Origin of the sequence: Shewanella sp. ECSMB14101, from assembly GCF_000773485.1 — a bacterium.
Classification (GTDB): Bacteria; Pseudomonadota; Gammaproteobacteria; order Enterobacterales; family Shewanellaceae; genus Shewanella; species Shewanella marisflavi.
In genome coordinates, this window is record NZ_JSFF01000017.1 from 57672 (window position 1) to 115342 (window position 57671).

Annotated in this window: 52 protein-coding genes (2 of these 52 cut by a window edge); 30 read left to right on the top strand and 22 right to left on the bottom strand. The window is 51.4% G+C overall.

Features of this window, described 5'->3' with window-relative positions; genetic code table 11:
- The 3 genes from NY07_RS13625 to NY07_RS13635 all read left to right on the top strand — a co-directional run.
- Positions 1 to 482: the end of an FtsX-like permease family protein gene (locus NY07_RS13625; RefSeq protein WP_033539913.1), read on the top strand. Its footprint begins 715 nt before the window's first position; only the last 482 of its 1197 coding nucleotides appear in the window; its start codon lies off the left edge, out of view; the stop codon is at positions 480 to 482.
- A 384-nt stretch (positions 483 to 866) separates the two neighbouring features.
- Positions 867 to 2309, top strand: a complete 1443-nt coding sequence (locus NY07_RS13630) for a sigma-54-dependent transcriptional regulator (protein WP_033539914.1) — start codon at positions 867 to 869, stop codon at positions 2307 to 2309.
- Complete coding sequence (locus NY07_RS13635; RefSeq protein ID WP_033539915.1) at positions 2306 to 3670, top strand: sensor histidine kinase; 1365 nt, start codon at positions 2306 to 2308, stop codon at positions 3668 to 3670. The genes NY07_RS13630 and NY07_RS13635 overlap by 4 nt, the downstream gene beginning before the upstream one ends.
- A 110-nt stretch (positions 3671 to 3780) precedes the next feature.
- Here NY07_RS13635 and pyrC read toward each other — a convergent pair whose 3' ends face one another.
- The gene (pyrC, locus tag NY07_RS13640; protein WP_033539916.1) at positions 3781 to 4809 is read right to left on the bottom strand and encodes a dihydroorotase; all 1029 of its coding nucleotides are present in this window, start codon (positions 4807 to 4809) and stop codon (positions 3781 to 3783) included.
- Positions 4810 to 5068: 259 nt separating this feature from the next.
- On the opposite strand from pyrC, the gene NY07_RS13645 reads away from it, so the two are divergent.
- From NY07_RS13645 to NY07_RS13660, 4 genes are all read left to right on the top strand, one after another.
- Positions 5069 to 6769, top strand: a complete 1701-nt coding sequence (locus NY07_RS13645) for an FAD-dependent oxidoreductase (protein ID WP_033539917.1) — start codon at positions 5069 to 5071, stop codon at positions 6767 to 6769.
- 64 nt (positions 6770 to 6833) lie between these two features.
- Positions 6834 to 7265 carry a YeeE/YedE family protein gene (locus NY07_RS13650; protein WP_033539918.1) on the top strand — a complete coding sequence of 144 codons (432 nt, stop codon included), beginning with the start codon at positions 6834 to 6836 and terminating at the stop codon, positions 7263 to 7265.
- Positions 7266 to 7273: 8 nt separating this feature from the next.
- Entirely contained in the window at positions 7274 to 7744 is a 471-nt protein-coding gene (locus NY07_RS13655; RefSeq protein WP_033539919.1) for a DUF6691 family protein, read from the top strand.
- 202 nt (positions 7745 to 7946) lie between these two features.
- Positions 7947 to 9266: a diguanylate cyclase domain-containing protein gene (locus NY07_RS13660; RefSeq protein WP_052125692.1), complete on the top strand. Its 1320-nt coding sequence runs from the start codon at positions 7947 to 7949 to the stop codon at positions 9264 to 9266.
- Between the two features lie 10 nt (positions 9267 to 9276).
- On the opposite strand, the gene NY07_RS13665 is transcribed toward NY07_RS13660, so the two are convergent.
- The 6 genes from NY07_RS13665 to yjjX all read right to left on the bottom strand — a co-directional run bounded on the left by NY07_RS13665 (position 9277) and on the right by yjjX (position 14797).
- Complete coding sequence (locus NY07_RS13665) at positions 9277 to 10023, bottom strand: phosphatase PAP2 family protein (RefSeq protein ID WP_052125696.1); 747 nt, start codon at positions 10021 to 10023, stop codon at positions 9277 to 9279.
- A 124-nt stretch (positions 10024 to 10147) separates the two neighbouring features.
- Complete coding sequence (locus NY07_RS13670) at positions 10148 to 10591, bottom strand: SufE family protein (RefSeq protein WP_033539920.1); 444 nt, start codon at positions 10589 to 10591, stop codon at positions 10148 to 10150.
- Between the two features lie 42 nt (positions 10592 to 10633).
- Positions 10634 to 11845, bottom strand: a complete 1212-nt coding sequence (locus NY07_RS13675; protein WP_033539921.1) for an aminotransferase class V-fold PLP-dependent enzyme — start codon at positions 11843 to 11845, stop codon at positions 10634 to 10636.
- Between the two features lie 114 nt (positions 11846 to 11959).
- The gene (locus NY07_RS13680; RefSeq protein WP_033539922.1) at positions 11960 to 13000 is read right to left on the bottom strand and encodes an NADP(H)-dependent aldo-keto reductase; all 1041 of its coding nucleotides are present in this window, start codon (positions 12998 to 13000) and stop codon (positions 11960 to 11962) included.
- Positions 13001 to 13123: 123 nt separating this feature from the next.
- Positions 13124 to 14092: a bifunctional helix-turn-helix transcriptional regulator/GNAT family N-acetyltransferase gene (locus NY07_RS19230; protein WP_081953840.1), complete on the bottom strand. Its 969-nt coding sequence runs from the start codon at positions 14090 to 14092 to the stop codon at positions 13124 to 13126.
- Positions 14093 to 14224: 132 nt separating this feature from the next.
- The gene (yjjX, locus tag NY07_RS13690) at positions 14225 to 14797 is read right to left on the bottom strand and encodes an inosine/xanthosine triphosphatase (RefSeq protein ID WP_033539923.1); all 573 of its coding nucleotides are present in this window, start codon (positions 14795 to 14797) and stop codon (positions 14225 to 14227) included.
- Between the two features lie 455 nt (positions 14798 to 15252).
- Here yjjX and NY07_RS13695 point away from each other — a divergent pair, with 455 nt between their 5' ends.
- Together NY07_RS13695 and NY07_RS13700 are read left to right on the top strand one after the other, a co-directional pair.
- Positions 15253 to 16524 carry a serine/threonine transporter gene (locus NY07_RS13695; protein WP_033539924.1) on the top strand — a complete coding sequence of 424 codons (1272 nt, stop codon included), beginning with the start codon at positions 15253 to 15255 and terminating at the stop codon, positions 16522 to 16524.
- 55 nt (positions 16525 to 16579) lie between these two features.
- Positions 16580 to 17947 (top strand): L-serine ammonia-lyase, encoded by a 1368-nt coding sequence (locus NY07_RS13700; protein WP_033539925.1) that lies wholly within the window; start codon positions 16580 to 16582, stop codon positions 17945 to 17947.
- Between the two features lie 62 nt (positions 17948 to 18009).
- Here NY07_RS13700 and NY07_RS13705 read toward each other — a convergent pair whose 3' ends face one another.
- Entirely contained in the window at positions 18010 to 18453 is a 444-nt protein-coding gene (locus NY07_RS13705; RefSeq protein WP_033539926.1) for a GNAT family N-acetyltransferase, read from the bottom strand.
- Between the two features lie 142 nt (positions 18454 to 18595).
- On the opposite strand from NY07_RS13705, the gene NY07_RS13710 reads away from it, so the two are divergent.
- Both NY07_RS13710 and NY07_RS13715 read left to right on the top strand, forming a co-directional pair.
- Complete coding sequence (locus tag NY07_RS13710) at positions 18596 to 18901, top strand: DUF4234 domain-containing protein (protein ID WP_033539927.1); 306 nt, start codon at positions 18596 to 18598, stop codon at positions 18899 to 18901.
- 136 nt (positions 18902 to 19037) lie between these two features.
- Complete coding sequence (locus NY07_RS13715) at positions 19038 to 20345, top strand: dicarboxylate/amino acid:cation symporter (protein ID WP_033539928.1); 1308 nt, start codon at positions 19038 to 19040, stop codon at positions 20343 to 20345.
- Between the two features lie 59 nt (positions 20346 to 20404).
- Here NY07_RS13715 and NY07_RS13720 read toward each other — a convergent pair whose 3' ends face one another.
- The gene (locus NY07_RS13720) at positions 20405 to 20818 is read right to left on the bottom strand and encodes an META domain-containing protein (RefSeq protein WP_033539929.1); all 414 of its coding nucleotides are present in this window, start codon (positions 20816 to 20818) and stop codon (positions 20405 to 20407) included.
- 164 nt (positions 20819 to 20982) lie between these two features.
- On the opposite strand from NY07_RS13720, the gene NY07_RS13725 reads away from it, so the two are divergent.
- Complete coding sequence (locus tag NY07_RS13725; RefSeq protein WP_033539930.1) at positions 20983 to 21192, top strand: hypothetical protein; 210 nt, start codon at positions 20983 to 20985, stop codon at positions 21190 to 21192.
- On the opposite strand, the gene NY07_RS13730 is transcribed toward NY07_RS13725, so the two are convergent.
- Positions 21189 to 22130: a GGDEF domain-containing protein gene (locus tag NY07_RS13730; RefSeq protein WP_033539931.1), complete on the bottom strand. Its 942-nt coding sequence runs from the start codon at positions 22128 to 22130 to the stop codon at positions 21189 to 21191. The genes NY07_RS13725 and NY07_RS13730 overlap by 4 nt on opposite strands.
- A 280-nt stretch (positions 22131 to 22410) precedes the next feature.
- On the bottom strand, positions 22411 to 23367 hold the full coding sequence (locus NY07_RS13735; protein ID WP_033539932.1) for a GGDEF domain-containing protein: 957 nt from the start codon (positions 23365 to 23367) through the stop codon (positions 22411 to 22413).
- A 101-nt stretch (positions 23368 to 23468) separates the two neighbouring features.
- Here NY07_RS13735 and NY07_RS13740 point away from each other — a divergent pair, with 101 nt between their 5' ends.
- From NY07_RS13740 to NY07_RS13770, 7 genes are all read left to right on the top strand, one after another.
- Complete coding sequence (locus tag NY07_RS13740) at positions 23469 to 24065, top strand: GNAT family N-acetyltransferase (RefSeq protein ID WP_033539933.1); 597 nt, start codon at positions 23469 to 23471, stop codon at positions 24063 to 24065.
- Positions 24062 to 24466, top strand: a complete 405-nt coding sequence (locus NY07_RS13745) for a hypothetical protein (protein ID WP_140946861.1) — start codon at positions 24062 to 24064, stop codon at positions 24464 to 24466. The genes NY07_RS13740 and NY07_RS13745 overlap by 4 nt, the downstream gene beginning before the upstream one ends.
- A 42-nt stretch (positions 24467 to 24508) precedes the next feature.
- Positions 24509 to 24901 (top strand): VanZ family protein, encoded by a 393-nt coding sequence (locus tag NY07_RS13750; protein WP_033539935.1) that lies wholly within the window; start codon positions 24509 to 24511, stop codon positions 24899 to 24901.
- A 78-nt stretch (positions 24902 to 24979) separates the two neighbouring features.
- Complete coding sequence (locus NY07_RS13755; protein WP_033539936.1) at positions 24980 to 25414, top strand: DUF3429 domain-containing protein; 435 nt, start codon at positions 24980 to 24982, stop codon at positions 25412 to 25414.
- Positions 25411 to 25800 (top strand): thiol-disulfide oxidoreductase DCC family protein, encoded by a 390-nt coding sequence (locus NY07_RS13760; RefSeq protein ID WP_033539937.1) that lies wholly within the window; start codon positions 25411 to 25413, stop codon positions 25798 to 25800. The genes NY07_RS13755 and NY07_RS13760 overlap by 4 nt, the downstream gene beginning before the upstream one ends.
- Positions 25797 to 26537 (top strand): SDR family NAD(P)-dependent oxidoreductase, encoded by a 741-nt coding sequence (locus NY07_RS13765; protein ID WP_052125702.1) that lies wholly within the window; start codon positions 25797 to 25799, stop codon positions 26535 to 26537. The genes NY07_RS13760 and NY07_RS13765 overlap by 4 nt, the downstream gene beginning before the upstream one ends.
- Complete coding sequence (locus NY07_RS13770) at positions 26531 to 27178, top strand: flavin reductase family protein (RefSeq protein WP_140946862.1); 648 nt, start codon at positions 26531 to 26533, stop codon at positions 27176 to 27178. Before NY07_RS13765 ends, NY07_RS13770 begins: the two co-directional genes overlap by 7 nt.
- Positions 27179 to 27278: 100 nt before the next feature.
- Here NY07_RS13770 and metK read toward each other — a convergent pair whose 3' ends face one another.
- Positions 27279 to 28430 (bottom strand): methionine adenosyltransferase, encoded by a 1152-nt coding sequence (gene metK / locus NY07_RS13775; protein ID WP_011864557.1) that lies wholly within the window; start codon positions 28428 to 28430, stop codon positions 27279 to 27281.
- Positions 28431 to 28894: 464 nt separating this feature from the next.
- Between metK and tkt the strand changes: the two genes are divergently transcribed.
- The 6 genes from tkt to NY07_RS19040 all read left to right on the top strand — a co-directional run bounded on the left by tkt (position 28895) and on the right by NY07_RS19040 (position 36212).
- Complete coding sequence (gene tkt / locus NY07_RS13780) at positions 28895 to 30889, top strand: transketolase (protein WP_033539938.1); 1995 nt, start codon at positions 28895 to 28897, stop codon at positions 30887 to 30889.
- A gap of 135 nt (positions 30890 to 31024) precedes the next feature.
- Positions 31025 to 32041 (top strand): erythrose-4-phosphate dehydrogenase, encoded by a 1017-nt coding sequence (epd, locus tag NY07_RS13785; RefSeq protein ID WP_033539939.1) that lies wholly within the window; start codon positions 31025 to 31027, stop codon positions 32039 to 32041.
- A 101-nt stretch (positions 32042 to 32142) separates the two neighbouring features.
- Entirely contained in the window at positions 32143 to 33318 is a 1176-nt protein-coding gene (locus tag NY07_RS13790; RefSeq protein ID WP_033539940.1) for a phosphoglycerate kinase, read from the top strand.
- 152 nt (positions 33319 to 33470) lie between these two features.
- Entirely contained in the window at positions 33471 to 34535 is a 1065-nt protein-coding gene (gene fba, locus NY07_RS13795; protein WP_033539941.1) for a class II fructose-bisphosphate aldolase, read from the top strand.
- 223 nt (positions 34536 to 34758) lie between these two features.
- The gene (locus tag NY07_RS13800; RefSeq protein ID WP_033539942.1) at positions 34759 to 35499 is read left to right on the top strand and encodes a DUF481 domain-containing protein; all 741 of its coding nucleotides are present in this window, start codon (positions 34759 to 34761) and stop codon (positions 35497 to 35499) included.
- Between the two features lie 257 nt (positions 35500 to 35756).
- Entirely contained in the window at positions 35757 to 36212 is a 456-nt protein-coding gene (locus NY07_RS19040) for a winged helix-turn-helix domain-containing protein (RefSeq protein ID WP_052125704.1), read from the top strand.
- A gap of 134 nt (positions 36213 to 36346) precedes the next feature.
- On the opposite strand, the gene NY07_RS13810 is transcribed toward NY07_RS19040, so the two are convergent.
- A complete protein-coding gene (locus NY07_RS13810) occupies positions 36347 to 36865 on the bottom strand; it encodes a hypothetical protein (protein ID WP_033539943.1) in 519 nt (172 codons plus the stop codon).
- A gap of 11 nt (positions 36866 to 36876) precedes the next feature.
- Positions 36877 to 37698, bottom strand: coding sequence for a hypothetical protein (locus NY07_RS13815; RefSeq protein WP_033539944.1), 822 nt, complete (start codon positions 37696 to 37698; stop codon positions 36877 to 36879).
- A 458-nt stretch (positions 37699 to 38156) separates the two neighbouring features.
- Here NY07_RS13815 and NY07_RS13820 point away from each other — a divergent pair, with 458 nt between their 5' ends.
- The 3 genes from NY07_RS13820 to NY07_RS13830 all read left to right on the top strand — a co-directional run bounded on the left by NY07_RS13820 (position 38157) and on the right by NY07_RS13830 (position 40959).
- Positions 38157 to 38966, top strand: coding sequence for a winged helix-turn-helix domain-containing protein (locus tag NY07_RS13820; protein WP_033539945.1), 810 nt, complete (start codon positions 38157 to 38159; stop codon positions 38964 to 38966).
- A complete protein-coding gene (locus tag NY07_RS13825; RefSeq protein WP_033539946.1) occupies positions 38959 to 39480 on the top strand; it encodes a hypothetical protein in 522 nt (173 codons plus the stop codon). The genes NY07_RS13820 and NY07_RS13825 overlap by 8 nt, the downstream gene beginning before the upstream one ends.
- Before the next feature lie 69 nt (positions 39481 to 39549).
- Positions 39550 to 40959 (top strand): hypothetical protein, encoded by a 1410-nt coding sequence (locus NY07_RS13830; RefSeq protein WP_033539947.1) that lies wholly within the window; start codon positions 39550 to 39552, stop codon positions 40957 to 40959.
- 431 nt (positions 40960 to 41390) lie between these two features.
- On the opposite strand, the gene NY07_RS13835 is transcribed toward NY07_RS13830, so the two are convergent.
- Positions 41391 to 42908 carry an LA2681 family HEPN domain-containing protein gene (locus NY07_RS13835; protein ID WP_033539948.1) on the bottom strand — a complete coding sequence of 506 codons (1518 nt, stop codon included), beginning with the start codon at positions 42906 to 42908 and terminating at the stop codon, positions 41391 to 41393.
- 918 nt (positions 42909 to 43826) lie between these two features.
- Positions 43827 to 46004: an OmcA/MtrC family decaheme c-type cytochrome gene (locus NY07_RS13840; protein WP_033539949.1), complete on the bottom strand. Its 2178-nt coding sequence runs from the start codon at positions 46002 to 46004 to the stop codon at positions 43827 to 43829.
- Between the two features lie 509 nt (positions 46005 to 46513).
- Here NY07_RS13840 and NY07_RS13845 point away from each other — a divergent pair.
- Both NY07_RS13845 and NY07_RS13850 read left to right on the top strand, forming a co-directional pair.
- A complete protein-coding gene (locus NY07_RS13845) occupies positions 46514 to 47491 on the top strand; it encodes a LysR family transcriptional regulator (RefSeq protein ID WP_033539950.1) in 978 nt (325 codons plus the stop codon).
- Positions 47478 to 48431, top strand: coding sequence for a LysR family transcriptional regulator (locus NY07_RS13850; protein ID WP_033539951.1), 954 nt, complete (start codon positions 47478 to 47480; stop codon positions 48429 to 48431). Before NY07_RS13845 ends, NY07_RS13850 begins: the two co-directional genes overlap by 14 nt.
- Before the next feature lie 41 nt (positions 48432 to 48472).
- Here the strand turns inward: NY07_RS13850 and NY07_RS13855 are convergent, their stop codons facing one another.
- The 6 genes from NY07_RS13855 to NY07_RS13880 all read right to left on the bottom strand — a co-directional run.
- Positions 48473 to 50689 carry a PAS domain-containing protein gene (locus tag NY07_RS13855; protein WP_052125707.1) on the bottom strand — a complete coding sequence of 739 codons (2217 nt, stop codon included), beginning with the start codon at positions 50687 to 50689 and terminating at the stop codon, positions 48473 to 48475.
- An 85-nt stretch (positions 50690 to 50774) separates the two neighbouring features.
- Positions 50775 to 51377: a TatD family nuclease-associated radical SAM protein gene (locus tag NY07_RS13860; RefSeq protein ID WP_033539952.1), complete on the bottom strand. Its 603-nt coding sequence runs from the start codon at positions 51375 to 51377 to the stop codon at positions 50775 to 50777.
- Between the two features lie 127 nt (positions 51378 to 51504).
- The gene (locus NY07_RS13865; protein WP_033539953.1) at positions 51505 to 54666 is read right to left on the bottom strand and encodes an efflux RND transporter permease subunit; all 3162 of its coding nucleotides are present in this window, start codon (positions 54664 to 54666) and stop codon (positions 51505 to 51507) included.
- On the bottom strand, positions 54666 to 55880 hold the full coding sequence (locus tag NY07_RS13870) for an efflux RND transporter periplasmic adaptor subunit (RefSeq protein ID WP_033539971.1): 1215 nt from the start codon (positions 55878 to 55880) through the stop codon (positions 54666 to 54668). The genes NY07_RS13865 and NY07_RS13870 overlap by 1 nt, the downstream gene beginning before the upstream one ends.
- 224 nt (positions 55881 to 56104) lie before the next feature.
- A complete protein-coding gene (gene srmB / locus NY07_RS13875) occupies positions 56105 to 57331 on the bottom strand; it encodes an ATP-dependent RNA helicase SrmB (protein ID WP_033539954.1) in 1227 nt (408 codons plus the stop codon).
- A gap of 88 nt (positions 57332 to 57419) precedes the next feature.
- Positions 57420 to 57671: the 3' portion of a tRNA1(Val) (adenine(37)-N6)-methyltransferase gene (locus NY07_RS13880; protein ID WP_033539972.1), read on the bottom strand. The gene runs 477 nt beyond the window's last position; only the last 252 of its 729 coding nucleotides appear in the window; its start codon lies beyond the right edge, outside the window — the gene reads right to left on this strand; its stop codon occupies positions 57420 to 57422.

Here is a 57671-nt window from a genome sequence, read left to right on the forward strand (position 1 = left end):
CCATCACCAAGGCGTTGATGAAGGAGAATCCTAACCGAGTGATTGACGATTTTCAGTCTGTCGCCGAGGTGAAGAAGCGCTCCTACCGGGATCACGAGCTGATGATAACTGTGCTCTCTATGATGGTGGTCCTGCTGCTGTTGATAACCAGCCTGGGCCTGACAGGTATGGTGATGTTCAATATCCAGCGCCGCACTAAGCAGATAGGCACTCGTCGCGCTCTGGGAGCGACCAAGGGAGATATATTGAGCCTCTTCCTGGTGGAGAACTACCTCATCTGTCTCTCGGGTGGGATATTAGGCGCCAGCCTGGCGGTACTGCTGGGGCAGCAGTTGATGAAGTACTATGATCTGCCGCAGCTCAACCTCCTCTACCCGGTACTGACGGTAGTGGGTATGTTGCTGGTGACCACGGTTGCCGTAGTGCTGCCGGCACGCAAGGCGGCGAACATCTCGCCGGCCATGGCGACCCGTAGCGTCTAACACAAGGATGTTAACCCAAGGTCGTTAACCACAGACTCACCGGACGCGTTTGCCCTTTTCATCGGCGGCGCTTTCGGTTAGTTTGTTGTTTTTATGTGTAAAAGGCTTAGGGTCTGTTTATCTTTCAGGTTTAATTTATGTTCAATCTAAACGCATTTTTCTCAAGGCATGCGCAATGCGGCATAGCAGCGCTATGTTAATTGCGTATAACACAGAGCAGGAGGCGTTTAGATGAACCCCTTGGGCAGCGTTTGTAGGCCATTTCTACGGCGTTCTCGCCAGTTAGAGTAGAACAACTATAGGATACAGGTTTTGTCGTGTATCAATCACAGACAAACGGCTGCAGAAACAAACAGGAAAGGTCAACAGACCCTATTAGAAGATATGGATACGATTCTCATCGTCGATGACAACCAGGCAGTTTGCAGCGCGCTTTCTTTGATGCTGGAGCTCAATGGATTTAAGACCCTAAGTTGTTTCTCGCCCGACGAAGCACTGGCGTTGGTGGCCGAGCAGGAGATCGCCCTGGTGATCCAGGACATGAACTTCACCCAGGACACCACCTCAGGCGAAGAGGGCAAGCGCCTGTTTTACGACATTCGCGCCTGTCAGCCACAGCTGCCCATCATACTCCTGACCGCCTGGACTCAACTGGAGCTGGCGGTTGAGCTGGTAAAAGAGGGCGCCGCCGACTACATGGGCAAGCCCTGGGACGATGACAAGCTACTTAACAGCGTCAACAACCTGATCTCCCTTCACACCCTGTCACAGCAGAACTCTCAGCTGGCCCGCTCGGAGCATCAGCGGATGTCGGCGATAAAGGATGCCGATCTTTGCGGCATTGTCTTTGGCAGCGGCGCGATGCAGCGCTGCATCGACTTGGCGCTGCAGATCGCCAAATCCGACGTGTCAGTATTAATCACAGGGCCCAACGGTGCCGGTAAGGATAAGCTGGCGGACATACTGCACGCTAACTCGCCCCTCAAGCATAAGCCCTTCATCAAGGTAAATATTGGCGCGCTACCTATGGAGCTGCTGGAGGCAGAGCTGTTTGGCGCTGAGGCGGGCGCCTTTACCGGCGCCAATAAGACGCGTATCGGCCGTTTCGAGGCCGCCGACGGTGGCACCCTGTTTCTCGATGAGATAGGCAACCTGCCACTGTCTGGGCAGGTGAAATTGCTGCGTGTGTTGCAGACCGGCGAGTTCGAGCGTCTGGGCAGCCACCAGACCCGCAAGGTGAAGGTGCGGGTGATCAGCGCTACCAATGCGGATCTCGCCGATGATATTGCCAGCGGTCGTTTCCGTGAGGATCTCTTCTACCGTCTCAATGTGATCGAGCTGGCCCTGCCGCCCCTTAATCAGCGTCAGGATGATATTTTGCCCCTGGTGAATCACTTCATCGGTCAGGACTTTAGCCTGAGTAAGCCCACCCAACAGGCGTTGGTCAGCTATCCTTGGCCGGGCAATGTGCGCGAACTGGAGAATGCCTGTAAGCGAGCGGTGATCCTGGCAGCCAGCCCCACACTGACCATGGCCGACTTTGGTTTGAAGCCTGTGAGCGGCGAGCAACCTGTTTCCGCGCCTAGCCCTGTCGAATCACAACAGGCTCAGGAAAAGAGGTTGGGTGATGCGCTGACCCAGGATAGCGCTTCGTCTGAAGCGGACAGGGTGTCAACAGCTGAGACCAGCCGCAGCGAGCCTACCGAAGCCGATATCGAGCAGGCCCTGGCAGAGCATAACGGGGTGATCGCCCGTGTGGCCAAGTCGCTGGGGCTAAGCCGTCAGGCGCTCTATCGCCGCATGGAAAAATTTGGGATCGAGAAATGACCCTGACGCTGCGCACTAAGCTTATCTGGGGCAATGTGATAGCCAGTCAATTGGCGATCGGCCTGTTTGCTTTGCTGTTAGTAAATCTGGTCCCAGAATTGTCGCAGAGCCTGACTCTAGGGCCTGTGCTGACTTGTATGCTGCTGGCTGGTGCCTTGGTTTGGCTCTTGACCCGCTGGTTGACCCAAGGGTTATCCACCAGTCTCAAGGCGCTGGAGGTCGGACTGCTTAACATCAAAGACAATGATTTCAGCGTCAATATTCCCGAGAGCGGCGACAGTCAGCTTAAGGCGTTGTCGCGTTTGTTTAACGAGTCGGCGGCGGTACTTCGCCGCGAGCGTCAGTATATCTATCAGCGTGAGCTGTTGCTGGACAAGGTGATCCAAAGTTCTCCCAATGTAATGGTATTGCTCGATGATCGTCAGCGCATCATCTATGCCAACGACGCCGCCCGTCATCTGTTTGCCAAGGGAGCCAGGATCGAAGGGGGCATGCTCGAAGAGCTGCTAAGTGGTGTCAGTGAAGAGCTGGCGAGCGCGGTTATTAATCCCAAGGGTGGCCTGTTTACACTCGCAAGCCTAGATGAGGGCGGCGAAGATGAGACCTGGCATCTCTCTCGCGGACGCTTTCTGCTCAATGGTCAGTATCATCATCTTATCCTGCTTAAGCAGATGACCCGGGAGCTAAACCGTCAGGAGGTGGCGGTGTGGAAGAAGGTTATCCGCATCATCAGCCATGAGCTCAACAACTCGGTGGCGCCTATCGCCTCTATGGTGAACTCGGGGCGCAAGCTCACCGCGCCGCTTGATGACCCTAAGCTTAAGCTTATCTTCGATACCATAGAGGACAGAACCACCCACCTGAGTCAGTTTATCTTCAACTATGCCCGTTTCGCTAAACTGCCTCTGCCCAAGCGTAGCGAGGTGGATTGGCACAAGCTGGTGGCTCAGTTGGCGGAGCATTTTGGTTTTACCTTAGTGGGGGAACTGCCCCAGCGCTGCGGTTACTTTGACCTTATTCAGCTGGAACAGGTGTTGTTGAATCTGCTGAAAAATGCCCATGAGTCAGGCTCGAAGGAGGAGGCGATCACCTTGAGTGTTAATGAGCAGCATCTGGCCGATGGCAGTGACGGGGTGAATATCGAGATAGCCGATGAGGGCAGTGGTATGTCGCCGGAGGTTTTAACCCAGGCGCTGCTACCTTTCTACTCCACCAAGCACTCTGGCACTGGATTAGGCTTGGCCTTGTGTAGGGAGATCATCGAGGCCCATGATGGTCGCATCAGTTTGCATAATCGTGAGCAGAAGGGGTTAGTGGTCCGCATCTGGCTACCCTATGATTTAACTCAGTCTCAGGCTTAGCCTCAACGTGGAACTCAGCCAAGCGCTTAAATAAGACTTACTGAAACAGCAAGTTAAGATAAAAAACACCGCCTTCGGGCGGTGTTTTTTATTGGCGAGATGAGCAATGGTTAGGCTTCAACCTGCCATTCTACGGTTTCGCCAGCGCGGATTGGCACGACGCCTGTGTCACCCAGTGGATAAGTGGCTGGTACTTCCCAGCTTTGCTTGACCAGAGTGATGGTGTCTGTGTTGCGCGGTAGGCCGTAGAAGTCAGGGCCGTTGAAGCTGGCAAAGGCTTCTAATTTGTCCAGTGCATTCACTGACTCGAACGCCTCGGCATAAAGCTCAATGGCGGCATGAGCCGTGTAGGAACCCGCACAGCCACAGGCGGCTTCTTTACGATCTTTGGCGTGTGGCGCCGAATCTGTGCCCAGGAAGAACTTCTTGCTGCCGCTTGCTGCCGCCGCCAGCAGTGCCTGCTGGTGGGTGTTGCGCTTGAGAATAGGCAGACAGTAGAAGTGAGGACGAATACCGCCGGCCAACATATGGTTGCGGTTATAGAGTAGGTGGTGAGCCGTGATAGTCGCGGCCACATTGTCAGGCGCGCCCATGACGAAATCCACCGCATCTTTGGTGGTGATATGTTCCAGCACTATCTTAAGTGACGGGAAGTCGGCAACTACCTGCTTGAGGGTATTGTTGATAAAGGTGGCTTCGCGGTCGAAGATGTCGATGCTCGAATCTGTTACCTCACCGTGGACCAAGAACAGCATGCCCACTTCCTGCATCGCCTCGAGTACCGGGTAGATGTTCTTCACATCTGTCACACCCGAGTCAGAGTTAGTCGTGGCGCCCGCAGGATAGAGCTTGGCGGCAACTACCTTACCCGAGGCCTTGGCGGCGCGGATATCGTCAGCCGTAGTATTGTCGGTCAGATAGAGCACCATCAGAGGTTCGAAATTGGTGGTGCAGACCGCTTTGATGCGCTCATAGTAGGCCAGCGCCGAGTCGACATTGGTGGCCGGAGGCACCAGGTTTGGCATGATGATGGCGCGGCCCATGTAGCGGCCAGTGTCTCTTACGGTATCGGCCAGCACGTCACCATCGCGTAGGTGTACATGCCAGTCATCGGGGCGGGTAATGGTTATTTTGGTCATCGAGGTATCTTTCTTTTGCGTAGAGTGGCTGGATCTTATGTGGCTAAGGTAAGCCTGTAAAGGGCTATCTTCGCCAAATATACCTTTGTGACTTGGCTTTTAGTGTGACAATTTTTTGCAATTGATTGTCGGTGATGCCACCGAGATCACTGTTTTTATTATTCACTTAGATTTTTCTAATAAAAGGAATTTGCATGTATTGGCGAATGTAATACACTCTCGGCCAAGGTCTGATTTGTGCAGTAGGAGAAGCATTGAGATGAAGAAGATACTGATCATAGGCGGCGTCGCGGGTGGTGCATCGGCGGCGGCAAGGGCGCGCAGACTCAGCGAAACCGCCGAAATCATCATGTTTGAGCGCGGTGAGTATGTGTCATTTGCCAACTGTGGTCTGCCCTATCATATCAGTGGCGAAATCGCTAAGCGCAGCGCCCTTGTGCTGCAGACTCCGGAAAGCTTTAAAGCCAGATTTAACGTTGATGTACGCGTGATGCATGAGGTGGTTGCTATCGATCGCGCCGCCAAGTTAGTAACCGTCAGACGTCTGAGTGATGGCAGCGAATATCAGGAAAGTTATGATGCCTTGCTGCTCAGCCCTGGTGCAGCGCCTATCGTGCCGCCAATCCCTGGCATAGACAACCCGTTAACCCATTCGCTGCGCAATATTCCCGATATGGATCGCATTCTGCAAACGATCCAGATGAACAATGTCGAACACGCTACGGTTGTTGGTGGTGGCTTTATCGGTCTGGAGATGATGGAGTCCCTGCATTATCTCGGTATTAAGACCACGCTACTGGAGCTGGCACCTCAGGTGATGACCCCTGTTGACCGTGAGATGGCGGGCTTTGTCCATCAGGCGATCCGCGAGCAAGGTGTTGATCTGCGCCTGGACACGGCGTTGAAAGAAGTCAATTATCAGGCGCAAACTCACGTGGCGAGCGACGCCGCCGGTGAAGAGACCGCCCATCAGCATCTAAAGGGACGCCTTAACCTCACCTTGAGCAACGGCGAGACGCTAGATACAGATCTGTTGATCATGGCCATTGGCGTGCGCCCCGAGACGCAGCTGGCCCGCGATGCGGGACTGGCGATTGGTGAGCTTGGTGGCATCGCGGTGAACACCATGATGCAGACTAGCGACCCCGCTATCTATGCGGTGGGCGATGCCGTCGAGGAGCAAGATTTCGTTACCGGTCAGGCTTGCCTGGTGCCCTTAGCGGGTCCGGCAAATCGTCAGGGCCGCATGGCCGCCGACAACATGTTTGGCCGCCAAGAGCATTATCAGGGCACTCAGGGGACGGCGATCTGTAAGGTGTTCGATCTGGCCGTTGCTGCCACCGGCAAGAATGAGAAACAGCTTAAACAGGCTGACATCGCCTATGAGAAGGTCTATGTGCATACCGCCAGCCACGCCAGTTACTATCCTGGCGCCGAGGTAGTCTCTTTCAAACTGCTGTTCGATCCCGTTAAGGGTACCATCTTAGGGGCTCAGGCCGTGGGCAAAGATGGTATCGATAAGCGCATCGACGTGATGGCGGTTGCCCAGCGCGCCGGCATGACGGTTGAGCAGCTTCAGCATCTTGAGCTGAGCTATGCACCGCCATACGGCAGTGCCAAGGATGTCCTCAATCAGGCAGCCTTTGTGGCCAGCAACATCATTAAGGGTGATGCCACACCGATTCATTTCGATCAGATAGATGATCTCAGTGATGATCAACTGCTGCTGGATGTGCGTAACCCTGGCGAGCTTAAAAATGGTGGCTTCGAGGGCGCGGTTAATATTCCGGTGGACGAGCTGCGCGATCGCATGCATGAGCTGCCTAAAGATAAGGAGATAGTGATCTTCTGTCAGGTAGGGCTGCGGGGTAATGTGGCCTATCGTCAGCTGGTCAACAATGGCTATCGGGCGCGTAACCTCATCGGCGGTTATCGCACCTATAAGTTTGCCACTCTTTAAATTTTCACCAGAGGGTCGAATGGCCCTCTCGCTTTCTTTTCGCGACAGATGAAAGAGGTACTCGATGTTTTCATCACTCGCTATCGCCTTGTGCGGTGGTCTATTGATTGGCTTGGCGGCAAGCCTGCTCTTGGTCGTTAACGGCCGAATCGCCGGTATTAGCGGCATCATATATGGCGCCCTGTGGCGCCGAGAGTCTAAGTCCATATTGGGCTGGCAAGTTTATTTTCTCGCAGGGCTGGTGTTAAGCGGCCTGTTGCTGGCCGCGCCACTTAAGGAGTGGCTGGCGATTGAACCTGTGGTCTTGAGTGCCGGGGGGATCGCCTTGCCGACCCTACTGCTGGCAGGTTTGCTGGTGGGCATAGGCAGTTCTCTGGGCAACGGCTGCACCAGCGGCCATTGCATCTGCGGCATCGGCCGTTTGTCGCCGCGTTCCATTGCCGCGTCGCTGGTGTTCATGTTGGTGGGCATAGCTGCCGCCGTATTGCTGAACTAGGGGGCGATATGCGTAATTTAATTGCTTTACTCTCGGGCCTGTTGTTTGGTGCCGGTCTACTGCTCTCGGGCCTTGCCGATCCCGCTAAGGTGCTGGGCTTTTTGGATGTCAGCTTGATCGCGAGTGGTCAGTGGGACCCCAGCCTAATGTTGGTGATGGGCGGTTCCCTTAGTGTCTATCTGCCCGTTTATCTCTTGTGGGTCAAACCCAGAATGGCCCAAAAGTTAGGTCCTGTGCTGGATAGTCATTATCAGGTGCCAAACAAGACACGTATCGATGGTCCTCTGGTGGTGGGTGCAGGGCTATTTGGACTGGGATGGGGCATGTTAGGTATCTGTCCGGGCCCAGCCGTGGTGAATCTCTCCAGTTTCGATCCCTTGGCGTTGGCCTTCATGGCGGCGATGATCTTAGGCGCCTATTTAGGTCGCCTGCTTCAACGCCTGCAACAGCGCAGAGTGCAGACACAGGTCGAGGCTTAACTTACTTATTTTAGTGCGAAAGTACTTGGCAGCGCCTGGCTTTGATGCTTAGCTAATAGTGATTGATGGGGCGCGATGTTCGCGTCTCATTCTGGCCTTCACTTGACGAGTGTTGAGGCCTAGCTGTTTAGGAGGCGCTGATGCATCGATATCGATTTCCCCATTATATTCTCTCCCTTGAGGCAAGCCCGGTACGCTAAATATGGCTATGATGGGGCTGAGCTTACTGTTACTCCTGGCGCTGTGCGTGCTGGTGTTTCTCTTGCTGCGAAGACGCAGCTGGGAGCCATTACGCTTTGAAACCTTAGCCTCCCAACTGGATGACGGTGTTATCCTTATCGATGCTAAGGGCAGTATTCTTGCCCATAATGCCCTGGCGGTGAGTTTGATGCAGGAGGAGGCGACCGATCTTAGGGGCAAGTCGCTGGCCTTGTGGCTTAAAGATTCTAATGGGGCACAACTGCGACAGATTGACGATCGTCAGTTGGGGACCAGTTTGAATCTGGGGCGTGAGTTCTTAAGTTTTACCCGCCTGAGCCAAGAGGCGCGCGGCCAGCTACTCATAGTGCGTCACCACTCCCTAGAGCAGGATATTCGTCAGGATATTACCCGTTATCATCACAGTCAGTATTTTGCCCAAATAGGCACCTGGGACTGGGACGTTGACACAGATACCCTCTATTGGTCCGATGCTATCTATGGCATCTTCGGCTACAAACTGGGGGAGGTCACCCCAAGTTATGAGTTCTTCTATTCTCGAGTTCACCCTGAGGACCGCGAAAAGGTTAGGGCGGGCGAAGAGCGCTGTATTGCTACCGGTGAGAATCACGACGAGGAGTACCGTATCCTCTGGCCTGACGGCTCGGTGCGCTGGGTGCGCGAGACGGGTAACCTGGTGAAAGACAGCGAAGGGGAATTGCTTAAGATGGTGGGTGTGGTGCGCGATATCACACAGGATAAGGCGCTGCACAACAAGCTTGAGCAGATGGCACATCAGGATCCTTTGACCGGCTTACCCAATCGTTTACAGCTCGAACAGCATCTGGCACAGGCGATAGCGCGAGCCAGTCAAATAAAGTCGCGAGTGGTGCTCATCTTTATCGACCTCAATAACTTTAAACAGATTAACGACACCCTTGGCCATCAGGCGGGCGATCGCGTCTTGATGACGGCAGCCGAAAGGCTAAAAACCTGGCAGCGGCCAGAGGATCTGGTGGCGCGTATTGGTGGTGATGAGTTTGTCATCATGGTGCCAGATCTTCCTCTGGAGGCGATGCTTGAACAGGAGATCTCAGCACTTGCTAAAGGACTGTTTGAAGGATTTGGTGAACCCCTCTTGCAGACAGGAAAGGGGATTCAAGCCAGCTTAGGTTTTGCCGTTTATCCCGATCATGCCAGCAATATGGATGCCCTGCTGCATGTGGCCGATCAGGCGATGTATGTCGCCAAGGGGCGTGGGGATGACCAGTACCATCTGGGGCCAGATCTTCGTGCCGATCTCGGCCACCGTCTGGCGCGCTAAGGCTTCCTCATTAGCGGCTAAGAGCCTCCAGAGCCTGACATGTCTGGTTCTGGTCGCGCTTGCGGCGCAAAAATAAGCCGTAATACCAGCTCATTGCCGAGCACCAAGCGATCGCCAAACTCCACACGTCGTGTGATAGAAAATGTGCGCCTCTGAGCTGCTGCGCCACGCCAAAGATAACCCCCAGCCCAAGCCCAAAGCCCAGCCCCAACCAGCGATAGCGCGGCGCGTAGCTAAGGGCAAAGAAGTAGAATGCTACCCAGGCATAGCCGCCGCTAGAGTGACCCGCCGGAAAGCATTGCCCGGGCGAGTTGGCATCAACCTTAGGTGAAAACAGCGAAAAGTAATCGGCAGCTCCCCCGAATATCTTCAGATGCCAGGGGCAATCGAGATGAATAAAAGACTTACCGAGTCTGACCAATATCACGCTGCTGAGCACGCTCATCAAGAGAAAGATCAAACCTCGGCGATAGTATGCCAGGGTGGCTTTTTTGCTGCTCAGGGCGAGCAGACTAATGACTATGACTCCTAGCAAGATCACCAGATCGCGGCCACCGACATGGATCAGTTTTTCTGTCAGCCAGGCGCTGCGTAGCGGCCAGCCATCGATACCGCCTTCGAGGTGAAACAGCCATTGGCTGAGGGCGAGGTCGATATGAAACAGTTCGATCAGCATGGCAGCCAGGATAAACAGCATGCCGGGTACTAGAAGATGTTGGCGCCAAAAGGCGGTAGAGGTTTGCGTGTCTGCTGACATATAGATTGCCCCATTGGCACCTCGGTTGAGGTGCTAAATCAAAACAAAGTGCTGGGGACAAGTCTATGGGTAAGGGCGTGAATATTATGTCAACAAGCTCTACCTAAGGAGCAAGGCTGAGGAGTTAGTTGGCGGCCGCCTTGATCGCCTGTCCCAGCGCCAGTACGCCATTGGTTCGCGATGGGCTTAGCTGACCACTGAGTCCCAACTGCTCGAAATAGGCGTCAAGATCCAGGGCTGCGATGCTGGCCTTATCTTGCCCATGCGTAACGGTCAGCAGCAGGGCGATCAGTCCCTTGACGATACGGGCGTCGCTGTCCGCCAGGTAGTAATGTTTGCCGTCAATCTCTCTGTGATAGAGCCAGGCGTTGCTCTCGCAGCCTCTGACTTGAGCCGAGGGTTGCCGTAAGGCCTCGTCCAAAGACGGTAGGCGTTTGCCCAGCAACATCAGGGCGCGGTAGCGCTCCTGCCAGTTTGTCGCCTGGGTGAAGCTTGGCAGTATCTCCTGGGGATCCAGTTCGAGGCGGGTAAAGGCCTCTGGCTCTGGGCTTAAGGGGGTATCACTCATCTAGGACTCATCTTCGTCAGTTGTGGCGCGAGTTAGCGTCAATTAAAGCAAAAGGTCTTTTACCGATTGTAGCGCCTCGATAAAGCGATTTATATCTTCATCGCTGGAATAGACGCCGAGCGAGGCACGGCAGCAGCCTGAAAGGCACAGTGTTTGCATCAGCGGCATGGCGCAGTGATGACCGCAGCGCACGGCGATCCCTTGTTGATCCAACAAGATCCCTACATCCTGGTGATGTTCGCCGGTGAGGTTAAAGGCCACCGCGCCGACATTGTCTTCGTGGGCGCCATAGAGGGTGATCCCGCCGAGGGCGTTTAGCTCGGCCTGCAGGCGTTTGAGCAGCACCTGTTCATGGGCCCTGATTTCAGCCCTTGGCAGCGACTGAAGAAAGTCGATAGCGGCGCCCAGGCCAATAACCTCGGCGATGGGCGGCGTACCCGCCTCGAGACGATTGGGCAGTATATTAAATGTGGTGCCCTCGAAGCTGACCTGTTTGATCATCTCGCCGCCGGTAAGCAGGGGCTCGAGTTTGTCTAGCTGATCAAAGCGGCCATATAAGATGCCAACGCCGGTCGGGCCATACATCTTATGGCCGGAGAAGAGGTAGAAGTCGCAGTCGATGGACTGTACATCCACCTCAAGATGGGCGATCGCCTGGGCGCCATCGATAAGGGTCAGAGCGCCAACCGCCTTGGCCTGGCTGACCATCTCGGCTACTGGGTTAACCGTGCCCAGCACGTTGGAAACATGGCTCAGGGCAACGATACGCGGCTGACGTTTGAGCAACTCACGGTAGGCCGTTTGATCCAGACGTGCGTCATGGGTCAGTGGGATGGGGACGATTTCGGCGCCAGTTTGCTTGGCCAGCATCTGCCAGGGAACGATATTGGCATGATGGGCGGCGCTGTCGATCAGAATCAGATCTTGCGGTTTTAATTGGGATGCTAACCCTTGGGCGACCAGGTTGATCCCTTCTGTAGTGCCATGGGTGAAGATGATCTCTTCTCTTCTGGCGGCATGAATAAAGTGTTGAACCTGGCTGCGCACCGCCTCATATTGGCTGGTGGCTCGGGCGGATAGCTGATGGGCGGCGCGATGCACATTGGCATTATCTTGGGCGTAATAGCGGGTCATGGCGTCGATCACCCCTTGGGGTTTCTGACTGGTCGCGGCCGTGTCCAGATACACCAGGGGATAGTCGCCGAGTGTCTGGCTGAGGGCAGGAAACTGACTGCGCAGCTGGCTAAATTCCATCAATTGGGTCCGTTGCGTGGTTCAAACAAAAAAGGCGCTCAGATCTTGGGAGATCTCAGCGCCTATTGCAAGTTGCATTTCGTCTTTTAGGCTGGCTAGGTTCACAAACCCCTTTTAAGGGCAGGGGATACGGTAGATGCTCGCCAGCTCGTCGATTCTGCCTAGCAGTTCATCGCTCAGGCTAACCGAGGCGCTGTCGATATTCTCTTTGAGCTGCTCGAGGTTGGTCGCCCCTATGATGTTGCTGCCCACGAAGCGGCGGCCGTTAACGAAGGCCAGGGCCATCTGCGCCGGACTCAGGTTAAATTCCCGTGCCAGCTCGACATAGGCCTGAGTGGCATCTAAGGCCATCTGCGAGCCAGTATAGCGGGCGAAGCGCTTGAACAGGGTGAGTCTGGCTCCATCTGGCCATTGGCCGTTTAGGTATTTACCACTCAGGGCGCCAAACGCCAGCGGTGAGTAGGCCAGTAGCGGTAACTCTTCGCGATGAGCGATCTCTGCCATACCCACTTCAAAGCTGCGATTGAGCAGGTTGTAGGGGTTCTGCACGCTGATGATGCGCGGCAGGCCATGTTTTTCCGCCAATTGCAGATACTTCATCAATCCCCAAGGGGTCTCGTTAGACACCCCTATGTAGCGGATCTTACCCGCCTTGATCAGATCGGCCAGGGCCTCGAGAGTATCGACTATGGGGGTGAGCTTCTCCTGGTCATCTTGCTGGTAGAAGAGCTCGCCGAAGAAGTTGGTGTTGCGATCCGGCCAGTGCAGTTGATAGAGATCTATGGTTTCAATCTGCAGACGCTCTAAGGAGTCGTTGACCGCCTGATGTATGTTGCGCCAGTCCAGCGCCATGTTTTGACGAATATAGTCGCTCTTACCGCCTGGCGCGGCCACCTTGGTGGCGATCACTAAATTGTCGCGATTGCCACGTGCCTTGAGGTAGTTGCCAAGTATGCGCTCGGTTTCGCCCTGGGTTTCTGCCTTGGGAGGCACAGGGTACATTTCGGCGGTATCGATAAAGTTGATGCCTTGTCCGATGGCGTAGTCGAGCTGTTCGAAGGCCTCAGCCTGGGTATTCTGTTCACCCCAGGTCATGGTGCCCAGGCTAATTTTACTGACGTCTAAGCTGGAATGGGGGAGTCTAGTATAGTCCATTCAAATCTCCAGAATGCGCAAGGATTACCTTTGAGGCTAGCAAGCTTTTTTAGGAAACACTAGATAAATTAACTCATCGTGAAGTAACAAAATATCTCGATGATTTAATTGTAATTTCTCTGGTTAAAGTTTGAGCAGCATAGGCATTTCGCAGGCATCGTGACCCGTGTTACCAAGGGGAGCATCCAGATGTTCGAATCCCAGTTTTTCATATAGCTTAACCGCCTCATGCAAACAGGCGGTAGTTTCAAGATAGCAGAGGCTAAATCCCTGGCGTCTGGCAAACTCAAAGGCCTGCAGCGCCATGCGCTTAGCGAAGCCCTTACCTCTGAGCTTGGGGTCGAAATACATCTTCTGCAGTTCGCAGATCTCACTATGGCCGGGTAGGGGAGCGATACCGACGCCGCCCATGACCAAGCCCTTATAATCCACCACCCAGTAGTGCGCCTTGTCGCCTTGGTAGACGCTGTAGAGATCGTCCAGGGTGGGATCGGCGACGCTATAGCCTTTGTCTGGGGTTAAACCATATTCGGCAGAAACGTTACGGATCACCCGGGCAATATGGCGGTTATCTTGTTCTTCAAGGCTTCTGATCTCATAGCCTTGCTGGGCGTTCGCCAGCTCTATGGCCCGGGTATATTGGCTGAGGCTGGCTTCGAGCTGGGCGATCTGCTCAAGTGAAAGCTGGGCCAGGATCTCCTGGTACATCTTGTTTTGTTGCTCATTTAAGCGGGTGAGCTGACGTTTGCCCTGAGGGGTCAGCTGGCACAGAGAGCTACGGCTGTCTCTGGGGTTGTTACGGCTCTTGGCAAAGCCCTTTTCGCATAGCTGGCTGACGGCACGGCTGGCGTTGGACTTGTCGATATTCAGCGCCAGCGCCAACTGCTTTATTGAAAGCTCCTGGGAGTCGAGTTCAATCAAGGCGTGGGCCTGCACCGGTGATAGTGGTAGATCGCCGCAGGCTGAGTTGAGCATGCCAAGCTGCCTTACCAATAGCCTGGAGAGGCTACGCAATGAAGAGCAAGTCTGCGGCAGTTCTATAGTCTGTGTGGGAGCTGAATCATCGAGTGTCGAAGGACAAAGTTGAGACATTGTGGCGATCCGAGTGTGCTATTTAGTTGCGGTTTACATCTAACTTAGTCGCCTAAATTTAGAAATGCAAGTTTTTGCTAATGTAGAGTATTTAAGCAGACGCAAGCTGTCGGCGTCTGCTGTTCACTTGGCTTATGCGAAGAGTTCTGGATTGAGTATTGGGGCCATCGCCAGCACGATCGCCTGGGTGTAGACACTCTCTCTGCTGGCCCTACCTTGGGTAAACAGGCCGATGGCACCGCCTTTTTGTTTGATATTGACCGTGTTGAACAACCTGTCCATCACATCGCCCAGCTCTTCACCGGCCACCAATGCCTGATAGACCTTGCCCGGCAGTGGTAATTGGGCACTACGTCCTATGCTCAGCTCATTGTTGTGAATGATCGCCATATAGGCATAGGTCGCCGCGCCATGGTCGAACAGATCTACGCCGCCCTCCATCGCAATATAGAGGTCGGCCTTTAGCTGCTCATTCTCCTGTCCCATCTGTGCACAGTAGCGGGCACGGTTGATGGCGCCTTCGCGGGTCTCTTCATCTGTCATCGGCTGCGGCGCAACTCCGGAAGGCGCATGTATTCCCTGGCAGCGGATCTCAGCATCGGGAAACAGCAGCGAGAGCGCCTGACGGGCGGCACCAATTTTGACTGGATTGGTTGAGCCAACTGTGATGCTGATGGTGGATTGATGGGTTAACGCACAGAGCATGGGGTATTCCAAAAGTGAATGAAACGACAGGGCGCTATTTTGCCACAAAGTAACATTTGATGCATGGCAGTGGCGAGTCGGTGGCAAGGGGAGATGCTTAACCTATTGAGTCGGGTCTATAGGGCTAATGACCCGTTTCTAATGGGGTTGCGTAAGAGGTCGCTCTAAATACCGTCTGGTGAACAATTGTAAAAAGGGTAGCACGGATGTGAGCTTTTGGTTCGCTTTGGTTATCGCTAGATTGCTTTTGTGAAAATTTACAACGGAATAATTTGGGCCTAGTTCACAAACTCGGTTTATTCTGAAATTTCATTACAAAATGAGGCGCCAGATCAATTTATCTCGGGGTCGCTGCTATATGCTGAGCGCGAATTTTAGTCGTACTCGCCGGGTTGAAAGCTTGCTCGGCGGGGCGTCGAAACACTCGAATGCTAAAGCATCGATAAGGTCAATTTATGCAAAACGAAGCGACAATCTCTGACGTTAATGTTACCCAGCGCCCTGGCTGGACACGTAATGACACTACCTGGATGTTGAGTCTATTTGGCACCGCAGTGGGTGCCGGTATTCTGTTTCTGCCAATTAATGCCGGCATGGGGGGATTTTGGCCCTTGGTATTGATGGCGTTGATCATCGGCCCTATGACCTATCTGGCCCATAGAGGTTTATCTCGTTTCGTCTGTTCTTCTCAACGACAGGGCAGTGACATTACCCATGTCGTAGAGGAGTATTTTGGTGTCGGCGCCGGTAAGGCGATCACCTTACTCTATTTCTTTGCCATCTATCCCATAGTGTTGATCTACGGTGTGGGAATTACTAATACCGTCGACAGTTTTATCGTTAACCAGTTGGGCATGGCCTCACCGCCACGCTTCCTGTTATCGGGTATTCTGGTGCTGGGTATGATGTCTGTGATGGTGTCTGGTGAGAAATTTATGCTTAAGGTCACCCAGCTGCTGGTCTATCCGCTGGTGGGGATCCTGGCCTTTATGTCTCTGTATCTGATCCCAAGTTGGAAGATGGACGCCCTGATGGAAGTGCCTGCGACAGGCGAGTTTTTGGGCACAGTGTGGTTGACCATCCCAGTGTTGGTGTTTGCCTTTAACCACTCGCCGGCGATCTCACAGTTCTCGGTATCACTCAAGAAGCAGTATGGTAATCAAGCCGCTAAGAAGGCCGATGTGATTTTGCGTAACACCAGCATGATGTTGGTGGGCTTCGTGATGTTGTTTGTCTTCTCATGCGTGCTGTCATTGAGCCCGGCGCAGCTGGCCGAAGCCAAGTCTCAAAATCTGCCGATCCTCTCTTATCTGGCCAACGTGCATGCCAGTGGTTTTGTAAGCTATTTTGGCCCCATCATTGCCGTGATCGCTATCGTCTCCTCTTTCTTTGGCCACTATCTGGGCGCCACAGAAGGTCTTAAGGGGATCATCACTAAGCAGCTGCGTAGCAGTAAGAAAGATCTATCCGATGCCAAGATCGACAAGTTTATTTTGGGCTTTATGTTCCTGACTATCTGGGGTGTCGCGGTGATCAACCCCAGCATCTTGGGCATGATTGAAGCTCTGGGTGGCCCTATTATTGCCGCCATTCTTTACCTTATGCCTATGTATGCGGTTTATAAGGTGCCTGCGCTGAAGGCTTATCGTGGCCGTATCAGCAACATCTTGGTGATCCTCGCAGGTCTGCTGGCAATGACCGCCATACTGTTTGGCATGCTCTCTTAATTAGCTCTCATCTGCGCGGTGTTTTGGCACCGCGCGATTGATGGTGGAAACAACTATGGTTAGCGCATTTGATATTTTTAAGATAGGTGTGGGTCCCTCCAGCTCACACACTGTCGGGCCGATGAAGGCCGCCAAAGGTTTTGTTGACGACCTGCGTCAGCGTGGAGAATTGCTGAATATTACCAGCGTCAAGGTCGACATTTATGGCTCCCTGTCGCTGACGGGTAAAGGGCACCATACCGATAGCGCCATCATCATGGGGCTGGCGGGTAACAGCCCTGAGACAGTGGATATCGATCTAACTCCTGAATTTATTCGCCAGGTGGCAATGACCTCTTGTTTGCCGCTGGGCAGCGAGGGTCACGGGGTGGATTTCCCACCCGAGGCCGTGGTGTTCCACCCTGAGGCGCTGGCACTGCATGAAAACGGCATGACGTTAAGCGCTTTTGTTGGCCAGCAGTGTGTCTATAAAAAGACTTACTATTCCATTGGCGGTGGCTTTATTGTCGATGAAGAGCACTTTGGCCTGACGGCGGCTAACGAAGTGATCTTGCCTTATCCCTTCGCCGATGCGAGTGAGCTGTTGGCGCTGTGCCAAGAGACTGGCATGAGCATCAGTGCCATCATGATGGCGAACGAGAAGGTACTGCATAGTGAGGCTCATATTGCCGAAGGCTTCGAGGCGATTTGGCTAACCATGAAGGAGGCCATAGAGCGAGGTTGTCAGACCGAAGGTGTGTTGGCCGGTCCGCTAAGGGTACCACGTCGCGCCCCCGCGCTATTTCGTCAACTGGTGAGTAATGAACGTCTGTCGTCTGATCCCATGATGATCGTCGATTGGATAAATATGTTTGCTCTGGCGGTAAGCGAAGAAAATGCCGCGGGTGGCCGGGTGGTGACCTCTCCCACCAACGGCGCTGCGGGGATCATTCCTGCGGTGCTGGCTTATTTCGATAAGTTTATTCAGCCAGTGGGGCCGAAGGAGTACACTCGCTACTTCCTCGCCGCCGCAGCGATTGGTGGTTTGTATAAACGTAACGCCTCTATTTCTGGTGCCGAAGTGGGGTGCCAGGGCGAGGTGGGAGTAGCTTGTTCTATGGCCGCTGCAGGATTGGCGGAGCTGATGGGTGGAAATCCGGCTCAGGTCTGTATTGCCGCCGAGATAGGTATGGAGCACAACCTGGGGCTGACCTGTGACCCGGTTGCCGGGCAGGTGCAGGTACCTTGTATCGAGCGCAACGCGATTGCCTCGGTGAAGGCGATTAACTCGGCCCGAATGGCGATGCGTCGTAACAGTGAGCCTAAGGTGAGCCTGGATAAGGTGATCGCGACTATGTATGAAACTGGTAAAGATATGCATGTGAAATACCGGGAAACCAGTCAGGGCGGCCTGGCGATTAAGGTGACCAGTATTTGTGCCTAAGCCAAATACTTACCAGAATAAAAAAACGCCCGTCAGGGCGTTTTTTATTGGGATGAATGGACCTACTTTTCCTCATACATCAGGTAGTAGCTCTGTTTCATGCCTAGGGCCTCATAGGTCTGCTGCGCCTTGCTGTTCTCTTGCTCCACATAGAGCCTGAAGCTGGCTGCGCCGCCGTTTTCTTCGGCGATCTTTTTAACGGATTGATACAGTTTGGCGTAGATCCCCTGGCGACGGTTTTGCGGGCGGATATAGACGCTCTGGATCCAGTAGTAATCTTTGGCGCGCCAGTCGCTCCACTCAAAAGTGACCATGAGCGAGCCTAAGATTTCGCCTGCTTCTTCAGCCACCAAGTAAAACCCCCGGGCAGGGTTTTCCAGAAGTGTCTGTACCCCTTGGGTCAGCGTGGCTTGGTCTAGCTCAAGGCCTTCGGTTTCGTTGGCCATGGCCTGATTAAATTGCACCAGTGCGTTGAGATCAGATTGTTGGCCTTTTCTTATTTGCATTATCGCCTCCTTCAAATTTGGCCATACTCTAGCATGCTTCATGGCTAAGCCAAGGCAGAATTTTTTCGATTGGCTCTTAGACTAAAGTCTAACTCTGCTATGCTTTTAAGATGGGTCAGCTAAGTGGCTATGGGGTGGGGAGATGAGTAATTCTGAACAGCAAAATGTTAATAAACTCAATCCAAATCAGCGGGGTAAGTTGGAGCATAGTCGAGAGCAGGAAGCAGTAAGTCACCTGCTACATTTTCTGCTTACCTTGGCGACCTTTGGCCTGTGGGGATTGGTGTGGTGGTATTTAATTCTGAAAGCTCAGGGAAAAGCTGAGCAACTGTTTCATGGCTTTGACGATGCTTATTGGAGTCATCTTATTGAGCGTGAGCAGCCTCCCGCCGCCTTACATACCTTCAGGGTTGATGCGAAACAGGAATCTGTCTATTTCGAGGCCTGATGGGCCCTCCCTTGATGTGAATCACAGCATATTACGCTTTTATCTGCTATCATCGCCGTCCAATTTGCGTCTGCGTCACGCGCGTCTTTCATGACGGCGGCAAGGGCTATCACTCTCGCGATTCAAGGTTATTAACATGCGTCAACAATCCCCTTCTTGGCTAGGCCGTGCCTGGTCTGGCTGGATGTCTGTGCCTCTTTGGCTACAAATCCTTATCGGTATGCTGTTGGGTATCTGCACTGGCCTGGGCCTGGGCGAACAAGCCGTAGTGCTTAAGCCCATAGGTACGCTTTTTGTCAACACCATCAAGATGTTGATCGTCCCCTTAGTGTTCTGCTCCCTCATAGTGGGGGTCACCTCTATGCAGGATACTGCCAAGATGGGGCGCATCGGTTTTAAGTCGTTTGCCTTCTATCTGGGTACTACCTCTATCGCCATCACGTTAGGTCTGGCCGTGGGCTACATTATGCAGCCTGGTGCTGGTCTGGGAATGACTTCGGAGGTGGCCAGCGGCGCAGTAAAAGAGGTGCCTTCTATCATGGAGACACTGATCAATATCGTGCCCACCAATCCGATTGCCGCCCTGGCCAGTGGTCAGATTTTGCAGGTGATCGTCTTTGCCGTTGCCTTAGGGATCGCCCTGGTGTTGATTGGCGATCATGGTAAGCCGGCAATCAAGGTGTTTGAGAGCCTAGCTGAGGCGATGTACAAGCTGACCGATATGATCATGAAACTGGCACCTTATGGGGTGTTTGGTCTCATGGCCTGGGTGGCCGGCCAATACGGCGTGGATATGTTGATGCCGCTGATTAAGGTGATCCTGGCGGTCTACATCGGCTGTGCCCTGCATATTATCGGCTTCTATAGCTTAGTGCTGACCTTTGTTGCCAAGCTGAATCCTATGCAGTTTTTCAAGGGAATTCGCAGCGCCTTGGCGGTGGCTTACACCACCTCAAGCAGCGCAGGAACTCTGCCTGCCAGTATGAAGTGCGCCAGCGAGTCCTTGGGGGTCAATAAGAAGATCTCCAGTTTCGTGTTGCCCCTGGGCACTACGATTAACATGGACGGTACCGCATTATATCAAGGGGTCACGGCGCTGTTTGTGGCTCAGGCCTTCGGTATCGATCTGACCTGGGTCGACTATATCACCATTATATTGACAGCGACCCTGGCCTCAATTGGCACCGCGGGTGTGCCTGGTGCCGGTCTGGTGATGCTGACGCTGGTGTTAACCACAGTTGGTTTACCGCTGGAAGGGGTCGCTATTATCGCGGGTATCGACCGTATCTTGGATATGGCACGTACCGTAGTGAACGTTTCCGGTGACCTAGTCGCCACCACAGTGATCGCCAAATCGGAAGATGAGCTGAATCTGGAACACTATAACGCCGATGCCGAGCGTAGTCAGGTGATGGCCGAGCAGCTGGATAAACAAACGAGTTAACAAATTGGGATAATAAAAAACCGCCGAAATGGCGGTTTTTTATTGCAGCCAGATAAGGATTATTGCTTGCTGAGTACCAGCACTGTGTTGCCGTCGGCGTCGCTGAGCAGCAGCTTACCTTTGGTTAATGTACCTTGAGTCACCATAGACATAGACTGCATCACCTTCTGCTCTTGCTGCATCAAGGCGTCAACACAGGCTTTCATGGTGTTGCCAGCGGGGGAGAGGGTTAAGCTGCGACCATCGAGTTGGTATTGACCGAAAAACTGATTGCAGCTGTTGTTGCCGCTGAGTGCACCATCTGCGGCGAAGACCAGCTGCGCCGGACTATAGTCGATCACTGGTTTGCCTTGGGTGGCTTCGATGTGCCAGGTGCCTAGAATATCAAGATCTTCGTTGTCGAGAATGGAGACACTTTGACAGGCTGATAAACCGAGTAGTGCGGTTGCGATAAAAATACACTTTTTAAACATGGGAGAGATTCCAAAACAGCGAGAAGAATATTTTGACAAGCTTAAGGCCAATTAAAAAGCCCTTTTTAGGGTTTTTCCATGATATTTTGTTCATGGTAAGCTGCTTCTGCTGTCGTTAAGATAAGGCCGACATCTTTGTGTCGAACAAGAGGAAAGATAAAGTGATGATGACCGGATTGAAAATTGCCCACTGGTTAGGCGTGATCATGGTGCTGGCGGGGCTGGGGATCTATGGTCTTACTCAGTGGACTGAGCAGATCCAAGGGATTCTGCTCGTTTCTAGCTTGATCGGGCTGGGACTCGTGATGATGTCACCTTTCCCCATCGTAATGTTTATTCAATGGGCAAAGGCGCAGGAGTCTGACCAGGCCTAAGCCGTGTAGTTCTTTTGCTGGCGAATCACACTGGCTTGTAGATTCTGCCTTGCGGCTTCTACCATAGGTTCTATCGCCAAATGGGTGTTGGGCGTGAAGAAACTGACACCGATCGCGATCTCTGCTTTTATCTCCTCTTTGGCAATCTGCTTGAGTAATCTCTTCGTCAAGGCATCCAGATTGGCCTGATTATCGACAAAGGCCAAAATAGCAAACAGTCCATCCTCGATGCGGGCAGATACGTCGGCGTCACGCATATTATGATGAATCACCCGCGCCAGCTGCCTTAGTCCCTGACTCTGTTCTAATGTCCCTTTGTACTGGGTCAGATCCTGAAGCAATACGATACCCGCGTGAGAACCGAAGCGGCGACTCAGGCTAAGCTGTCTTGGTGCCATCAGGTTAAAGCCATAGGGGTTGAGCATGCAGGTAAGATCGTCCTGTACCGACATCATCTGGATCTGCTGCATTAAAAACAGATGCTTAAGTTCAGACTGGATCAGCGCCTTGCTGTTTTCCAGTAACGGCAATAAGCGCCTAAAATGTTTGGTGCGTTGGCTGTCACAGATCAATATGACGCCGAAAGGTTGACCATCTGACCAGTATAGAGGCAAGGCAAGTAGCTGTGAAAATTGCGCTAAGTGGCTCTTACTGTCTTGGCTGCTGGTGAACTGCAGCAGACCATAACCCGTGTGGGCGCTCAGCGCCTGGGTCAGGCTGGCATCGTGAAATAGAGTGCCGGCGTAGAGGTTGAGATCGGTATCTTGGCGACTACAGACAACCTGGTATTCGCCTTCGATATGTTGCAGGACGATACAGGCCTTAGACTGATAAAATTCGTTAAGTAGATCAACTTGTTGCTGCCAACGTGGTAGTGTAATGGCAGGATGCCCAGATTCTCTGAGCCAAAGGCTGGTTTCGGCGCATTGTAGTAGCATAGTATTGCTCTCTTATTGTTATTATTAAATTGCATAACTCGCTAGGTGCGGTGCGTCAAACGAAAGTCTGACAGCACAAACTGTTTACATCATACTCAAAAATCATATGTTGTGAGAATGTAAATTTTCAAATTTGCGAACAAAATCTGCTTTTTATCTCCTTTAAGTACAATTTAACCTGTCATTTGTTCGGTTTCTCAGGCTTTGTGCAGACAGTGAAACTGCTAACGACACCTATACCCAAATCGACACAAAGAGCCCTAAAGCTAAATAACAGGGCTTATTTTACTTGCACCTCATCTTGAGTTGTTTGCTGTGATTTTAGCTGCTGTTTAGCTTGTTCCAACATGGGCGCTAACTTGGCCGAGGAGTCGGGAGAGAAGAAGGAGTGGCCAGCGTCGAGCTTTAGCCTATCGTTTTGCTGTAGCAGTAACTTTTCGACCCTGCGGCTGATATGGTTCAGATCTCGTTCTGCGTCGACAAATACCAGCACAACAAATTGGCTATGGCTGTAATGGGCGGCGATATCGGCAGTCCGTATGGTGTCTTGAATGATGTTGCCCAGCAATCGAATGTGTTTTTCTTCTATCTTGTCGATCAGTGGTGGGTTGGGATAAAGCTCGAAAAATAAGATGCCGGCATGGGCGCCAAAACGTCGGCCTAAGTTGAGCTGCCGGGGGGCCATCATGATAAATCCATAGTGGTTTAACATGCCGGTATCGCGATCGCGCATCGATAGCGACTCTATGCGCTGACTTTGGCACAGGAGTGCCAGATCTTGTTGCAGCAGGATCTGGAAGGGTTCCAGCATAAAGGCATTGGCGTTGGCCGTTTCGCTATTAGCCGGGTTGACCACAACGAGGCAACCAAAGATGGTACCGTCTGGCCAAAGGATTGGGCGTGATAGCAGATTGCTGGCGGTGGCGAGATCCTTAGGCAGTTCGGCATTGGATTCCAGGCTCAGGCTGATGCTCACCCCTTCTGGCTGACTGTTGGACATCCGGGTGAAAATATCAAACTTTTCATTGTATAAGGTGCCGGAGATGAACTTACGAGTGTCGTTAATGGAGCTGACGATGACCTCAAAACCTAGGTCAGTCTGCTGGGCAACAAAGGCGACGTCGGCTTCGAAGTAGCGCTTCATCAGCTCACATTGATGCATCCACCTGACTAAGTTGATTTGTGTATTATCGTTTTCAAGTATACTCACACCCGTATGAATGTTTTCCGGCAGCATGATCGACCCTAAGCTATTGGTGTTTCAGGTTTGTTAAGTTTGGTAGTCGATCTGATAATTTGCAAATAACCCAACAAATAAAGGGGATATCATTGGGACACATGGACCAAGAGAGTGAACTCTTGATTCGGCAGGCCAGCGCCGCCGATCTCGCTGCCATTACCGCCTTAGAGGCCAGTCAGTGGCAAGCCGAGTTGGCTCCCGAGCAGCGAGGCGAGCTGATGAGCGGACAACAATTTAGTGCCCAGTCGCTTAGTGATCTTATCAGCGACCACTATATTGTCGTGGCCCAGCATAAGGGGAAGATTGTCGGCTATGTGATTGCCGGCAGTTGGGCGTTTTTTGCGGCTTGGCCCATCTATCGTCGTCTGCTGAAAAACTCAACTGACCATAGCCTGGCTGGCCAGCCTCTGAGTGTCGATAACAGCTGCCAATATGGCCCCATCTGGATCGCGCCAGCCTATCGCGGCGCAGGGCTTTTTGCCGATATGGTCGCCAAGCTTAAGGCATTGGTTAAGCCTCAGTATTCCTTTATGTTGACCTTCATCGCCGAGGATAATGAGCGCTCTTTTGCCGCCCATACTCATAAGGCCGAGATGCAGGTGCTAGATTTTTTTGACTTCGATGACCGCGGCTATTATCTGTTAGCCACATCGACTCAGACAGATAGCGCGAGCTGTGCAGGAGGGCAAAGGTGACAAGAGAAACAAGAGTGACAAAGCCTAACTCAGAGACAGTGCCTAACCCTGAGACAGTGCCTGAGATCGCCCCTGAACTCGCTCAGCGACTTGCACCATACGCCGCGGTGCAACTGAGCGCCTTTAATAACCTTAAGCTATTAATCGCGTTGGCAACGCAAGCTGAGCTTGATTGTGAATGTGTCGAATTGCATCGTGATGGCCGGGCGTTTTACGCGTTGAACTGGCAGGAGTGCTGGCTTGATTGCGGTTATAGCAATGACTACGCCGCCAAGATTACTCCCATGTGTGCGCCAAGCGAGCAGATGTTAGCAGTGGCGAGGAAGGTCGAGGTGCCAGTGCTAAACGCGCAGCAACTGAGCTTCATGTGTATGGAATATAGTCATTTTGATCACTGCTAATCTAATTAACTTTAAGCTTTTTCAACGGATTGTGATTGTCTTATGGTGAAATTATTTGCCGGCTTAAGTGTGCTATTTAGTCTGTTTCTGGGCTGGATTATTTTCAGCGCCAGCACAGGGCAGTCTAATCTGTTTTTTGAGCTCGTGAAGCGAGTGCCTTATGGCGATAAGTGGGGCCATTTGTTGCTGTTTGGCACCCTGACACTCTTGGTTAACCTGGGTACCAATTTCAGGCGTGTTTATCTTGGTGGCTTTAGGCCCTATTTAGGTGCGATTGCTGTTGCCGTTTTCGTCTTCATCGAAGAGTGTAGTCAGGCGTACTTGCCGCAACGCACCTTTGACCTGTTTGATTTATTTGCCGATGCCTTGGGGATATTCTTATTTAGCTGGCTTAGCTATCTGATTGAAATGAAAACTAAACCCCTTATCCGTTAGTTGCCTCTGTCACCTAAGATGATCCCAACGCCTGCTTAATGCGTAATATCTTTAAATTCCCTTAAGCAGAGTGCGTCTATGTCCAAAACTTATTCTATGTTGGGGTATGCAGGGTTACTCCCCTTTATTTTATCTACCTGCTTAATGCTGACGGGGTTGACCTTCTTCAGCCTAGACCCTTTTATGCTGTTCACCACCTACAGCGCGATTATTCTCTCGTTTTTAGCGGGCACCTTGTGGGGACGAGAGAGCTGCAAAGTTCACTATCTCACTGAGGATAAACTCCTCATCATCAGCAATGTGGTCAGTGTCGCCGCTTGGGTTGCTATCGTCGTCAATCATCTTTATGTCTCACTGCTGATATTGAGCGTGGGCTACCTAGTGGTCTATTTGAAAGACAGGCAGCAGTGGCGGGAAAAAACCTTATCCGATGAATATATTCAATTACGCACTCGGCTAACGGCTGTGGCAGTGCTATGTCATCTGATCATATTGGGGGCCGCTATCTCATGAAACTACGTATTTTTTATGACAGTCAGTGTCCTCTATGCGCTGCAGAGATGGCTAAGCTCAAACGTTGTGACACTGAAGATGCGATTGAACTGGCAGATTTGGCAAGCGATGATTTTTCGGCCAAGTACCCGCATATCGATGCCAAGTACGCTAATGAGATATTGCATGGTGAAACCGAAAATGGCGAATTGCTCACGGGTCTAGACGTCACCTATCTTGCGTGGGCGCTGGTGGGGAAAAAACATTATGTGGCGCCTCTAACCTGGCCAGTGATTAAACCTGTCGCAGACTTCCTGTACTTAAAATTTGCGAAGCATAGATATAAGGTGTCCTATCTGCTAACAGGCAAAAAACGCTGCGAAAGCGGTCAGTGTGGTTTGTCATGAAACCGGTAGTGACCCAAGCAGTAAACGGTGAAGGGGTGTCTGTCATCATAGGCGCCAATAGCGCTATCGCCCAGGCGTTAATTCAACGGCTGTTATTGCAAGGACCTGTGATTGCGATCAGCCGCCGGCCCTTAGGCGTGATTGCCGAAGGGCTTGAATCCCTGCAGTGTGATTACAGTGAAGATGCGATATCCACCTTAGTTAACGAGCTAGCAACGAGGCAGTTGGTTATTAGTAATGTGTTTATTTTTAACGGCATCTTGCATCAAGCGAGCATTAAGCCCGAGAAACGGCTCGAAGATTTAAGCGTAGAAGCGATGAATACCCTGTTTCAGATCAATACTGTCACGCCTATGCTGTGGCTGAAACATCTGATGCCCTTGGTCAAAGGCGATAAAAAATGTGTGGTCGCGGTAATGAGCGCACGTATCGGTAGCATTAGTGATAATCGCCTCGGTGGTTGGTATAGCTATCGTGCATCTAAGGCTGCGCTGAATATGTTGCTGCAAACGTCAGCCGTTGAGTATGCCCGCCGCGCCAAGAATGTTGTCATTTTGGCATTTCATCCTGGTACAACCGACACACCCCTGTCTAAACCCTTCCAGCAAAATGTCGACAAAGAAAAACTCTTTTCAACCGAATTTGTTGCTAAGAGATTGTTAGCGGTGGCCCAAACCGTGACGCCTTCTGCGGAGGCCTACTTTATTGATTGGAATGGTGATTCAATTTTATGGTAAATCGAACCGTGCATATCGACCAAAACCAGTTAGCTGAGATGGAGCAGCGTTATCGAGCGCATCTGGTTAATAGTTTGTCTGGCTTTAAGAGTGCCAATCTCATAGGCACTATCAGTGAGTCGGGGCAAACCAACTTAGCCATTGTCAGTTCTGTGTTTCACTTAGGCGCAGACCCAGCCTTAGTCGGATTTATCAGTCGGCCTAACTCTGTGGCGCGAGATACCTTGAGTAATATTATCGCCACGGGCAGCTATACCATTAATCAGGTCAATAGTGATATTTGGCAACAGGCTCATCAAACATCTGCTCGCTATGAGCCGCAGCAGTGTGAGTTTGCCGAGGTCGGGTTAACGCCAGAGTATTATCAGGAGGTGCAGGCGCCCTTTGTGGCCCAAAGCCGATTAAAGTATGGCGTTAAGCTCGAGAGCTATCAGAGGATCGAACTGAATCAAACCCTGCTGGTGATTGGCAGTATTACCGATATATTGCTTGATGATGTGGCGCTGAAAAATGATGGCAGCATCGATATCGAGCAGCTCAATAGTGTTTGTGTATCAGGGCTTGATTGTTATCACCGCACCGAGCGGTTAGGCAGGCTCAGTTATGCAAAGCCAGGTAAGCCAATAACGCTTATCGATTAGCGGTTGCGCTGATACGGGTGAGGAGCGGTCAGCAAGGGTTAATTACGCGAGTACCGACATAAAAAAACCGCCATGTAGGCGGTTTTTTTATTAAAGCGGATTACAGCTTAGCGTCTGCGCGCAGCGCTTCAGCTTTGTCGGTGCGCTCCCAAGGGAACTCGTTACGACCGAAGTGACCGTAAGCAGCGGTTGCCTTGTAGATAGGACGCGCCAGATCAAGCATCTCGGTCAGGCCGTATGGGCGCAGGTCGAAGTGCTGACGTACTAAGCCGATTAACACCTCTTCTGACACCTTACCGGTACCGAAGGTTTCAACGCTGATAGAGGTTGGCTCTGCCACACCGATAGCGTAAGAAACTTGAATCTCACAGCGATCTGCCAGACCGGCAGCGACTATGTTTTTGGCTACATAACGAGCCGCATAGGCTGCGCTGCGGTCAACTTTTGACGGGTCTTTACCCGAGAAAGCGCCGCCGCCGTGACGAGCCATGCCGCCGTAGGTATCAACGATGATCTTACGACCTGTCAGGCCACAGTCGCCCATAGGGCCACCGATAACGAAACGACCGGTTGGGTTGATGAAGAACTTGGTCTCTTTGTTCAACCACTGTGCAGGTAGTACAGGCTTGATGATGGTTTCCATCACGCCTTCGATCAGATCAGACTGGCTGACGCTGTCACAATGTTGAGTCGAGAGTACCACCGCGTCGATGCCGACGATCTTGTTGTCTTCGTAGGCGAACGTCACCTGGCTCTTGGCATCTGGACGCAACCAAGGCAGGGTGTTGTCTTTACGTACTTCAGACTGACGCTTCACCAGTGCATGAGCATAGGTGATAGGGGCTGGCATGAGTACGTCGGTTTCGTTGCTGGCATAACCAAACATCAAACCTTGGTCACCGGCGCCTTGCTCTTTAGGATCGGCGCGATCGACACCTTGGTTGATGTCAGGTGATTGCTTACCAATGGCGTTCAGTACCGCACAAGAGTCGGCATCGAAGCCCATGTCTGAGTGAGTGTAACCGATCTCGCGAACCGTCTTGCGGGTTAGCTCTTCGATATCAACCCATGCAGAAGTGGTCACCTCGCCACCTACCATCACCATGCCGGTTTTGACGTATGTTTCGCACGCAACACGTGCCTTTGGATCTTGCTCTAAGATCGCGTCGAGTACCGCATCAGAAATTTGATCGGCGATTTTATCTGGATGACCTTCTGAGACCGACTCAGAGGTAAACAAGTGCTTTGCCATAATGGAAAAATCTCGTCTTTAAACAATTTGAATGTGTAGAAGTATCTACATCTAGACGGCCATTTTAGTGGAAATCAGATCGGATAACACCCTTTTCAGTAAAAATTGTGGAGTAAAACCGGGTAAATATTCTAATGCCTGGGATGAGTTAATCTATTTTTGTTATCTAAGGTTATGTTATTTATAACCTTTAGTTGCTTTGTCTAACTTAAAACTATCTTATTTCGATACGGGCGAGATTGAGCGGGTGATCAAATCTGCCTGGCTTGGTGTGGTCAATCTTATTCCGTTAGCCCCAGTAAAGGGCAAATAGCGGCGGACCCTAGGTGGGGGAAATTAGCGGCTATATGGATTTAATCTAAGGGAATCGGTGAATTTTATTTGCGTCCCATCCGCGAGTAGGGGAAAATATGCCCCCAATTATTGCCCGCAAAATCCCCAACATAAAATCAGCAGGAGAGAGCATGTCATCTCGTAAAGAACTCGCAAACGCTATCCGTGTGTTAAGTATGGATGCCGTTCAAAAAGCCAACTCTGGTCACCCTGGTGCCCCAATGGGAATGGCTGATATCGCTGAAGTGCTTTGGAATGACTTCCTTAAGCACAACCCGAATAACCCAGAGTGGGTCGATCGCGATCGTTTCATCCTATCTAACGGTCACGGTTCAATGCTGATTTACTCTCTGCTGCACCTAACAGGTTATGCATTGCCAATCGAAGAGCTGAAGAGCTTCCGTCAATTGCATTCTAAGACGCCGGGTCACCCAGAATATGGTTACACCCCAGGTGTTGAAACCACCACTGGTCCTCTAGGCGCTGGTATCAGCAACGCCGTGGGTATGGCGATTGCCGAGAAGACACTGGCGGCGCAATTTAACCGTCCGGGTCATGATATCGTCGATCACTTCACCTACTGCTTCCTGGGCGATGGCTGTCTGATGGAAGGTATCTCTCACGAGGCGTGTTCACTGGCGGGCACCCTAGGTCTTGGCAAGCTGATTGCGTTTTGGGATGACAACGGTATCTCTATCGATGGTCATGTTGAGGGCTGGTTTACCGACGACACAGCTAAGCGTTTCGAATCTTACGGCTGGCATGTGATCGCCGGTGTTGATGGTCATGACAGCGACGCGATTCGCGCGGCTATCGAAGAGGCTAAGTCAGTTACCGACAAGCCAAGCATGATCTGCTGCAAAACGGTTATCGGTTTCGGTTCGCCAAACAAGTCTGGTAGCCACGACTGTCACGGCGCGCCACTGGGTGATGCGGAAATTGCCGCGGCACGTGAGTTCCTGGGTTGGGAACACGCACCGTTCGAGATCCCAGAAAACGTTTATGCAGGTTGGGATGCTAAAGAAGTGGGCGCGGCTAACGAGTCTGCCTGGAATGAGAAGTTGGCCGCTTACGAGGCTGCCTACCCAGAACTGGCTGCAGAATATAAGCGCCGCGTGATCACTGGTGAACTGCCAGCCGATTTCGAAGAAAAAGCACAGGCATTCATCAAAGAGTGTCAAGAGAAAGGCGAAAGCATTGCTAGCCGTAAGGCGTCACAAAACGCTATCGGTGCTTTCGGTGCCATCCTACCTGAACTGCTCGGCGGTTCGGCTGACCTGGCAGGTTCTAACCTGACTCTATGGTCTGGTTCTAAGGGCATTCAGGAAGATCCAGCGGGTAACTACATCTACTACGGTGTACGTGAATTCGGTATGAGCGGCATCATGAACGGTATCTCGCTGCACGGTGGTTTCATCAACTATGGCGCAACCTTCATGATGTTCATGGAGTATGCACGTAACGCGGTACGTATGTCAGCGCTGATGGGCATTCAAAACATCTTCGTTTATACCCATGACTCTATCGGTCAGGGTGAAGATGGCCCGACTCACCAACCGGTTGAGCAGCTGGCTAACCTGCGCATGACACCAAACATGATGGTATGGCGTCCATGTGATGCGGCTGAAACGGCTGTGGCTTGGAAGATGGCTATCGAACGTCGTAAGGCGCCGACCTCTTTGATCTTCAGCCGTCAAGGTTTGCCTGCACAGGCGCGCACCGATGAGCAACTGGCTAACATCGCTAAGGGTGGTTACGTGATGCAAGACTGTGCCGGTACGCCAGATCTTATCCTGATCGCAACCGGTAGCGAGATGCAGTTAGCACTGGATTCAGCCAAGGCGCTGACCGAGCAAGGTAAGGCGGTACGTGTAGTGTCTCTGCCATCGACCGACGTGTTCGACGCACAAGATGCGGCTTACAAAGAGTCTGTACTGCCTAAGTCTGTCACTAAGCGTGTGGCTATTGAAGCGGCTCACGTTGATTACTGGCACAAGTATGTCGGTTTCGACGGCGCGGTTGTGGGCATGACCACCTTCGGTGAGTCTGCACCAGGCGGCGATCTGATGAAGCACTTCGGTTTCACCGTTGACAATGTTGTAGCCAAGGCAAACGCCATTTTATAAGGCCTAGTGCCACCCAAAAGGCATAGGGCAAGCAGTTGCTCTATGCCATGATGACCCGGCTTATCGATAACGATAGGCCGTTGTCGCATTCAGGAATGCCTATCTCAGGACGGTGTTAGGAGTAGAAGCACTTAAATGATTAAAGTTGCTATTAATGGTTATGGCCGAATTGGTCGCTCGATTCTTCGTGCCCTCTATGAGTCTGGCAAGCGGGATAAGATCCAGATTGTCGCCATTAATGAACTCGCCAAACCCGAAGCCATGCTTCACCTCACCCAATACGATACCACCCATGGTCGCTTTCAATCTTCTGCGTCACTCGACGACAATGTGATGACTATCGGGGACGACCGTATCTTATTAATCCATGAGCCCGACGCTGAAAAGTTGCCCTGGCAATCTCTGGATGTCGATATCGTGTTCGAGGCCACTGGTGCCCTTATCGATCGCCAGGCCTGTGAGGCTCATATCAAGGCGGGGGCAAAGCAGGTATTGATCAGCCACCCTTCATCGAGCGATGTGGATGCCACCATAGTCTATGGTGTGAATCATCAAGATCTCAAGGCCGAGCACCAAATCGTCTCTAACGCCTCCTGCACCACCAATTGTTTAGTGCCTATCATTCAGGTGCTTGACCGCGCCTTTAAGGTACATAGTGGTGCCATTACCACGATTCACTCGGCGATGAACGATCAGCAGGTGATCGACGCCTATCATGATGACCTCAGACGTACCCGTGCGGCGGGACAATCTATCATTCCGGTAGATACCAAGCTGGCCAGAGGAATTGAGCGCATCCTGCCTGAGATGAAGGATAAGTTTGAGGCGATATCTGTGCGCGTGCCAACAATTAATGTGACGGCAATTGACTTATCGGTCACCTTAGATAAACGTGTCGATATCGATACAGTGAACCAGGTATTATCTCAGGCGGCAAATGGCTCATATCAAGGGGTTGTAGGCTATACTAATGCGCCATTGGTATCGTGCGATTTTAATCATGATCCCAGATCCAGTATCGTCGATGGCACCCAGACGCGGGTGAGCGACGGCCATCTGGTCAAATTGCTCTTGTGGTGTGATAACGAGTGGGGCTTTGCCAACCGTATGTTGGACACCAGTTTAGAGATGATAAAGGCCGTCAGAGCCTGATTTTAAAGTTTTTAATCCGTGGCCAGTGAAGCGTCCTGGCGGTGGGTAACTCAGTTTTGCTTTAACTTTTACTTTTAACTTTACACTTAAGGAAACGTGAAATGGCGATTATCAATATGTCAGCGTTAGATCTTCAGGGCAAGCGTGTGCTTATCCGTGAAGACCTCAATGTTCCGGTAAGCAATGGTGTGGTGACCAGCGATGCGCGTCTGCGTGCCTCTTTGCCGACCATCAAGCTGGCGCTGGAAAAAGGCGCGGCCGTGATGGTGATGTCTCACTTAGGCCGTCCGACCGAAGGCGAATACAACAGCGAATTTTCTATGCAGCCTGTTGTGGATTACCTGGACAAAGCGCTGGATTGCCCGGTACGTCTGGCTAAAGACTATCTCGACGGTGTAGAAGCCAATGTCGGCGAAGTCGTGGTATTTGAGAACGTACGCTTCAACGTGGGTGAGAAGAAGAATGACGAGGCGCTAGCTAAGAAGCTTGCGGCCCTGTGTGATGTGTATGTGATGGATGCCTTCGGCACCGCGCATCGCGCCCAGGCTTCGACTCATGGCGTTGGTCTGTATGCCCCTGTGGCTTGTGCGGGTCCTCTTCTGGCCGGTGAGCTGGAAGCGCTAGGTAAGGCGATGGATAACCCGGCGCGTCCGCTGGTGGCTATTGTCGGTGGTTCTAAGGTCTCAACCAAGCTGACTGTACTTGAGAGTCTCTCAGGTATTGTCGATCAGCTAGTGGTTGGTGGCGGTATCGCTAACACCTTTATTGCGGCGGCTGGCCACAACGTAGGTAAGTCGCTCTATGAAGCGGATCTTATCGATGAAGCCAAGCGTCTGGTCGCCAATGCCCAGAGCCGTGGCGGCGACATCCCTGTGCCAACTGACGTTGTCGTTGCTGGCGAGTTCAGCCCAACGGCGAGCGCAACCCTTAAGGCGGTCGATCAGGTCGCGGATGAAGATATGATCTTCGACATCGGCCCAGATAGCGCAGAAGCTCTGGCTGAGATCCTCAAGAGCGCTGGTACCATCGTCTGGAATGGCCCTGTGGGTGTGTTCGAGTTCGACCAATTCGGTGAAGGCACCAAGCGTATCGCCCAGGCGATCGCCGAGTCATCAGCCTTCTCTATTGCCGGCGGTGGTGACACCCTAGCGGCAGTGGACAAGTATGGTATTGCCGACAAGGTCTCTTACATCTCTACCGGTGGTGGTGCCTTCCTAGAGTTCCTGGAAGGTAAGGAACTGCCTGCTGTGGCTATGCTGGAAAGCCGCGGCGAATAAGTAAAAAATAATTAGTATTATAAGAAACCGCCGACGGTTAAGGCGCACAGGATGCATGCACTGACTGTCGGTATCAAAATCTGTCCAAACGATAGTGACCTCGGTGGCTGAGCGGGTACTGCCCGAACACCACCCTATTATTGGAGTTAAAAATGGCCTTAATTTCCCTACGTCAACTGCTAGATCATGCCGCAGAGCATGGATATGGCGTTCCCGCATTCAACGTGAACAACCTGGAGCAGATGCGCGCCATCATGCAGGCGGCAGAAGCTACTGACAGCCCTGTGATTGTTCAGGCATCAGCCGGTGCACGTAAGTATGCCCGTCCTCAGTTCCTTAAGTATCTGATGGCGGCGGCACTTGAGCAGTACCCAGATATCCCTGTGTGTATCCACCAGGATCACGGTACTCATCCTGACGTATGTCAGCGTTCAATTCAGCTGGGTATGTCATCTGTGATGATGGACGGCTCTCTGATGGCTGATGGTAAGACACCTGCGTCTTACGAGTACAACGTTGATGTGACCCGCAAGACGGTTGCCTTTGCTCACGCCTGTGGTGTGTCGGTTGAGGGTGAGATCGGTTGTCTGGGTAGCCTTGAAACTGGACAAGCCGGTGAAGAAGATGGTGTTGGCGCCGAAGGTATCCTGAGCGAAGAGCAACTGCTCACTACGCCAGAAGAAGCGGCGCGTTTCGTTGCCGATACTCACGTTGATGCACTGGCCATTGCTATCGGTACCAGCCACGGTGCTTACAAGTTTAGCCGCAAGCCTACCGGTGATGTGCTGCGTATCGACCGTATCAAAGAGATCCACGCCCGTATTCCAAACACTCACCTGGTAATGCACGGCTCATCTTCTGTGCCACAAGAGTGGCTGGAAGTGATCAACCAATATGGTGGCGCTATCCCTGAAACTTATGGCGTGCCACTGGAAGAGATCGTTGAAGGTATCAAGCACGGTGTGCGTAAAGTTAACATCGATACTGACCTGCGTCTGGCTTCTACCGGTGCAGTACGTAAGTTCCTGGCTGAGAACCCAAGCGAATTCGATCCACGTAAGTTCCTGAAAGCTTCTATGGACGCGATGGCGGATATCTGTACCGTACGCTACGAAGCCTTCGGTGCGGCAGGCATGGCCTCTAAGATCAAGCCTAAGTCGCTGCAAGCCATGTATAAGGCTTACCAGTCTGGTGAATTAGATCCACAAGTGAACTAATCTGCTTCACATGAAAGAGCCCACCTTCTTGGTGGGCTTTTTTTTGCTTAATGTAAGCCGAACAAGACAAGCTAGAGTCACGCTGAAGGTAGGATTTACGCTTCTTTTTGGTACTTTCGGTAGTTCAATTTGCTGAAAAGGCAAGTGCAATTGTCATTTCTGTGTGCTGGATGTTAATATTGCGCCAATTTTTAAGGGACTTGGAACTATAGGTAAATCGATAATGAAAAAATTGCTGACAGCTACGGCTATCCTGATGGCAGCCCCCTTTGCAGCGCACGCGGGTGCCGATTTTGTTAAGGGTGATAGAACCTTTGCGGCAGATGCTGAAGTGGGTGCGACAGTGACCACAGGTAATACTGAGACGACTTCGCTTAAAGGGCGTCTGGATATGAAGCATGAGCTGGGTAACTGGGAAAACCAATACCTGCTAGAAGCCCTCTATAAAGAAGATAGTGGTGAAGAGACAGGTAAGCGCTACTACGGTCTGGTGCAGGGTAACTATAAGTTCAGCGATATCAATTATATGTTTGCCAATGCTAACCATGAGATAGATCCTTTCACTGGTTTTGACTCAAAGTCGACAGTATCAGTGGGTTATGGTCATAAGTTTGTCGATACCGAAAAGACAACCTTTGCCATCGAAGTGGGTCCGGGTTTCCAGTACAAGCGTCTGGACGATGTGAGCGCCGCTGAAGCGGGTTATGACACCGAAGAGAGCTGGGTGGCGCACGGGGTGATTAACTTCGAAACAGAGATCACCGACAACTCTAAATTCAAGCAGCTATTTGTCGCTGACTATGGTGAAAGCCTGGAAGGACGTTCAGAGACATCTATCACTGCTAACATTGTGGGTGCTCTGGCGATGAAATTTGCTGTGATCGTGCGTTATAACAGCGAACCGCTGGATGACAAGAAGAGTACAGATACAGAAACCAATATGACCTTGTTGTATTCATTCTAATATACTGATCTTATGCATAAAAAAATGGCGCCCTAAAGGGCGTCTTTTTTTTGAGCAAAATTCAGGCTGAATACAGGCTTAATCCAAGTCTAATTAGGCTTAAATCTGTATCTGGATGTATCATAATTATTCAGTTATTTTAATGGGTTATGTGCTTTTAGTCACGAAAGTTACCCCGCTTAAATGTCACACTGTAGGCCTAGGTTGCTTAGGCACCCCGAGATAAATAGTTGTACTCGTTAGTGTGAGAATTTTTAATGCAGATAGGTAGCTGTTGGTTTGATCAGTCGCAATCGACCCTATCAAACCAGGACAATGACACCAGTTGGCGTATGCCATGTGCGGAGTTTGCCGTACTCAAATTATTGACCAATCACAGAGGTCAGGTGCTGTCCCATGCCGAGCTGCTGGCGGCGCTGCCCGAAGAGGAGGCAAATATGGCCCGTCTCGTTCAGGCGGTTGATCGCATTCGCTTCTTTTTAGGAACCCCCTCTGGCAAGTTACTGGAGTCCATCGATAATCAGGGCTACATACTGCATCATAAGCTTTCGTCTAATCTTGATTTAGTGGGGAGTGGCCCCACAAAACGTATGACGAATCAGCAGTATATCTTGTTGATTTCTCAGTTATTACTGCTAATTCTGCTCGTTTATTCTGTCTTTGAGCCTTTCAATTATCTTCCTGCTTTAAGAGAGTTTATCCGCGAGCAATAACCTCACCTCGCTTTGTTTTTGCTAGCCTTGCTTTGGCCGGTTCAGCGCTATTTTGTGTGCGTGTCGAACTTTGCCTATGGGACATAAAAAAAGGGCCACACACTAGGTGATGGCCCCCAAAGTGGTGCAGTGGGTTAAGTGGAGGGGAGCAGAACCAGTTCGTTGGTCGCCTTGGCACCTTTGATCTCTATGGCAACTTTAAATTCTTCAACCGAACCAGGAGCGGTATTGGCATCCCAGTCTAGATCGGTTGCACTAAAGCTGTATTGGCCATTATCTGTTTCTTCTAGCATGCCCTGGCAGTCGCCAGCGGCGCTATCGCATTGATAGCTTTGCGTCACGTGCCAATGTTTCCAAGCCTTGGCATTGCTTGACTTTGATTCGCCATCAGGGAAACCAAAGTAGACGATGTTGTACTCTTTGGCATTGGTAATTGCCAAGCCGTCATCATCTGTTAAGGCAAAGCTCAGGGTGCCTGTCTCGCCGTCAAATTCGGCCAGAGTCAGGTTGATGGCCAAGGCCTCACCGGCATCTATGGTGACTGGTGGAGGCGGAATGATCACACCGCCGTCATCGTCATCATTATCGTCACTACCGCAACCGCCGCACATTAGCAGTGTTGCTAATAGAGCTGTTAATAACTTCTCATTCATGACCTGCTCCTTTAGTTAAAGTGGCCGGTATGGCAAGTCGTACATTCCATATCTGACTTCACGCTGGCTGCACTACCCATGGTAGTCTCTACACCGTGACAGCTTTGGCAGGCCTGCGCTTCTTGTGAAGGCTTTGATTCAGGTAGCGCCGAGATATCTTCGCCCTTATAGGCGCGGTTCAGCAGCTCAACCACGTGATAAGCAACAGAAGCCGATAGACGCTTACAGCGCTCACCCTTCTGGCTGAAGGTAAAGCCTGAAGCTTTAGACCAGTTACTGATAGAAGAGTGACACAGGATGCTGTTGGCAACCGATGACTTACCTACCAGAGCGGTTTTCTCGGCGGTTGAACCTATGCCAGCAACAAATTCGTCGCTTGAGAAAGGCAGCTCTGTCACTTCGTAGTAGCGGAAAGAGGCGCCAATAACTGCAGCGTTTTGGCCGTTGATATCGTCTAAGATGTTCACCAACATACCGGTAGCGTTGTTGTTACCACACACTGTGCCCTGACCAACAATACCCGCCCAGCCATAACCAGCCAGCGCGGTAGGAATCGTTTTGAACTTGTCGGCATCGGCGCTGCTAGAGTTAGCTAACATAGTCACCAAGGCATGGAAGACCTGGTGCATACATCCACCGCCAGTCTCATAAGCTAGCTTGGCGGTTGCCATAGGATCGAGGGGAACATACTTAAGCTTTTCGCCTAACTCCAGTTTGTAATTACCTTGTTCGTCGGTAGCGGCGAAGGCTGATGTGCCCATAAGGGTGGCGCCCGCCGCCGCTGTGCTGATGCCGATGATTTGGCTAAGTGCTTGGCGTCTATTGATGGTCATGACAATGTCCTCACTTGGATAGATGTTATTTTTGTTGTTGGCACAAACTAAAAGATGCGCCGTTTTGAACTTGGAGCCAGTGTGGCCCTGGTAGATTGCAAATAGTGTGATTTGAGTCAGATGAAGCCTTGGGATAGGAGAGAGTTCGTTATCACAGGTTTTTCTAATGTTTTGTATCGGCTATCTGAATCAATACCCCGTTAGATTATCGGCGTGGGCGGTTGTGATGCGATCTGTGTCACCTTATTTGTAAAATTCATGTTAATTTACGGGTTTTTGCGCGCTTATAAATATCGACGTGTTGAGCGTGAAGAAAGAGGCGGAAGTCACAGAGGTTTATTTTCCTTATTCTTGTTAAGGATATTTTTTACATGACTTTCTAGGAGATAGAGGGGATCACAGATTTTTTTTGCTAGCTTGCATAAGATTATTTGCATCCGGATGACAGAGTAACCAAGATGCAACTGGGCGATTGCCGATTTGACAGACATAAAGGCGTGCTCACCAATGAATTGACGGGTGAAGAGTGGTATCTGCCGCGCGCTGAATTGCAGGTCTTATCACTCTTACTGGCCAATAATGACAAAGTGGTGGCTAAGCGGGTCTTAGGGGCGGGCGATGATGAGCATGCTCCTTTAAGTGACTCGTCGGTGGCGCGTGCCGTCTTTATGTTGCGCTCATTTCTCGGCCCGCTTCATGAGCATATGATAGAAACCGTCAAGGGTAAGGGTTATCGCCTACGCCTTGAAAACGCGGTGCCCTCAACGGTGCAGGCGAGTGTGAGTCGTGAGCCCTATGGTTTAGGTGAGCGGATTGAGGCGGTGTTGGCCTGGTTGTTTGGTAAGCGTCATCGCTGGATCAAACTCTGGGTTGGACTGATTGTCTTGCTGCTTGGCGTCCTGGTGTCACTGCAGCTGTTCTCCTCGGTTAATTTTGAGATAGAGCACACAGAGCCTTATCTGCGTCATAGCATTACCTTGGAGTCTGGGCAGAAGGTGATGTTTATCAGCTACGCAAAATCTAAGACCAATAACACTTCGCTATTGCGTCTGTCTGAGAAGATGTCTCAGGCGTTTGGCCACTGCGAGTCATCGCCTTGGAAAGAGGTCTATATGTCGCTTTCTCACGATAAACAGGTCTTTAATATCACGATGCGCGGCGAGAGGATGGGGCAGTCCTTGGTGCGCAACCTTAAGTTAACCGATTACAGGCAACAGAAGGTGTTTATCTCCGATGTCTGGTTTAAAGAGGTATCTTTGTGTGAATAGAAAGGTGCTGTGGGCGATCAACTTCTTAGTGCTGGCGCTGTTGGCGGTTAGCATAACCATTAGTTATCGCTACCTTAACCCTAGCGAGAGTTTGATGCTGAGCTGTAGCTCAGAGTTATTCGATCGCCGCGATAATGCCAATGCTGAAGGGCGCCACTACCTATTGGTCGATATCATGGCCAAGCAGCAGCAGGCGCAGATCAACTATCGCTATTTTAACCTCGACGGCACGTCGGCCGGCACCATACGCATGCAGGGCAAGTATTTCGAGATCGATAAGCACAGTGGACGCTACCATTTTTCGGTAGAGACCAAGGAGGAGAGTGGCGCCGAATCCACCGAGGCCATGCCCAGACATATGCAATATCTCTCTTACATCAGCTCCTTTAACTTAGACAGTAAGGGGATGCATAATTTATCTATTGAACCGCTGGAATTAGATCCCCACAGGGACTATGCCGTGGTATTGTTTCAGCCTAGCAACACCGTCTGTGGTTGCCGTATAGTGCAATAGCCACTCTTCGGCTATACTCAGGATGTTAGTTTCTAAATTACTGAAATAATTCCATAATTCTGAGGTTTTGTGTCTAAGGTTAATATCAAGCAGGAAGAGTCACTGTCGATTAAGTTTACCCATCAGATGAAGGTGGGTGACCATAGGCGGCTCGACCTCTATTTCTTTCTGCCCAAGGAGATGGGGATCAATTCCCAAAGCCTTGATGAGGAAGAGTATTACCATGCCGCGATTGCCGGTCGACGCTCCTATTACTCTTCGGGCTTGCATCTTCCTCTGGTGCAGGGGCGTTTTATCAGCCAGAAGAAACGTACCGTAGAGGAGTTCAGGCTCTACCTGAACCTATTTGCCTACCAGTTTGCCGTGGCGATTGAGACCGACAGCAAGGAGCTGGCTCAGGTAGAAGATATCGAGAAGTTTTATACCTCGCTCAAAGAGCTGAGCGAGATAGTGACTCAGCTACTGAAGAAGTTTCGCCGTAACGAGCCCAGCGACCCTAAGTGGAAACACTATTTCGAAAACTCAGATAACTATCTCTCCTGGTTCTGCGAGCAGCAGTTGTTGAAGCTGATGTCCCATGCGCCACGTAGCAGTGATTACAGCGAGGTGGTTGAAGAGGTGATTAACCTGTGCCGCAGCGAGAGTAGCTATCGCGACAGCAAGAACTACAACTCGGCTCAGACCCTGAATGATCCTAACCGTATCTCCAATAAGATGTTGCTGCTGCGCCGTTTGATCCAGCAAGGGGTTGTATTAAAAGAGGAGCAGAAGCGTCTTGGCGTAGGACTGAAGAAAATGACCACAGGGATAGCCACCGCCTTTGTGATGCTGGTGGTTTCAACGCTTATCATCAAGGCCCAAGGGGTCTTTAGCGGCCTCACCATGGCCTTGGTGTTTACCCTGGCGGTGATCTACGGTTTTCGTGAGATCTTCAAAGAAGATATTCGTAATGCCCTGTGGCGAGTGATTCAGAAGGGGCGCCCTCGTTGGAGCCGCATTCTGCGCGACACCACCAGTCAGGCGATGATCGCTAAACAGCACGTGTGGATAGACTTTATCAAGTCTAAGGACCTGCCCGAGGAGATCGACGAGATCCTAAGGCGCCGTCACAGCCAAAATAAGCTCGATGCCGACATATTGCACTATGGCATCAACTCCCGCATCGCTAACAAAGGCTTCCTCGCGGGCTACTCCACCATACAGGAGCAGGTGAACTTTAGCCTGGCACCCTTCGCTCGTTATCTTGAGCGGGGCAAGGCAAAGATCTATAAGGAGGCCGACGGTAAGATCAGCAGCGACTCGGTAGAGCGCCGCTACCAGATCAACCTGGTACTGTCGCTGCAAGAAGGCCGCAACCCGCCACAATTCGCGCGCTACAAGATCACCATGAACCGCTCCACCATAGTGGATATCAGTGAGAGTGCGCTACCAGATGGGGTAGAGGCCATTGGGATGGAACACGATGAGACTGAGGGCTAACTTGCCCTTAGTAGAAGTTTTCAGCTTCGACTGACTTTGCTCTGAATTAGCGAATTCCAGCGTTGACCTTCATTCTTTTGAATTGCCTGCGGCAGGCCATATGTGCTGATACGCCTGTGAGACGCCGTGAATACTTCCTTGTAGGCTCTGCCGAAACATCTGACCTCCATGGACGGAGGGAATGCCAAAAAATGTAGGGAACATTTTTGGCCCTGTTTCGGAAGCTCACCGGCGTATCTACACCTAGTTATTCATCTCTTCGATTTAGCCGCATTTGATCTTTACAATTGTTCAAGTTAAGCCATTTTTGGACATTTTCGAGTTAAAGCCTTAATTCTAACCTGTCAGTTTCGGATAAAAATTTCTATGGGATAACGCCCGCGTAATAGGCGCAAGCTTGCGAGCGTCCTAATTGACGCGTTTGTTAGATTTCACTCATCGTATCCACGAATCTCCTCATGAGATGGAACGAATAATGGCATTACAATTCCATCCCTTTGTGCTGAGAGCCTATTTTCTCGAATAAGTACCATTTGAACAAAGTAAATCACTGAGCTTCTCGCTAATTTTAATGTATTGAGCGATTCCTTTAAGAACATTTCATAATCAAAATGCTCTAAACACCCAGAGCGGCTTGTTGGAATATCTCCTAGATCATGAAATACAGTGAACCTATGAGTAGATGAGTTTCTAGACACCTGTTTTTTAGACAGAAAACCCATTTTATTTGATAGGTCTCTAGATACCTCGGTCAATGCTAGCAGTGCTGTATTGCCATTTTCTATTTCTTGGAAAATTGCCGACTTGAACTCTTCTTTTTCATCTGTGCCTTTTTTTGCTTTTTTGAACCATGCCTGTTTGAACGAAGTTCCCTTTGCTCCACCAATCCCTAGATAGGACAAAGTAGCTACAGCTACTTTGTCTAAAATATCTAATGCACTACGCTGCGCCAAAGCTAAAGCCGATTCATTAATTCCATAGCAAGCATAATTTAAAGTGTCGTTATAGCTTCCCGTTTCATTGAACAGTCGATTAGAAGCATTAAAAAATAGTTGTCTAGAAAGTATGTAGTCAGATTTTAAAATGTTTATCATGGCGAATATTTCAGGGACTGAACTACTACTGCTTACATCAGCACTTACAGACGAGATATTAACATTATCCCAGTATTCTGAGTCATGTTCATGAGAGTGAATTGTCGGAGATAATGTTAGGTTATTTGAAACAACAAAATTCTCATATTCTTCGCACTCATTAGCAGGCTTCTTTTTGTCTCCAGCACGAATGTCTTTAATCTCATCTACAATGCCTTTTACTCCAAAGCCGCCTGTGTAAGAGTATATGGTTTCTAGATTTTCCTTCACATGGGTTGCCAAATATTCAATCTCTTCTACTAGCAACTCGTAGTCACCCAACTCTTGTTGCAATGCGTACCTGAGCATTTTTAATGCACCTGAGCTTGCGACTCCATTTCTAGGGTTCTCTGTCAGAGCTAGTGTGTAGAAATCATATGCCTCTACCCAACGATAGGATGACCACAAAATATTTCCTAAATTGGTGAAGGATTGAGACCTTATGTCAAGTGAAGCATTAGGAGCATTTGCTGCCACATAAAAATATTGTCTTGCTTCTAATCTAAAATCTTCTGTCTCTTGATACCAACTGAAGTCTTTATATGCTGTAGACAGAGCCAAGGCATGTAGTCCGTTGGCCAAGTTATATTTTAATTCTGAGTTGTCTTGATAATTAGAAACGGCATTACGATATATTCCAACTCCTTTGAGAACGGCATCATGGTTCTTAACCATTGCCCCTGCATCTACAAGAATAGCAGCCTTCAACAATTCAAAATTGATGTTTCCCGAAAGTTGTAAAGCTTCATTGATAGCTTGAGCCGGGTCATCATCTATCAGCCTCTGTAGTTTTTCTGAGATATCAGCTATATCCACTTAAACTCCAAGAAATCTAACATTTTATTAGTGCGCATGCGCGTTTACCTCGTTGGACCAGTGAATACGCGCACAGCTAACTATCTGTATGTAATGAAATTATCAGCATTTTGCCAAATATACCATCTGGAGAAACGCGCATGCGCGTTTCCCAAACCTATTATCTATATTAACGAATAGATTAAGCAGTTGATTTTAAATTAATTAATTTAGGTGTGAATGAGAAAACGCGCTCGGATTTAGACTTAAAATCACCCAAAAGTCACATAATTTAAATATGACTGTATGGCTGACCACCAACTCACTTCGGGGCAAAAATAACCCAGCCTTTAGATTCGCTACTCGTGCCAAATACCGTTAAATCGAAGAGACGTTGGATACCCAGTGCAAACACGATTTTGGCCCTCGGCGGCAGGGAAGCCGCCGTGGAGCTTATAGGGATATATTCACAGCGAGCCAAAATAGTGTTTGCACGATCCCCGCCGGACAGGCGTTAGATTGCCATGAAGGTACGACCTTCAACTCGCGTCCCAGCAACACACACGATAGACGCTACAACAGCGAAATTTGCACATCCCCCGCCGGACAGGCGTTAGGTTGCCATGAAGGTACGACTTCAACTTACGTCCCAATATCCATCACGGCAGAGGCCACTGCTGCGAAATATGAACAAACGCTCCCCGCCGGACAGGCGTTAGATTGCCACGAAGGTGCGACCTTCAATTCGCATCCCAACAACAACCCCGGTAGACGCTACAACACAGAAAACCCGCTTGAGGAAAGGCATTAACTCGCCATGCCGGGCGCTCCCCCCTATCCGCTAAACCAAAAGTTTAGCGACAAAAAAAGGCACCGGAGGGTGCCTTTGACATTGCAGGGTGGAACTCGGTGCTCGGTGAGGGCGAGCACCTTTGGGTTTTACAGTTGATGACCGTGAGCGTGCATCAGCTTCTCAGGAGTATGACAAGTGGCGCAGGCTTCACGAGCGGCCTTGGCGTTGGCCTTGTCAGCACCAATATAGGCGCCGTTGTTAAGCATGTGAGCGACTGCGGCATCAGAGAGATACTTCTGATGACAACTCATACAGGCCGCCGCATCAGGAGAGGCATACCAGGTCTCTACCGGATTAACGGCTGGGTCGTTGCTCTTACCAGGGATAAAGCTAGGCACAGTGTGAGCTTGTCCCGCGTTACGGCCTAGCTCGAAGCCGTAGGAGAGACCGCCCCAGCCAGCTTCGGCCGAGTGACAAGTCATACAGTCAGTCTTGAGCAAGGTACCGCTGCCGCCATGGCCGTTGTCATGTCCTTTCGCCTTGTGGGCTTTGTACATGAAGCTGGTAGACTTCTTCTCGCCCCAGGCAACCGCATCGCCGTTGGCATCTTCAACTGAACCGAGCTTCTTATCATTGGTGTGGCAGGCGATACAGTTAACGCCGTTAGAGTCATGATAGAACTCATAGCTGTGACAGCCGTAACAGCTTTGGCTGTCGATGATGGCGCGGCGATCGGCAACAACGGCTTCGCTGTCATTAAGCACGGTGCGATAGGCGTCGGTTTGCACATAGGCTGGGTAAGCATTGTCCGCATCACAGCTGACGCGGTTGCTGCTGCCTTCGGCAAAGCAAACTTTTAGCACTGGCAAGACTTCTAACGAGCGTGAGGCGATGTCGGCAGGGAAGTTCATCGCCACCTTGACGCTGACGCTGTTGTCGGCATTCCAGGTAGCCTTGTTGGGATCTTTGATGTCGATACGACGCTGGCTGTAGGGCGCCTGTTCAAAGTCGGGATAATCCTTTTCGACGTCCCAGCTCACCACCATGTAGGGCTTGCTATAGCCCAGCTTATACACCTCTTCCTGGCTGACCAGGTTGCCAGCAGGGTCGGTTATCGCAATATCGAAGCTGATCTCGTTTGCCGCTGAGATGGCGACCTTGCTGACGGTGACATCATAGTCTTTCGCTGCCTGGTAAGGCTTGGCGTGATCACCATGCACGGCGGCGCTATGACAATCGGTGCAGCTCAGCGCCGGGTTCTTGTCTGAATTATGCTGGGCAGGTGAGTCGGTGTGACAGCCAGTACAGGCATTGGCGTTAGCGTTGGCTAGCCAGAGATCTTTGTCTGCCAGATTTTCATCTTCGACGTGGCAGGCCGCACAGTCCATGAAGGGCTTTGTCGGGAAGGCGGGGTAGTCGAAGGCATGGTCGCCACCGTAACCTGCGATGGTGTAAGGCATAGGCACGACATTGCCGTCAGCGTCTTTACCCTCACGGTGCGGCCCCATATGAATAGCGTGTACCATATGGCCAAACTCGACCGAGATGGCATTAGGGTCTGTGACGATACCGTTATGACAGGCCTGGCAGTTTTCCATGTCTAAGCGACGGCCACCGTGTGCCTCGAGGCTATCGACCTGGTGACAGGTGTAGCAGGTTTGCATGGTCACTAACTCACGGGTGTCGATCCCTTCGGTGCCATTGGTTGACGGTATCCAGTCGAAGTGAGCATTCTCAGCCAGCTCATGGCCTGAGTCATATTCGAACTGCATTTCGATGGCAATGCGTTGAGTCAGGTCGGGATTAAACTCAATGCCTGCGGCATCTTCGGCAGTGGTGAGGTTAGTGTTAAAGGTGTAGGTGTAGCTACCATCATTATGATCGACCAGGCACTCGATGCAGTCTTTAATTTTCTCGAAGCCTTGCTCAAAGGTGGTGCCGTCATCGTTGGTGGTGTCGTTGAGTAGCGATATCCACTGTTTCAGCTCGCTGCCTTCATGTGTCTGCAGCTGCGCCAGTGAAAAGCGGAAATCGTGAAACGGATTTTCGCCACTTAACCCAAACAGACCGACGCCCTGACGGTTTTCCAGTTCAAAATCGACGCTAATGATACCGTCGGCGTAACTGGCATTGGTGATATTGGCGATAGTGTCTTCAGCCATATCAATATGTAAGCCGACGGCGCCAGGTGCGCCAGGATTGCCCGGCTGACCATTTTCACCATCGATACCATCTTTTCCATCATTCCCATCTCCACAAGCAGACAGCATCATTGCCGAAGCGATAAGTGCCGCCAGTGTGGTTGTTTTTGTTGTTATCATCATTTCTTCTCCAAGATAAACCACTGGGGTATAGCCAGGAGAAATGTTAAAGAAGTGGGCTTTTTTCAGATATGAAGCACATCACTTTAACAATAATGATTTGGGTGCGTTATATTCTGCTTGCGAGCGTTGCTGGTGGTGGTTTGTTGTTGCGCCGACGCTTTGGTTTGGCGAGTTATCTTGTTTTGACCTGTTTTGCTAGTGAGGTGTCTCGCTTTTTAGAAAGTGGAACTCTCATATTCATATTATGCAAATGGTAAAAGTGAATTTTGCCAGGCAAGATGATTGTTTCGCTATCCTTATGTTTCTTTTTGGGTATTTTGTTTGCCGCCCTTCTGGTTAGCCGCTGATTCTGGTTATCTACACTCTGGTGTGAATGGCATTTTTCGATGTCACATATTTAACAAATATCTTTATTTGGGGATAAAAGTTTGCACTGGATAAACGTAATGGCAGATGACATAGCGTAAATTAGCGTGTGTGCACTTAAGCGTGATTTCCCAAGGAGAGGCATGAGCAAGATCAATGCTAATACACTATTTAATATTAAAGTTTTTGTCTTACTGTTTGATACCTTAAGCGCCACCGAGGTGGCTCAGCAGCTGGGGGTGGCATCTTCTAAAGTTAGTCGCAGCCTCAAGGCGTTACGGCATGCCTTCGATGAACCCTTGTTTGTTCGCAGGCAACATGGCTTTGAGCATACTCCCTTTGCCCAGCGCATCTATCCCCATTTGAAGCGGATGTTAGCCCTCTCTGAAGCGAGCCTTACCTGTTCCGATAAGGACACAGAGCTGGCGCATACCGAGCTGACGATTGCCTGCCCACCGCCCATCTCGCTCAATCTCTTGAGCTACCTGCAGGACAAAGCTTCTCAGCTTAAGCAGCGTTATACCTTCAACATCAAGCCTTGTAGTAATGATATCGATAAGTTGCTTATTCGACAGGATGTGGACTTGGCCATCACCTTGCGGGCATTTAACTCCGAGCGTCTGGCGTCAGATTTTGTCGCTCGGGCAAATGCCTATGTGCTGGTGGGTAACCAGCAGCATCCAATCTTTCATGGTGACGCCAGAGCCGATGTCGAGGCGATTTTGCAATACCCCTATATCAGCTTTAATGGCCACGAATTCGAGCTGGAACATGACCCGCTAGCCTTGTATGCATTAGATCACGGACTGACGATTAACCTGGTTGCTAAGGTCTGTCTGCTGTCGGATCTGATGATCCAGCTGGAGCGTAGCGATGCGCTCACTCTTATCTGTTATCGCGATGCCGTGGCATTCCTCTGTGCTAAGGCTAACCTGTCGGCCATGGCGCTGCCCGAAGATCAGAACCGATTACTTAACCGACGCGCCGATGGTCATAGCCATTACCTAACTAAGCTAAGAGACGCGGGCAACCGGCCACCATGGTTGGAGCAGGAGATCACCTCTTATATTCAGGGGAATGTTATTTTAAATTGTGAGGGAGCCAGCCATGCCAAAGGATAAGCTGCTGGACATTTCGCTGGCGACCATAGAGATATTTTGTCAGGTCTATGTGAAGAAAAATGCCATCGAAGTGGCGAATCATCTGGATCTGTCACAGCCCAAGGTGAGCCGCGCCTTGGCGGCACTGCGCGCCGTATTTGATGACCCCTTATTTATTCGCCGCGAGAGTCAGTTTCAGGCTACCGATAGGGCCCATGATCTTTATCCCCTCTTTAGTGAGATGTTGCAGTGCCGTCAGCAGGTCGAGCTCTTGATGCGCGGCGTCGCGGGTGAGGGGCGCGAACATGTTGAAATAGCAACGGTACCGCAGCTGGAGGTCAACCTGACCCAAAGCGTTAAACAGGCAGCGCTTAGCGTCATGAATGATGAGTTGATGGTGGGCACCTCCCCCTGGGGAGAATCGACTCAGCAGCAACTGCTTAATGATGAGGTGGCTGCTGCCATTTGTTTCGAGCGGGCCAGTGATCGTGCCATCTTGTCTAAATCTGTCATTCAACATCGTGGTGGCTATCTTGTCGCCCGTGAAGATCATCCTATCTGGCAGGCCCCCAATGTGGATAACATGATTCATTATCCTCTGGTTAAGCTCAGAACCATGCCATTTCCCGCCAACAGATCGCCACTGGGCAATTATGCCAAACGGCAGGGCAAGCAGTTACAGATCTACGCGACGGCGCCGGATCTCGGTAGTGCGGCCAATAGCCTGCTAAATTCAGATGCGATTATCATCATAGGGGTGAAGGGAGCGGTAAACTTCTTCAGAAATATTAAGGGGCTGCGAGCGCAGAAGATAGATGCGGAGCAGGACCACATCATCTTAGAAAACTTCAGTCACCCTACGGTTTACCTATGGCTAAAGCTTGATAGCAGCGGCAAGGTCACCACGCCTTTCTGGCTGCAGCGTTGCCTGGAAGACTACATTATTACCGCGCATCAGTAGTGAGCCTGTCTCCCCGCAGGGAGTGACCTGCGGGAGGGACCCTAATTTTGCCTCGTAAACGCCTGGCAGATATTCTGCTCACCGATCTGCTTGGCACGCTTAAGCGCTACTTCGGCGTTACTCAGGTATTGCTCCAGATTCTGTCCGGTTTGATAGCTGGCGATCCCCATGCAGATACCCGTACCCAGGCCGATTTCGTTGAGGCTGCTTAGGGTTTTCACCGCAAAATGATGCGCATCGTCTGAGCTGGTGTCGGGCAGGATGACGATGAGTTTGCCTAGCTGCCAGTGGGACATCTGATAGTTGACCGGCAGCGACTTGAGGATATGGATCTCCACTTCACGCTGACGGCTTTCCAATTGGCCGATGTCACTCATGTGGCTCAGCATGCTCTCGGCGGTGATATCCAGTAGCAGCAAACTGGATTGTTCGCGGCTACTTTCGCTAAGTGATTTAAAGTAATCATCGAGATCCCTGAGGTTGACCAAGATGGTGCTGCGATGGGGAATAAAGTCGCCCCTGTCTTGCAGCAGGGCGCGTTTTTGCGCTTGCTCCAGGGTGCAGACGATATGTTCTATCTCTCCGGCGGCGTCAAGGTGTCCCTTGAGCGTTGCCTGTAGGCAGGTATTTTCAGTGTTGTTAGGGTCACACAAAATCTGCCCCTTCCAGCTACCTTGCAGGGAGATCTGCTGGGTGATTCTAGGCCATTGTGAGCAGAGATCGTTATTGAGCAGCTCGGTCAGATTCTTGTTATGGATATCATGGATAGAGACCAGTTCCATAAAGGCCTGGTTGGCCAGCTCAAGCATGCCGTTGGCCTGCACTAAGGCACAGGGGATGGCGTTGTCGTTTAACAGCTCGTTAAGCTTGGCCTGATGCTGGGCCTCTCTCAGCTGAGACACATCCTCGAAGGTGACCAGATAATATTTCTCCTGACGTTTGCGAGGTGGAGAGCTGGTCACTGTGATAGACAGATGGCCGCTAGAGGAGGACTCGACATCGATCACCCCTTGCCATTTTTGATCTTTTTCCAGTGCAGCGGCAATTTCGGCGTACTGCTCGTTTTCAAACTGCAAGATGCGTTGCAAGTTACGATCTGATAGTTCATCCAGCGGCAGGCACAGCAGCTCGGCCGCCTTTTCGTTGGCCGTCATGATGCGACTCTTGTCGTTGATAATCACGCAGCCGATATCTTGATGAAACAGGCGGTTTGCCAGCTCTATACTGAATTCGCGCGAGCGCTGGCCGATACGGTAAAAGTGGCTGAGTAAAATCAGTGCCAGAGCCAGTAGGGTCAATATCACTGCACCGACGATCAATATGTTGCGCCATTCGGAGAACAGGTCGGCGATGTCATCGTTTCGCACATAGGAGACCAAGTAGTATTCCCTGCGGGTCTCATATTGGGTGGTCAGTTCTATCTTAAGGTAGACGAAGGTGGCGTCATCGCCGTGGAACTGGCCAAAGTTGCTCATCGCCATCTTGCGCCATAGGGCCGGATAGGTCTGGCGCAGGCTGCCGCCCATGGTGTCGGGCATACGGTTGATAGTGGGCTTAATTTCGGCACCAGCGTACAACAGCCCCTGGGTGTCGACCATCAAGAGCGGCGACTCGGCACTGGAGTAGGCGGGTTTGATACTCTTTAACATGCGGCTCATTGACTGATACGTCAGCAGGTAGCCTCGAATGCTTTGGTCTGGGTTTTCCAGCCAGGCCAGCTGATAGAAGTAAGGTTCAAGCTTGCCGTTGATGGGGGTAAATTCCAGCGGCGAGGTATAGACCTCGTTGCCCCCCATGCTGCGCGCACCACCCAGTAGTGAAGGGGGGAGGGGGTCGCGGCTAAAGTCGTTGGTGGTGGAGAATTTAAACTTGCCTTGAGGGTCAAACAGGGCGATATCCAGCAGTTCTGGAATATTGCGTATCATCACCTCCCAGCTCTCCTGCAGCTTACGCTGACGTACCTCACTGGGAATCGTCAGATAGCGCTTGAGCAGCTCAGCGTTGGCAAACATCTGGGTACGAAACTGCTGAAAGGAGACCTTGTCGGCGATCAGTGTGCCCACAGATTGCAGCTCGCTATACCTTTGGGTGGCCCAATCTTCCTGCAGGCGGCGCTCGCCCAGGGTGATAATGATGTTCGTGAGTAGCAATACGCTGATCAGCAAAATAATGATCTGTGTGACGACAGAGAAGATGCGTTGTGCAGACCAGTGCAGGCCCTGTCCGGCGATCAGTTGTGGATGTTTTTGCGTCAGCATTGCTCGCGGTGTTTTGTCAGTGATTTTGCGGCTATGTTAGCATGATTTTCGCCGCATAACACAGCCGCTTACATTCCGGTAACGCTTAACCGACTACGCCCAGCTTTCTATGTTTAAACTCTGCCTTGGCCGCCAATACCTGCTCGCGGCAGCGGTCAATATTCACCCCTTCTAATCCCTCGATGGCCGAGACCTGAACCTCGCCAATATACTCAGGTGCCAGACGAATAAAGTCCCATAGGGCTTCATAGGAGCCCTTGAGTTTAGGTCGACAATGAGTGAGATAGTCAGCTTCTGTGTCGGTATTGAGGGAGATAGAGAGGGCGTCAACCACCTCTGCCAGCTCTGGCAGAATATTACGGCGGTGAAATAGATTGCCCAGACCATCAGTGTTCACCCTCACCCTGCCGCCTCGGCGTTTGATCTCGCCTGCCACCTTAAGCAGGGTATTAAGGTTAAGCGTTGGCTCGCCATAGCCACAGAACACATATTCATCGAACTGACTGACATCGCCCAGTAGGGGGATGATCTCTTCACTCTTAGGTTGATGGTCGAGATCCAATTGATACTCGTGCACCTGCTTGCTGCCGTTATGTTTAGGACAGAACTGGCATCTGAGGGTGCAGCGTCCTGTGATGTTCAGGTAGCGGCTGCCGCGTATATCGTAGACTAAGGTAGATTGACTCATGGCGATGTAGGGCTAAATTTTTGGCTTAAAGGCAGGTGAATGGTGATGGCGTGAGTCTAGCGTTTTTTACCGGGGTAAAACCTCTGCTGGATCAAAAAGGGAGGCCAAGCCTCCCTTTTTAAGTTGATTACTCGCCTTGACGCTGGCTTCTTGGCTGCCACCACCAACGGATAAGACGTCCCAGTGCCTGCCAAATGCGTCTCAGCAACTTTCTGATATCATCAAGAATGATGTAGAGCACTGGCACAAGGATCAGGGTCACCAGGGTCGAGAACAAGATACCAAAGGCCAGCGAGGTGGCCATGGGGATCACGATCTGCGCCTGCAGGCTGCGCTCGAGTATGATGGGCACCAGGCCGACGAAGGTGGTCATAGAGGTGAGGATTATCGCGCGAAAACGATAGCAACCTGCGTCTATGGTGGCATCTTTAAGCGGCAAGCCCTGTGTTCGGGCGCGGTTAACAAAGTCCACCAGGATCAGCGAGTCGTTCACCACTACCCCAGCCAGCGCCACGATACCACACAGACTCAAGACGCTCATGGAGAGCCCCAAGATAAAGTGGCCAAATAGGGCGCCGATGATGCCAAAGGGGATCACCGACATGATGATCAACGGCTGGCTGTATGACTTGAGCGGGATCGCCATCAAAGCGTAGATGGTGAACATGGCAAAGAAGAAGCCTTGGATTAGGCCTAACATGGCGCTCTGCTCGTCGGCGCTACCACCATCTAAAGTGGTGGAGATGTGGCGATACTTGCTCTCTAAGTAGGGCAGGAAATCCTTTTGGATCTCGCCGACCACCTTAGAGGGCTCGACCTGATTTTTGTTGGCGTTAGCGATCACCGTAATAGCGCGGCGTCCGTCTACGCGAGTGATAGAGGAGTAGGAATCACCCAGCTCGATATCCGCGACGCTCGAGAAGGGAACCGAGGTGCCTTGGGGCGTGCGGATCATCATGTTTTCCAGATGTCCCAGGGTGCGACGCTGCTCGAGTGGGTAACGCACCATCACTTTCACTTCTTCCTTGTTACGCAAAATGCGCTGGGCCTCAAAGCCGTAGAAGCCATAACGCACCTGACTGGCCAGATCCGACAGAGTCAGTCCCAGGGCTTCAGCTTCGGGTTTGATGGCCAGGCGGATTTCGTGGCTACCGGACGAGTAGTTGTCTGAGATATCGTACACGCCCTCATAGGTGCGCAGCTTCTGCTTTAGCTCGTCGGCCGCTTGGGAGAGCTGCTCAAGATCGCTTGAGGTAAGCCTGAAGGAGATATCGCCGCCGGCATCATTGGTGCTGGCGTTGATATTGAGTTTCTTCACCGAGATCAGCTCTGGTAGCGCCTTGCGCCAGGCATCGGCGATGGTGACGCCGTCTACCTCTCTGTCTTCCCCTTTGGTGAGCTCGGCAAAGATAAAGGCTGATGTACGTGAACCCATATTGATAAAGCTGTGCTGTACTACAGGCTTGCCGTACTCCTCTTCCATCTGATCGTTCATCACATAGAGGGCGTTTTCGATCTCCTTGACCACCTTGAGGGTATTGGCCTCAGAGCTGCCCACATCCATCTCTAGGCGCACTTGGATAAAGTCGGAAGGAATATCGGGGAAGAACACCCAACGTACCTTGCCACTGGTGACCAGCGCAATTGAGAGGATAAGCACACCGATAAAGGTGGCAACCACATTGTATCTATGTTCAATACAGTGCCCGATAAATACCCGGTACTTATGGTGGATAAAGTGTTGCACCTTGTTGTTGAGCGCCATCTTGAAGCGCACAAACGCATTGGGGTTGTCATTGGGGCGGCGCGGTTTTAGGTGTGCCAAGTGAGCCGGTAAAATTAACTTGGACTCGACCAGCGAGAACGCCAGACAGAGGATCACCACCATACCGATAGATTTCCAGATGATGGCCATCGGACCGGACACCATCAGCATGGGGATGAAGGCGGCAATAGTGGTTAATACCCCGAAGGTCGCGGGCATGGCGACGCGCTGCGCCCCTTTGACCACATTGTCTAATGAGTGCCCATGCCGTTCTATCTCGGTATAGGCGCTTTCACCGATAACGATGGCATCATCCACCACTATCCCCAGCACCAGAATAAAGGCAAACAGGGTAAGCATGTTTATCGATAGCGAGAAGGGCTCTAGCGGCATGAGTAACATGGCGCCGAGGAAACAGACGGGTAGGCCCATCATGACCCAGAACGCGAGACGCAGGTCCAGGAAAAGCGCCAGAATGATAAACACCAGTAGGGCACCGTAGAACATGTTCGACAGCATCATGTTCAGACGTCCCTTGAGGTAGTGGGTGAGATCCCCCCAAGTATCTAGCTTGGCATATTCAGGCAGTGTGCCGCGGCGCTCCTCGACAAAGTCTTTGACTTGAGAGGAGATATCCAGTGCGTTTTGGTCGTCGACGCTCAGCACCTCGATAATGGCGGCAGGCTTGCCGTTAAAGCGGGTGTATTCCAGGCGTTCCTCGAAGTCATCGCGTATATTGGCCACCTCGGGCAACATGATACGGCTGCCGTCCTGGCGGGTCTTAACCACAATTTTGGCAAAGTCCTCGCCTGTGTAGGCCTGGCCTTTGGTACGCAGCAGAATGTCGCCATCTTCGGCGCGAATCGAGCCGCCGGGCAGATCGATGGAGGAGTTACGTACCGCTATCGCCACATCGGCGAAGCTCAGGCCATACTCTCGCAGCTTGTCTTCAGAGACCTCTATGCCTATCTCATAGTCTCGCACGCCAGTGACCTGAGCGCGGGTTACGGCCGGCAGGGCGGTGATCTCCTCGCGAATGCTTTTGGCCAGCTCCTTCATCTCATGCAGACTCATGTCGCCATAGACAGAGACCCAGATGACATTGTTTTCTGGCTTGATGCGGAAGATATTGGGCTTCTCGATATTGTCGGGGAAGGTGGCAATGGCGTCGATTCTCAGCTTGGCTTCATCGAGAATATCCTGGGGATCGAAACCATCTTCAACCTCAATGGTGACATTGCCTGAGCCTTCACTGGCCACTGAGGTCACCTTTTTGATGCCGCTAATATCCTGGATCGCCTCTTCGATCTTGATGTTGATCCCCTCTTCGATCTCTTGCGGGGCTGCGCCTGGATAGGCCACGGAAATTTGCAGATAGTTCAGCTCAAAGGAGGGGAAAACCTCCTTGTTAATCAACACTGTGCTAAATAGACCACCGATTAGCAGCACCACCATCAAGAGGTTCGCCGCCACGCTATTGCGGGCAAACCAGGCAATAATGCCTTTGTTTGTATTGCTCTCCATTACTGCTCCCCTGCTGCCACTAAGGTTTGCTGGGACTCTTCATCTTGATCTAGGCTTTGTGGTTTTTCTTCTTCGCCAATCACCTTGACCACTTGGCCTGTAGACATGTTGTTGATGGTGGTGAGCGAGATGCGTTCGCCGTCTTTGAGGCTGTCTTTGATATAGACGTTTTCGATATCGCTGCGTACGACGTTAACCTCACGCATCTCTAGCGTGTTGTCGTCGCGCACCACGGCAACATGATGCTCTCTGACGATGTAGCGTGGTAATTTGACTATGCCTTCGACGGTGCGCCCCTTGATGATAGCGTTAACGAAGGTGCCATACTTGAGCGGCAGTTGGCCTTCAACGGTATGCTCTCTCAGGTAGGGATCTTTCACCTCAGCCACCAGATAGACCATGCGGTTGTCAGCGTCGATCACCCCTTCACTGCGTACAACCTTACCTGTCCAGCTCACAGTGCGTCCGGCAAGCTCGGCGCTCAGGGTGACTTGGGTGTCGGGATTGTCTATCGACTCCAGATAGGCCAGTTCTTGGTTGGCCAGTGGCAGGCGGATCTCGGCAACGCGGGTGTCATACAGCTCGCCCAGGTTAGTTCCCAAGGTCACATATTGACCCAGATCCACGTTGCGAGCCTTGATGATGCCGTCGAACGGCGCGCGAATCGTCGTGCGCTCCAGGTTACGCTGGGCACGCGCCAGCGCGGCCTCAGCAAATTTTACATTGGCTTGCTCTTTCTTGAGTTGAGGTAGACGCAGACCCAGCTCAGGGGGGACACCGCCGTCATAACCTTTCCAGTCGTTCTTAGCGACTTCACCACGGGCGATCTCTTCATCCAGGGCCGCCTTAGCTTGAGCCAGGGTAGCCTGAGCTTGCATCAGATCGGCTTCATAATCAGAAGGTTCTATCTGCGCCAACATGTCGCCGCGTTTGACTATGCCCCCAGCAACAAATTTGTCAGAGATGGTCAGCATACGCCCCTGTACCTCTGTGACTAATTGCGTTTTGTTTTTAGGCTGTACCACACCGTAGGAGGGGAGATTCAGTGAAACGGTTTCACTCTTAACGGGCATCACATCGACAATAGGTACTGGTACCTCTTCCTCTTTCTGCTCAGGCGTTTTTTGTGTGCTCATCATAAGCTGGGCCAGTAGGCCGAAAACGACCAGAATAAAGAGGGGGGGAAGGACTCTTCGTAAGATAATTTTTATCATTGACTTCATGCTATTCCATGCTGAGCGTAATGCCTTATAAATTACCAGAGTCTGCTACGGTGACAAAAGTCTTTTTGTAAATAAATTGTGTCAAATTTGACGAAAAGTATGAATTTAACATATTGATAATCCAGTGAAGAGCGGTTAATTGATATCAGTTTGTTAAATTGGCATAAAAAAAGCGCCCCTTGGGGACGCTTTTTTATACGCAGTTTGTTTATGCCTTAGCCCTTTTTCTTGGCCTTTCCTTTCTTGGCGGTTTTCTTATCCGCGCTCTTGGCCTTTTTCTTGGTGGGGATCTTGGCTTCTTTGTGTTTAGGCCGCAGTGAGTCGATGACTCGACGTTTCAGTGGCTGCTCAATATAGCGTTCAATTTTAGCCACTACACGCATGTCATGGGCTTCAGCCAGAGAGATCGCCGTGCCTTTGTTGCCGGCGCGACCGGTACGGCCGATGCGGTGTACATAGGTGTCGGCCGAGCGTGGCATGTCGAAGTTGATCACATGGGTGATGCCGTCGATATCGATACCGCGGGCCGCTACGTCAGTGGCCAGCAGCACATTGACTTCCCCTTTGGTGAATCGGCCCAGAGCCTGAAAACGTGCCTTCTGTTCCATGTCGCCGCGCATAAAGGCGCAGGTGATCCCTGCCTGTTGCAGCTGGCCTTCGAGGCTGGCGACAACGTCACGGGTCTTGACGAAAACGATGGCACGACTCACCTCTTCACGCTTGAGGATATCGCACAGCAGGGCGAACTTATGATCCTTGTCATCGGCAAGGTGCAACCATTGATGGATCTTGGCCTTTTCGCTGCGCGGAGGCTTGGTTTCTATGGTGATGGGATTCGACAGCAGCATCTCGGCAAAGCGACTGACGCCGCCGCCTTCGAGGGTCGCAGAAAACAACATATTGTGTTTACGCCCTTGAGCCTGGATGGCGATCGCCTGCACCACAGAGGAGAAGCCCATATCCAACATGCGGTCGGCTTCGTCGATCACTAAGATCTCAACCGATTGCGCATCGAAAAGGTCTTTATCCAGGTATTCCATCAAACGGCCCGGTGTAGCCACCAGAATGTCGATATTGTCCTTGAGCGCCTTCTCTTGAGGGGCATAAGGCACGCCGCCGGTGATGATGGCGATATCCAGATCCAGTCCTGTTGCCAGGTGAGAGGCGTATCTGTGTACCTGGCTGGCAAGCTCACGGGTAGGAGTGAGGATCAACACGCGCGCATGCCCAGAGAATCGACGTGGGAAGTCCAGCAGATGTTGCAACGCTGGCAGCAGGAAGCTGGCAGTTTTACCGGTTCCGGTTGGTGCCCTGGCCATAATATCTTTATGTTCCAGAGCTAACGGAATCGTCTGTTGCTGGATGGTCGTGGGGGTAAGATGCCCCATCGCCTTGAGCGACTCAAGCAGGGTGTCGTCAAGGTGGAAATCTTCAAATTGCATGCGCTGCGTCTCTCAAAATAATAGCGCGGCATTATACACCCAAAGCTGGCTAAAGTGCGAGGCCGCCAGCAAGGGCAGAAGCGGAAAGTTAAAGTTTCAGGTAGAAGGCTCGCGTGAGGGCGATCATCGCCTCGCTATAGTGGCCTGTCGCGTCTCTGACACAAAGGGTTTGGGTTGCGATTGGGTGGTGGCAATCCTGGTCCTGGTTTTTGTCTCGCTGATGACCAAGGGTCAGCAGGTGTCTGTGGGCTGTTTTGCCGCTGACGCTGGCGACATCGAGTCTGACCTGCAGGCTTAATTCATGGCTGGGGAGCAAGCCAAGGAAACGTTCGACGCTGGC

Excerpts from the sequence above, each read along its gene's own strand:
- NY07_RS13630 (WP_033539914.1), top strand. The coding sequence starts at position 867 with ATGGATACGATTCTCATCGTCGATGACAACCAGGCAGTTTGCAGCGCG.
- NY07_RS13635 (WP_033539915.1), top strand. The coding sequence starts at position 2,306 with ATGACCCTGACGCTGCGCACTAAGCTTATCTGGGGCAATGTGATAGCC.
- pyrC (WP_033539916.1), bottom strand. The coding sequence starts at position 4,809 with ATGACCAAAATAACCATTACCCGCCCCGATGACTGGCATGTACACCTA.
- NY07_RS13645 (WP_033539917.1), top strand. The coding sequence starts at position 5,069 with ATGAAGAAGATACTGATCATAGGCGGCGTCGCGGGTGGTGCATCGGCG.
- NY07_RS13650 (WP_033539918.1), top strand. The coding sequence starts at position 6,834 with ATGTTTTCATCACTCGCTATCGCCTTGTGCGGTGGTCTATTGATTGGC.
- NY07_RS13655 (WP_033539919.1), top strand. The coding sequence starts at position 7,274 with ATGCGTAATTTAATTGCTTTACTCTCGGGCCTGTTGTTTGGTGCCGGT.
- NY07_RS13660 (WP_052125692.1), top strand. The coding sequence starts at position 7,947 with ATGGCTATGATGGGGCTGAGCTTACTGTTACTCCTGGCGCTGTGCGTG.
- NY07_RS13665 (WP_052125696.1), bottom strand. The coding sequence starts at position 10,023 with ATGTCAGCAGACACGCAAACCTCTACCGCCTTTTGGCGCCAACATCTT.
- NY07_RS13670 (WP_033539920.1), bottom strand. The coding sequence starts at position 10,591 with ATGAGTGATACCCCCTTAAGCCCAGAGCCAGAGGCCTTTACCCGCCTC.
- NY07_RS13675 (WP_033539921.1), bottom strand. The coding sequence starts at position 11,845 with ATGGAATTTAGCCAGCTGCGCAGTCAGTTTCCTGCCCTCAGCCAGACA.
- NY07_RS13680 (WP_033539922.1), bottom strand. The coding sequence starts at position 13,000 with ATGGACTATACTAGACTCCCCCATTCCAGCTTAGACGTCAGTAAAATT.
- NY07_RS19230 (WP_081953840.1), bottom strand. The coding sequence starts at position 14,092 with ATGTCTCAACTTTGTCCTTCGACACTCGATGATTCAGCTCCCACACAG.
- yjjX (WP_033539923.1), bottom strand. The coding sequence starts at position 14,797 with ATGCTCTGTGCGTTAACCCATCAATCCACCATCAGCATCACAGTTGGC.
- NY07_RS13695 (WP_033539924.1), top strand. The coding sequence starts at position 15,253 with ATGCAAAACGAAGCGACAATCTCTGACGTTAATGTTACCCAGCGCCCT.
- NY07_RS13700 (WP_033539925.1), top strand. The coding sequence starts at position 16,580 with ATGGTTAGCGCATTTGATATTTTTAAGATAGGTGTGGGTCCCTCCAGC.
- NY07_RS13705 (WP_033539926.1), bottom strand. The coding sequence starts at position 18,453 with ATGCAAATAAGAAAAGGCCAACAATCTGATCTCAACGCACTGGTGCAA.
- NY07_RS13710 (WP_033539927.1), top strand. The coding sequence starts at position 18,596 with ATGAGTAATTCTGAACAGCAAAATGTTAATAAACTCAATCCAAATCAG.
- NY07_RS13715 (WP_033539928.1), top strand. The coding sequence starts at position 19,038 with ATGCGTCAACAATCCCCTTCTTGGCTAGGCCGTGCCTGGTCTGGCTGG.
- NY07_RS13720 (WP_033539929.1), bottom strand. The coding sequence starts at position 20,818 with ATGTTTAAAAAGTGTATTTTTATCGCAACCGCACTACTCGGTTTATCA.
- NY07_RS13725 (WP_033539930.1), top strand. The coding sequence starts at position 20,983 with ATGATGACCGGATTGAAAATTGCCCACTGGTTAGGCGTGATCATGGTG.
- NY07_RS13730 (WP_033539931.1), bottom strand. The coding sequence starts at position 22,130 with ATGCTACTACAATGCGCCGAAACCAGCCTTTGGCTCAGAGAATCTGGG.
- NY07_RS13735 (WP_033539932.1), bottom strand. The coding sequence starts at position 23,367 with ATGCTGCCGGAAAACATTCATACGGGTGTGAGTATACTTGAAAACGAT.
- NY07_RS13740 (WP_033539933.1), top strand. The coding sequence starts at position 23,469 with ATGGACCAAGAGAGTGAACTCTTGATTCGGCAGGCCAGCGCCGCCGAT.
- NY07_RS13750 (WP_033539935.1), top strand. The coding sequence starts at position 24,509 with ATGGTGAAATTATTTGCCGGCTTAAGTGTGCTATTTAGTCTGTTTCTG.
- NY07_RS13755 (WP_033539936.1), top strand. The coding sequence starts at position 24,980 with ATGTCCAAAACTTATTCTATGTTGGGGTATGCAGGGTTACTCCCCTTT.
- NY07_RS13760 (WP_033539937.1), top strand. The coding sequence starts at position 25,411 with ATGAAACTACGTATTTTTTATGACAGTCAGTGTCCTCTATGCGCTGCA.
- NY07_RS13765 (WP_052125702.1), top strand. The coding sequence starts at position 25,797 with ATGAAACCGGTAGTGACCCAAGCAGTAAACGGTGAAGGGGTGTCTGTC.
- NY07_RS13770 (WP_140946862.1), top strand. The coding sequence starts at position 26,531 with ATGGTAAATCGAACCGTGCATATCGACCAAAACCAGTTAGCTGAGATG.
- metK (WP_011864557.1), bottom strand. The coding sequence starts at position 28,430 with ATGGCAAAGCACTTGTTTACCTCTGAGTCGGTCTCAGAAGGTCATCCA.
- tkt (WP_033539938.1), top strand. The coding sequence starts at position 28,895 with ATGTCATCTCGTAAAGAACTCGCAAACGCTATCCGTGTGTTAAGTATG.
- epd (WP_033539939.1), top strand. The coding sequence starts at position 31,025 with ATGATTAAAGTTGCTATTAATGGTTATGGCCGAATTGGTCGCTCGATT.
- NY07_RS13790 (WP_033539940.1), top strand. The coding sequence starts at position 32,143 with ATGGCGATTATCAATATGTCAGCGTTAGATCTTCAGGGCAAGCGTGTG.
- fba (WP_033539941.1), top strand. The coding sequence starts at position 33,471 with ATGGCCTTAATTTCCCTACGTCAACTGCTAGATCATGCCGCAGAGCAT.
- NY07_RS13800 (WP_033539942.1), top strand. The coding sequence starts at position 34,759 with ATGAAAAAATTGCTGACAGCTACGGCTATCCTGATGGCAGCCCCCTTT.
- NY07_RS19040 (WP_052125704.1), top strand. The coding sequence starts at position 35,757 with ATGCAGATAGGTAGCTGTTGGTTTGATCAGTCGCAATCGACCCTATCA.
- NY07_RS13810 (WP_033539943.1), bottom strand. The coding sequence starts at position 36,865 with ATGAATGAGAAGTTATTAACAGCTCTATTAGCAACACTGCTAATGTGC.
- NY07_RS13815 (WP_033539944.1), bottom strand. The coding sequence starts at position 37,698 with ATGACCATCAATAGACGCCAAGCACTTAGCCAAATCATCGGCATCAGC.
- NY07_RS13820 (WP_033539945.1), top strand. The coding sequence starts at position 38,157 with ATGCAACTGGGCGATTGCCGATTTGACAGACATAAAGGCGTGCTCACC.
- NY07_RS13840 (WP_033539949.1), bottom strand. The coding sequence starts at position 46,004 with ATGATGATAACAACAAAAACAACCACACTGGCGGCACTTATCGCTTCG.
- NY07_RS13845 (WP_033539950.1), top strand. The coding sequence starts at position 46,514 with ATGAGCAAGATCAATGCTAATACACTATTTAATATTAAAGTTTTTGTC.
- NY07_RS13850 (WP_033539951.1), top strand. The coding sequence starts at position 47,478 with ATGCCAAAGGATAAGCTGCTGGACATTTCGCTGGCGACCATAGAGATA.
- NY07_RS13855 (WP_052125707.1), bottom strand. The coding sequence starts at position 50,689 with ATGCTGACGCAAAAACATCCACAACTGATCGCCGGACAGGGCCTGCAC.
- NY07_RS13860 (WP_033539952.1), bottom strand. The coding sequence starts at position 51,377 with ATGAGTCAATCTACCTTAGTCTACGATATACGCGGCAGCCGCTACCTG.
- NY07_RS13865 (WP_033539953.1), bottom strand. The coding sequence starts at position 54,666 with ATGGAGAGCAATACAAACAAAGGCATTATTGCCTGGTTTGCCCGCAAT.
- NY07_RS13870 (WP_033539971.1), bottom strand. The coding sequence starts at position 55,880 with ATGATAAAAATTATCTTACGAAGAGTCCTTCCCCCCCTCTTTATTCTG.
- srmB (WP_033539954.1), bottom strand. The coding sequence starts at position 57,331 with ATGCAATTTGAAGATTTCCACCTTGACGACACCCTGCTTGAGTCGCTC.